The organism is Prevotella sp. oral taxon 313, from assembly GCF_003043935.1.
GTDB lineage: Bacteria > Bacteroidota > Bacteroidia > Bacteroidales > Bacteroidaceae > Prevotella > Prevotella jejuni.
In genome coordinates, this window is the sequence record NZ_PYXE01000001.1 from 1672474 (window position 1) to 1730144 (window position 57671).

The following is a 57671-nucleotide window of genomic DNA, read 5'->3' on the forward strand; positions in this document are numbered from 1 at the left end:
GGTTGTATCCGTGATTTTTTGTACCTTTGTCACAATTAGTGTAAAGTTATATTAACAAGCGAAGGGTTACTTCTCTACAGGAGACCCTTCTCACACAAACTCTAAAACATGACAAGGCATCATCATACGCACCATCACACGGGAGGAATTAAGCCCCCTTCTTCATCAGCTGCACGCCGTCGCAAGATTATAAATAAGGTAATGAAGATTGTTATGACATTCGTTGCTATAGCAATTGTTGGATTGGTCTACTGGCTATATAACAACTAATCCAACTGGATTCATTAACAAACTAAAGTCTAATACTTCACTCCTTATTCGGTTATGATAGCTGAATAAGCAACGGTTTGTACATTGTATACAAACTCACAATATCACGAAAAGAATTCCATTAATTATCGGCATACGACAACCATGTTTCAAGCATGATCGTTGCCAGTTGTCTCTTATCATCAATTTTACTACAATCCAAGAGTTCATTCCTCCTTTCCCTATTTATGAATAACCGCCTAAATGATGGGTGTTGGGTGGTAAGTGTTAGGTGGTAATGGCTTTTTATAGGTGTTGGATGTTAAGTGTTAGGTGGTAATGATTTGTATAGTGGTTGATGGGTGTTAGGTGTTTTGTTAGCTGTTAATGGATTGTTTGATGGGTGTTAAGTATTGAGTGTTGGGTGATTATGGCTTATACCGTGAGTACTAAATGTTGAGTGTTGGCTATTAACAACTTAGATTAGGCTCCTTCACCTTCCTTGTCACGCATTAAATCAGGTTCTTCCGAAATATGGAGTGATAAACTAAAACGCTTATATAATAAGGCACACAGAGCTACGGAGAGGATGGAGATAAAGGCAATGTTACGGAGGTGCCGATGGCACAAAGAGCGACGGAGGTGCAGCGTACAGATTTCTGATAACCCTTTTGGTATGAACGCTTTGTATATAAATTGCTGACAGAATTGACAAACTATCTCCGTCGCTCCACGCACCGACGGTGCCTCCGTGCCTACCAGTGCTTTGTTTTGATAACCCTCCGTACTCTCCGTTCCTCTGTGTGACATCTCGCCAAATACCTAAGCTTAGGCGGATTATTATCACTCCAAAATTCTGAAGACTCTTAAATCATAGCAAACCATATCCCGTTAGGCGCTCCCCTCCTTCGGAGGGGTCGGGGGAGGTCCTTCCCACTAAACATTCCTTTCCCCTTCGTTGAGAGTCTATGAGGAGAGGTATCAAGTCTCTTTATGTCAACATTTTTCGCAACTCTCAACCCCAACACATGCTCTTTAAGCTCAAAGAAGAGGCCTAATTATATTCAAGAACATGCCCTTCTTGCATGCAGAAGACGCCCTTCTTGGCCCAAGAAGGGCGTCTTCTGCTTTGCTGCTTATAACATACTGATTTATTGAATATTACAAATTCAAACCTTAGGGATATTATACCCCCAACATGAGGGTATTTAGATAGAACAAATGTAATACTTTTTTACTCACTTGCAGTTATCCCCGAGATATAAAGTAGTTATCAAGATGTTATCATGAAGACAAGGAGTGAAGCAGTAGGACACTTCAGTCACTCACAGAACAACGGTGAATTTTGCATACAGAAAAAAATTATATAGGCACTGTATGTAGTATCTGAAACATCACTCAGAAACTCAGTAAGCCACATAAACGACATCAAGATATGATAATATTTAGGATTACCTTATCTTTTTACTATCCCTCAATATCAACTCGCAGACCCTTTTACACCCTTTCTCTGACAGTAGTCATTATCTATCCTTATGAACAAGGTGGAGATGATAGTGCGCCCCGTCATAATCAATACGCATTATTCTATCAGAGAGTTCATGCCGCTTTGATAGTGACAAAGCGACATGTCCCATCGTACGTCGTAGATTTATTTCGACAACAGGATGAAGCATAAACCCCTTTTCTGCCGCAACAATCATCATATCAACGCCCAACGGACCTCTATAAACACCACGCAACTGACTGGTAAGCAACTGCTCCAAGGATATTATTACATCATTCAACAGACCTTCTGAGATATAAGTTGACAAGATAGATTTCTTCTCTACTTCATCAGCAAGGCTATTACCAAGATACGCCCCATTAACGGTATGAAAGACAGATAGTCCCGCATAGTGAACACCTTCAGCATCAGAATAGAACTCAACACCAAAGTCTTTCACCTTATTGTAATAGGGTTCAATCATTATTCCCCCTTGCATCTTTATCACATTCTTAGCCCAATTAGCCAAGGCAGGCTCCAAGATTGAATCAACATAGCGTACGCCGCGTCCGCTACTACTCCATGGCGCTTTAATCACAGCCTTTCCTATCGTCTGAAGCATGCTTTCTAAATCCGCAAAACAGTCTGCATAAAAAGCCTTACCAAGCAAGACAGGATTAGCAAGTTGCGTCTGCAACCCCTCCAACACGGTAGAAGAGAATTGTCGATTACTCAGTTTTCGTATATCGGCAAGTTCTTTGTCAGTAGGAAGAACTGCTGTTTTAACGCCCACCTGTTCTAATTGAAATTTCAAGGCAGCGTCCCATCCCCATGGTGACACATTATCTATATGTTCAGAAAGACGCTCAACATCGTTTCTGCTTACAAAGTTAACCTGTTCACCGTAACGTTGAAGGCGAAGTGCATGTTGCTGAGCAGAACCAATGTTCTCTACAAGAACGTAGTCACCTTCCGCTGCCCAAAGAACAGGAAGATAATCTAAATCGTGACGAAGTAGCCTTCCAGCGTGTGGAGCCGTAAAATACTTATTATCATAAGCTAATGCTATATCATGCTCGGGATTGAATATATGTAACGTCATAGATGTCCTTTATTTATGTTGTGCAAAGGTACATCAAAGCAAATATACCACAAAATAAAAATAAAAAAATCATTTTTTGCTATCTATAGTTTGCAAATAAGAGAAATAAGTAGTAACTTTGCATGTGCATAACATTATATAAAGAGAACAAGATGGACGCATTCTTTCGCACGCATACTTACTTGGTGGAGCACGTAAATGCTCCTGTGCGCCGTCGGCTCATGGATGAAATCGATTGGAACGACAGGCTCATTGGCATCAAAGGCACACGAGGCGTGGGTAAGACTACCTTCCTATTGCAATATGCGAAAGAGTATTATGGCTCTACTGATCGCCAATGTCTTTATGTAAACATGAACAACTTTTACTTCCAAAGTAGAGGAATAGCAGACTTTGCTGGCGAGTTCTATCGCCATGGAGGAAAAGTATTGTTAATTGATCAAGTATTCAAGCAGCCAAATTGGAGCAGTGAACTCCGTTTGTGTTATGACTCTTATCCTGAGTTGAAGATTGTCTTCACGGGGTCAAGCGTCATGAGGTTGAAAGAAGAAAACCCCGAACTGAATGGCATAGTAAAGAGCTACAACCTTAGAGGATTCTCCTTCCGTGAGTACTTAAACCTACAGACAGGACAACACTTTGAGCCTTACACCTTACAAGACATAGTAAACAACCACGAGGAAATAACAAGACAAATACTCTCAAAGGTTAGTCCCATGAGTTTCTTTGCAGACTATATTCACCATGGTTTCTACCCTTTCTTCTTAGAGCATCGTAACTTTTCTGAGAACTTGTTAAAGACTATGAACATGATGACAGAGGTCGATATCCTCCTCATCAAACAAATAGATCTGAAATATCTCACGAAAATTAAGAAGCTATTTTATCTTCTTGCTCTGGAAGGCCCAAAGGCTCCCAACATCAGTAACCTTGCTAAAGAAATCAATACAAGTCGAGCTACTGTAATGAATTACATCAAGAATCTCGCTGATGCACGACTCATAAGTCTTGTTTACCCAGTAGGTCAGGAGTTTCCAAAGAAGCCTGCAAAGGTAATGCTACAGAACTCCAACTTGATATATGCCATCTATCCTATCCATCTTGATGATCAGCAACTTATGGAGACATTCTTTGTCAATGCACTACAAGAAGTCTGCTTAGTAAACGAAAGTAATAAGCCTGGTACATATATTATCAGTCAGAAAGACAAATTTAAGGTTTGTGATACAGGAAAGAACAAGAAACGATTCAGTAACGACACAACCTATATTATATACAATACCGAAGTTGGGAAAGACAATCAAGTACCTCTTTGGCTAATGGGTTTCCTATATTAGGCAAGACCAAAAACATTATAACAATATTCATTTAATAAATTTCAAAATGGCTAAAGAAAAGAAGTTTATCACTTGTGATGGTAACGAAGCCGCTGCTCATGTGAGCTACATGTTCTCAGAGGTAGCTGCTATCTATCCTATCACTCCATCATCTCCTATGGCTGAGCACGTAGACGAGTGGTCAGCACGTGGACGTAAGAACCTTTGGGGTCAGACTGTTAGCGTACAGGAGATGCAGTCAGAGGGTGGCGCAGCTGGTGCCGTACACGGTTCTTTACAGTCTGGTGCTCTCACGACAACCTTCACCGCATCACAGGGTCTTCTATTGATGATTCCTAACATGTATAAGATTGCCGGTGAGCTTTTGCCATGTGTATTCAATGTTTCAGCACGTACACTTGCAAGCCACGCCCTTTGTATCTTTGGTGATCATCAGGACGTTATGGCTTGTCGTCAGACTGGTTTCGCATTGTTCTGCTCTGGTTCTGTACAGGAGGTAATGGACCTCTCTGCAGTTCCACACCTTGCTTCATTGAAGACATCAGTTCCTTTCATCAATTTCTTCGACGGTTTCCGTACATCACACGAGTATCATAAGATTGAGTGTCTTGACCAGGAAGACATCCGTCCATTGGTTGACGAGGAAGATGTTAAGCGTTTCCGCGACCGTGCAATGACTCCTGAGCGCCCAGTTGTACGTGGTACTGCTGAGAACCCTGAGACTTTCTTCACACATCGTGAGGCATCTAACAGTGCATACGAGAACGTACCAGAGGTTGTTGAGCACTATCTCAACGAATTGACCAAGATTACTGGTCGTGAGCATCACCTCTTTGATTACTATGGTGCAGAGGATGCTGAGAATATCATCATCTTGATGGGTTCTGCAACTGAGGCAGCTCGTGAGGCTATCGACTACTTGATGTCTCAGGGTAAGAAGGTTGGTATGATTGCCGTTCACCTCTATCGTCCATTCTCTGTTAAGCACTTGCTCGCTGCAGTTCCTAAGTCTGTTAAGCGTATTGCAGTACTTGACCGTACAAAGGAACCAGGTGCTGAGGGCGAGCCACTGTACCTCGATGTAAAGAGTGCCTTCTATGATGTTGAGAACAAGCCACTGATTGTTGGTGGTCGTTATGGTCTTGGTTCTGCTGATACAACACCAGCTAAGATCATCGCTGTTTATGATAATCTTGAATTGCCAGAACCAAAGGATCATTTCACTGTAGGTATCGTTGATGACGTAACCTTCACTTCTCTCCCAGAGGTTGAAGAGATTCCATTAGGTGGTGAAGGCATGTTCGAGGCTAAGTTCTATGGTTTGGGTGCTGACGGTACAGTTGGTGCTAACAAGAACTCAGTAAAGATTATCGGTGATAACACTGATAAGCACTGCCAGGCTTATTTCTCTTACGACTCTAAGAAGTCAGGTGGTTTCACCTGTTCTCACCTCCGTTTCGGTGATAGCCCAATCCGTTCTACTTATCAGGTAAATACTCCTAACTTCGTTGCATGCCACGTTCAGGCTTATCTGAACATGTATGACGTAACACGTGGATTGCGTAAGAACGGTACATTCTTGCTGAATACAATCTTTGAGGGTGATGAACTCGTACACTTTATACCTAACAAGGTAAAGCGTTACTTCGCTAAGAACAATATTACCGTTTACTATATCAACGCAACAAAGATTGCTCAGGAGATTGGACTTGGTAACCGTACCAACACCATCCTACAGTCTGCTTTCTTCCGTATCACAGAGGTTATCCCTCTCGACCTTGCCGTAGACCAGATGAAGAAGTTCATCGTTAAGAGTTATAGCAAGAAGGGTCAGGATGTTGTAGACAAGAACTTTGCTGCTGTTGACCGTGGTAACGAGTACAAACAACTGACTGTTGATCCAGCATGGGCTAACCTTCCAGACGATGAAGCTAAGGTTGACGATGCTCCAGCATTCGTTAAAGAACTCGTTCGTCCTATGAACGCACAGGCAGGTGACCTCTTGAAGGTTTCTGACTTCGTTAATCATGGCACCGTTGACGGTACATGGTCAGTTGGTACTGCTGCTTACGACAAGCGTGGTGTAGCTGCTTTTGTTCCTGCATGGGATGCTGAGAACTGTATTCAGTGTAACAAGTGTGCATTCGTTTGTCCTCATGCTTGTATCCGTCCATTCGTTTTGGATGAGGCAGAGAAGGCTGGCTTCAATGAGCCAACACTTGACATTCTTGCTCCAAAGCAGCTCAAGGGTATGCAATTCCGTATCGAGGTGTCTGTTCTCGACTGTACAGGTTGTGGCAACTGTGCTGATGTTTGCCCAGGTAAGAAGGGTAACAAGGCATTGTCAATGACACAGTTTGTTGCAGGTGAAGAGGAAGCTACACGTCGTGCAGCCGACTGGAACTACCTTGTTAAGAACGTTAAGAGCAAGCAGAACTTGGTAGATATCAAGTCAAACGCTAAGAACTCTCAGTTTGCTCAGCCTTTGTTCGAGTTCTCTGGTGCATGTGCTGGTTGTGGTGAGACTCCATACGTTAAGCTCGTTTCACAGCTCTTCGGTGACCGTGAGATGATTGCTAACGCTACTGGTTGTTCTTCTATCTACTCAGCTTCAGTACCTTCTACTCCTTACACAACTAACGAGGAAGGTCATGGTCCTGCATTCAACAACTCATTGTTCGAGGACTTCTGCGAGTTCGGTATGGGTATGGCAATGGGTAACAAGAAGATGCGTGAGCGCATCGTAGTGCTCCTTAGCGGTGCTATGGATGACGAGCATGTATCTGCAGAGTTCAAGGAAGCAGCTCAAGAATGGCTTAACAACATGAACGACGCTGATGCTTCTAAGGTTGCAGCAGCTAAGTTGAAGCCATTAATCGAGGCTGGTGCAGCAAAGGGTTGCCCTGTATGTGCAGAGTTGAAGACTCTCGACCACTATCTCGTTAAGCGTAGCCAGTGGATCATCGGTGGTGATGGTGCTTCATACGATATCGGTTACGGTGGTCTCGACCATGTTATCGCTTCTGGTGAAGACGTTAATATCTTAGTACTCGATACTGAGGTTTACTCAAACACTGGTGGTCAGAGTTCTAAGTCTACTCCACTCGGTGCTATCGCTCAGTTCGCAGCTAAGGGTAAGCGTATCCGCAAGAAGGATCTCGGCTTGATGGCAACTACATACGGTTATGTTTACGTAGCTCAGGTAGCTATGGGTGCTGACAACGCACAGACCTTAAAGGCTATTCGTGAGGCTGAGGCTTATCCAGGTCCATCACTCATTATTGCTTACTCTCCATGTATCAACCATGGTTTGAAGATTAAGGGTGGTATGGGTCGCAGCCAGGCTCAGGAGGCTAACGCTGTTGCTTGTGGTTACTGGCACCTCTGGCGTTACAACCCACAGTTGGCAGAAGAAGGCAAGAACCCATTCTCTCTCGACTCTAAGGCTCCAGATTGGGACAAGTTCCAAGAGTTCCTTCACAGTGAGGTTCGCTTCCTCTCTGTCCTCAAAGCTTATCCAAACGAGGGTCAAGAGCTCTTCAAGGCTTGTGAGGATATGGCTAAGCTCCGTTACAAGAGCTATGTTCGCAAGACCAAGGAAGACTGGAGCGAAGAGGCATAATCGCCTACTGCACAGACTAAATTGATATAGTTTAATCACTATATAACATACGCTAAGAGGCTTCTCCACTATGGAGAGGCCTCTTTTTTATTGTCTCTAATCATTCATCACGTTACATATTATCAGTCCTATTACCATGGAAAGGTCTCTTACTGATTGTTTATACATATTCTCACAGCCATCGAAACAGATTACAGACCTACTCTTTATAATTGATAATAACCATTCAGCACACCCTCAAAAGCATAACAATATCACTATTCCTACTCAAGATTTCTGAGACAAAAAAGATATCACTACGAATTATTTTCATGAAGAAAAATATTTTTTTACGTGAACATAATTATTTTTTTTCATGAAAATAAATATTTCCACTCATGAAAAGAATTTGAAGAAAGAGAATAAACAACATAAAAAGCCATCATGAATACGCTCTTAATCTATTGTGATTAAGAGATGAAAAAACAACATATTCGCTTTGAATTTACTATGATTATGCGTATATTTGTACATGAAGACAGTTACTCCTAACGTAGACAACAATCCGAATATGAAAAGTAGAATCTTATCATTAGCCATCATCATTGCAATTACCGTCATTTCATTACTCCGTATTACGAACGGTCCTGAGAGTATTATCCTGCATTGGAGCTTTGCAGGAGAGGCAGACAGCTACGGTCCTAAGTATCTTATATTGGCACATCCTGCTATTTCAATAATCGTCTTCCTACTGATTATCAACCAAGAGAAACACCCATACGACACAAGTCTATTGAGCGAACAAAGTCGAAGAAAGAACAATCCAAAGGCTATCCGTACCATTATGCCCATACTAATGGTAGTTATATTGTATCTTACAACATGTTCTGCCCAAATGCTTCCCATGTCATCAATAGTGCTGTTCTCCCTTATCTTCCTTGCTATAATTATCTATATCTATAAATCACACAAACAGATAAAGCATTAAAAACGAAGTTATTTATTTTGCATTTCGCTTGATTTAATGTATCTTTGTAGCTATGAATGCACAAGAAGCACAGAACATTAAATGGAGTGAGAATATCATCATCGTGGATGGTGATTATATAGACCATGTTGCGTTCGACCTCATTGTCAACTTTGAGCGAATGCTTAACCGTCGTATTCCAGCTGCTGATTTCAGTCAGTGGGCTGTAAACATAGCCCTTGACGGACGATTGAAGCCAGGAAATCATGAGACACAAGTAGTCCTTCTACATGACAGAAAGAATCGAAAACTAGAGAACTTTGTCCCGTCTGACTATGAGAAAGAGTTGAACGGACAAGCTTTCAAAGATGTTCAACTTGGAGAGTTCATTATTAATACGATTGCTACTGGTGATGAAGCAGCCGAGAAAGACAATGTTCTTCTCGACCTTCTGAAGACCATTCTTAATCATGAAGAGGTTAAGCGTATTATGATAATACCAAATGCTGAGGATGGGCATGTGATGAGTGCACTACGATCTACGCTTCGCGATGTAGATGATGAGCTAAAACATATCACGCTGTTTGCAATGCAACCACTCGAAGGAGGCAACTTCAAACAGCAAATATTAGGCTATTCGCTACTAAACGCAATGGGCATAACCTCATCAGAAATTGACCGTAAGATTAAGTAAGAAATAAGCATAAAAACAATAATTATAAAATAAGAATTCCTAACATAACATTCCCTTTCCCCTTACGTTGAAATGGAGAAAAAGGATAATATGACAAGGAATAGGATTGAACTATGGGAAAAGTTTTAATGATTGGCGCAGGTGGTGTAGCCACTGTAGCCGCTTTTAAGATTGTCCAAAACCAGGACGTGTTTACGGAGTTCATGATTGCCAGCCGTCGTAAGGAGAAATGTGACGAACTGGTTAAGGCAATTCATGATAAGGGCTACAAGGCTGACATCAAGACTGCACAGGTTGATGCAGACGATGTTGAGCAGTTGAAGGAACTTTTCAACTCATTCAAGCCTGAGCTGGTTATCAATCTTGCACTACCCTATCAGGACCTTACCATCATGGATGCCTGCTTAGCTTGCGGTTGCAACTACCTTGACACCGCTAACTATGAGCCAAAAGATGAGGCACACTTTGAGTATAGCTGGCAGTGGGCTTACAAGGACAAGTTCGAGAAGGCTGGCTTGACAGCTATCCTCGGTTGTGGTTTCGACCCAGGAGTGTCACAGGCTTATACTGCATATGCAGCAAAGCATCACTTTGATGAGATTCACTATCTTGACATTGTAGACTGTAACGCAGGTAACCATCACAAGGCGTTTGCAACTAACTTCAACCCAGAAATCAATATCCGTGAGATTACCCAAAAGGGTCTTTACTATGAGAATGGTAAATGGATTGAGACAGAACCATTGGTAGTACATCAAGATATTACCTATCCAAACATCGGTCCTCGCGACTCTTACTTGATGCACCACGAGGAGTTGGAGTCATTAGTCAAGAACTATCCGACAATTAAGCGTGCTCGCTTCTGGATGACCTTTGGTCAGCAATACCTTACTTACCTTGATTGTATTCAGAACCTTGGTATGAGTCGTATCGATGAGATTGAATATGAAGCACCATTAGCTGACGGTTCTGGTAAGACTGCAAAGGTTAAGATAGTACCTTTACAGTTCTTGAAAGCAGTATTACCAAACCCACAAGACCTCGGTGAAAATTATGATGGCGAGACCTCTATCGGCTGCCGTATCCGTGGTATCAAGGATGGTAAGGAACAAACTTATTACATCTATAACAACTGTAAGCATCAGGATGCCTATAATGAAACAGGTATGCAGGGCGTAAGCTATACGACTGGTGTACCAGCAATGGCTGGTGCAATGATGTTCTTCAAGGGACTGTGGCGCAAGCCAGGTGTATGGAATGTGGAAGACTTCGACCCAGATCCATTCTTGGAGGTACTCAATAAACAGGGACTACCTTGGCATGAAGTGTTTGGTGGTGATTTAGAACTATAAGAAGATGGCTTGCTCTTTAGACTTTATTGAATTTGTCAGTAGTCAGATAGCTACTGCAGGGACAGTGAGATGTAGGAAAATGTTTGGTGGCTACATAGTTTATGTTGACGAAAAGCCGGTTATCATAGTTTGTGACAATATACCTTATGTCAAAGAACACGAGGCAATTAAGTCAATGATGCTATCTGCCGAACGTGGATTCCCTTATGAAGGAGCTAAGGAACACTACGTTTTAGATGTTTCAAGGTCTGATTTTGCAGTCAGGGTTGTTAAGACCTTAGTAGAGGTTTTACCCTATCCAAAAAGAAGAAAGAAGAATAAATAATGTTTTATCAATCAAAAACAAGATAATAGTATATGGCAAAAGAAGAGACAACATCAGCAGCTGAAGGCAAGTTGAAAGCTTTGCAGGCTGCAATGTCTAAGATAGAGAAAGACTTTGGTAAAGGGTCTATCATGCGCATGGGCGATGAGCAGATAGAGCAGGTAGAGGTAATCCCAACAGGCAGTGTGGCACTTGACACGGCACTTGGTGTAGGTGGTTATCCACGTGGTAGGATTATAGAGATCTATGGTCCGGAGAGTTCTGGTAAGACAACATTGGCTATCCATGCTATTGCAGAGGCACAGAAGCAGGGTGGAATAGCAGCCTTCATTGATGCCGAACATGCGTTCGATCGATTCTACGCAGAGAAGTTAGGTGTGGATGTTGATAATCTTTGGATATCACAACCAGACAATGGTGAGCAGGCATTAGAGATTGCTGATCAGCTGATTCGTTCATCTGCAATTGACATTCTCGTAGTCGACTCAGTAGCAGCCTTGACCCCAAAGAAGGAGATTGAGGGTGATATGGGTGATTCTGCAGTAGGTTTACAGGCACGATTGATGAGTCAGGCGTTGCGTAAACTTACCTCAACAATCGCAAAAACCAATACTTGTTGCATCTTCATCAACCAGTTGCGTGAGAAAATCGGTATCATGTTTGGTAACCCAGAGACAACTACAGGTGGTAACGCTTTGAAGTTCTACAGTTCTGTTCGCCTTGATATCCGTCGTGTAACATCTATCAAAGATGGCGACCAAGTTATTGGTAACCAGGTTCGTGTGAAGATTGTTAAGAACAAGGTAGCACCTCCTTTCCGTAAAGCAGAGTTTGAGATTACCTTCGGTGAGGGTATATCAAAGATTGGTGAGATTGTTGACTTAGGTGTTCAATACGGCATCATCCAGAAGAGTGGTAGCTGGTTTAGCTATAATGGGACCAAACTTGCACAGGGTCGTGATGCAACCAAGGCTATGATCAAGGATAATCCAGAACTTGCAGAAGAGCTGGAGGGCTTGATTAAGAATGCTATCATCGAACAGACGAAGTAATAAGCACAAACCTATGGTAACTTGAATGTAACTCTTTCATATAAGTACATTCCTGATACCATAGGTTTTTTGTATACCCTAATTAACTTCCAGTCCTATAAGGTTTAACAAGGATACAACATTAATTATAAACTTTATTTCTATGCTTTCATTCTCTTCTCTTAATTCCAACGAGCGCACACTTCTTATGCTGATGGCTTATTTTTACAAATATGGTCAAACTAAGAAAAAACTATCAAACTTGTTGGAGAAGATAATGTTGCCATCTCTTTCCGATTTGGCTTTTAAAAGGTTAATGACCGATGGTTTACTGGTAGAAGTAAATCTTCACTATTACGGGGGTGGAAAAGTATTGTACATAAATAAGGATATGCTGATTCCTTCTCTCTTTGAACTTTTCAAAGAAGAAAACAGCCTATTATTACAGAATATACGCAGACTTTATAAGAAGACTTATAATAATGAAAAACCATCTCCTTTGGTGCGTTTGATAATATATTATATTGCACCAAATGCAGAGGAAGCAATATCGACTTCCTATGCGCAAGTCTTAGAATCGTTCAATAACTGTTGCCTTAACTTAATTGATAAAAGAGAATATGAGACTTTCTTTCTATCAATGCCCACAGAATTATTGTCTTTTGTGATGAATGCTACTCTTCGTATGGCAATGGCTCAGGATAAAGTAATGGATTGGGAATATTTAAAAGGACTTGCTTTCAGTCGTAAAAAAATAGGCAATAGTGTAGCTAAAAAAAGCGAATTAGAATCGGTCTTTGCTTATTATTACTATTTAGGTACAGGTAAAATCTGTATTAATCTCAAAACATCTGTAAGCAATATCTTTACACTTCAGATAGCATCAATTGATGCATTGTATAAAGAAGATTACGCTTTAGCCTATAAGCTATATACCAAGGTGATAACGGCTAATAATAAGGTAGCGCCTATTAAGGGACTTTTTGTAAATCCAATTGCTAATTATTATTTCTCACTTGCAGCTATCTTTACCAACACAGAGACCTCTCTGAAGAAGTTAGAAACGATGATGAAGCGTAATGGGGATAGAGAATACACGCCTACATACTTCCTTGTACAACCGTTGAAGGCTTATTTTTATGATAAGTCTGATGCGAATATACGAAAAGAGTCTTATCTTGAATTGTGTGAGAAGCCAGATATGCAGATGGTATCTTGGCTTACTTGGACGATGTATCCGTCTTTTGGCATACTTCCGACAAAGGCAACTAAGCCTATTAATCCACCTAACTGGGCTTTCTTGCAGTTGGAGACTGGCATTATGGAGAGTAGCTCTTCTGAAGCAAATCTGATGAAAGACTTCGGTGGTACATCACTGTTGAGCCGATTAGAAGTAAAATCTCTTTGGCAGCTTCGACTTGAAACGCTAATTGCGGAGAATCAAGCAGTAGGGAATCAAACAACAGAGACTGTTCGAGACACAATGCTCGTATATCTGTTGCGTTATGGAATTGTTGTTCCCATTCTTAAACGTAGGTTGAAAAATGGTAGTTGGTCTGTGGGTAAAGAGCTTTCTGTTCGTGAACTTATAAATCTGGATGTTCCGTGCTTAGACAGTGTTGATCAGCGTATTAAAGAAGGAATCTTTTCCTGGGAATATAGTGTCTATATTGAAAAGTATCTGTATCTTTTTGTTGATTGTGACCATATTTACACTGGTTCCACCTATGACTTGCAGCCTGTGAAGATTCATAAGGACAATCCACACCTTATCATAGATAAACGTTCGGATGGTTCTTTCAGTGTCTCTACGAATGTAAAAGAGTTACAAAGAGGTGAAAAATCGTCTTTCTTTTACAAGAAAAATTCAGAAACAGACTATTCTGTCTTTACCCCTTCTGAGTTTGAATATAAGACTTATAAGGAAATTCTGGCACAAGAGATTTATCCAGCTGAAGCCGAAACCTTGCTGGTTCAGCTGATTAAAGCTGTAGGTGGAAAGACGGAAATCCACTCCAACATGGTTGCTGAGCTTGACGATTTACAGCGTGTTGATGTGCAACCTTGTATAACGCTCCGTGTTGTTTCCACTGCAAACAACTGTTTCCAACTTACTGCTTTGGTGCGTATCTCTGATAGTCTTTCCTTTGTTCCGGGAAAGGGAAATGTTACCACTATTGCAGAACAAGAGCATAAGAAAGTGCAATTAGTTCGTAACCTAAAGAAAGAGCGAGATTATCTTAAAGCGATTAATGAGAGTCTAATTGAGGTAGAGTTCTTTGATGAAGGCGAAGCATGGAAGCCTCAAAGTATTACGGATTCGATAACACTTCCTATCTACACAATGCTACCTTTCATTCAGTGGTGTAAAGAACACCGAGAAATTTGCATAATGGAATGGGCTGAAGGTAGTAAGATAAAGTATTATCCGGGTATCAGCAGTAGTGCTGCTCATATTTCTTTTAAATCAAAGAATAACTGGTTTGAGGTCGAAGGTGATATTGAAATTAGTGAGGGGCAGGTCATTTCCCTTCAAAAGCTGCTCGGACTGATGCATCAGAGCACTCATCAGAAGTATATTCTTATCGGTGATAATGAATTTATTACGATAAGCACCCAGCTCTCACGCATACTTAAACGACTTGACACAGTAACGACCGAGAATCGTTCACATCTGCAGATAGCACCTGCTGCTGTCTCTTTGTTAGGCGACTTGCTGGATGATACATCCTTGAATATAAAGCGTAATGAGACTATGGATGCCTTACGTCAGCGCATTGAAGTGTGCAGTAAGACGATTCCTGTTGTGCCCAAGACCTTGCAGGCACAGTTACGTGACTATCAGGAAGAGGGATTTGAATGGATGTCAAGATTGACAGCGTGGGGAGCTGGTGTCTGTCTGGCTGATGATATGGGATTAGGAAAGACCGTTCAGACCATCGCCCTACTTCTTGAACAGAGCGAAAACGGAGCTTCGCTGATTGTGGCACCATCCTCTGTCGTACCTAACTGGCGCAATGAACTTCAGCGTTTTGCACCGACGTTGAATCTCACTATTCTCAATCAGAGTGAGGATCGTTCAAAAGATATTAAGGAGGCAAAGGCAGGAGATGTTATTATCACCACGTATGGTTTGTTGAATATTCAGCAGGATGACCTCACTGGGAGGGAATGGAACGTAGTCTGTCTTGATGAAGCACATACCATCAAGAATGCCAATACGAAGATGTCAAAGTCGGCTATGCTGTTGAAGGCACAACGCAAGGTTATCCTTACGGGTACTCCTATTCAAAACCATCTTGCAGAATTGTGGAATCTCTTCCAGTTTATCAACCCCGGTCTCTTAGGAAGTGCAGAACAGTTCAGGAAGAAGTTTATCCTGCCTATTGAAGGAGATAACGACAAAACACGTCAAAGCCAGTTACGTCGTCTGATTTCTCCGTTCCTTTTGCGTAGAACAAAAGTAGAGGTCATTGACGAATTACCTGCAAAGAACGAAATAAAACTCCCTGTTGAACTATCATCGGAGGAGATGGCTATGTATGAGGTTAAAAGGAGAGAAACAGAGGCGAAGATTCTTGAAAATAAAGCTGACAAGGTAAGTACGTTGGCAGAGCTTACTCATTTGCGCCAAATGGCGTGTAGCTGTTCGTTGGTTGACAAGAAATGGAAGCTACCAAGCAGCAAAGTGCTTGCGTTCATAGACTTGGCGGAGAGTCTCAATGACAGCGGCAATCGTGCACTTGTTTTCAGTCAGTTTACCAGTTTCTTTGAAGAGGTGAGAAAGGCGATGGATAAGGCAAAACTTCCATATCTTTACCTTGACGGAAGTACACCAATGGCTATGCGTGAGAAGTTAGTCAAGGAGTTCCAAACAGGAAAGTGTCCTTTCTTCCTCATTAGTCTGAAGGCTGGAGGATTGGGACTCAACCTTACGGGTGCGAACTATGTTATCCATCTTGACCCTTGGTGGAATCCTGCCATCGAACAACAGGCTACCGACCGTGCTTATCGTATTGGACAACAACAGGACGTAACGGTCTATCATTTGATTAGTCAGCACACCATTGAGGAGAAGATACTACGTCTACATAAGACAAAGCGTAACCTTTCTGACTCTCTTCTTGAGGGTTCTGACATCTCTCATGCACTGACACAGGAAGAATTGCTCGAGTTGTTGCAAGATAACAGATAAGAAAAGAGAAATATGAGGAACTTGCATATTTATATCTATTATATGTTTAAGAATAGTTTACTGTCATTTTAACATTTGCTTATAACAGACTTATAATCAATCCATTAACGTATAGTTCTGCATGACAGGAATGACAGCAAACACAAAATCTTAAACCTATATATCCGTAAGTATTGATAAAGTGAGGGATGCACTTCAGCCTGTGCATCCCTCAGTTTTATTATCAGATACTGATAGAGAGAGAACCCTCTTACTTATTATCCATTTAGAAAGAGGCTGTCATTGTTGCGCTTTCTCCCACTCTTTCTCTATATCTTCTATTGTTATTCCTAATAGTTTCATCTCACGAAAGACAGAGGGAAGAGACTGTGTAAGGAATGTTTTACGCCGAGCTATTATAATTTGCTCACGTGCACCAGCTGAAACAAAGTACCCCAGTCCACGCCTGTTGTATATTATCTCCTCACGAGAGAGTAGCTCGTAGGCTTTCACTGCAGTGTTCGTATTCACCTGCAGCATAACGGCATACTCCCGGACAGAGGGTATTCGGTCGTCAGCTTTATAGGTTCCAGCTATGATCTCATCGCAAAGGCGGTCAGCCATTTGCTCATAGATAGCCTTATTATTTTCGAAATTCATAAGCCTTAATATTTAATTAGTACTTTATTAAATATTTCTCCATCGGTTGTTGATAACCTGTAGACGTGTATAGAGTTTATAAGAACTCCAGTACATCAAGACTGTTAATCCTATACAGATGAGGTTGCTTATAAAAGTGGTGAGTGCGTTATTAGTTAAAACAAGCTCGTAGTCGGTGTACTCGTAAAGAAGATAGGCAAAAGTCGTGAGGCTTATTGCAATGCCGATAATGATGACAAATAAGCTGATTAGCGTCTTCAGCCATGCAACCTTGCGGAAGAACATTCCACCTAAAAGTGTGAATGAATTAGTAAGAAGAACTATTTCGACGTTAACCCATAATGGAGAACCTGTTCTTAAACTTTGACAGTATTCATACCACGTTGCGACCAAGGAAGCTCTTCCACCATAGAAAATAAGCATTGTCGTTAGCTGTTGCAATCCATCAGCAGCGATAAAGGCGATGGCAATAAGCAATGGACAAACTACAGAAACAAGTATGAAACGTGCCAAAAACTTCTCAATATTAGTTGCAGGCAGCATCATTTCATTTATACGTTGCTGACGTTTACCAAGGTCGCTGATAATGAATGTAGCTATAGTGAAGAATGACATTGCAAATACTATATTGATAAAAGGTGTTATTCCCCATAACCTAATTCTTATATAAGCATCTGACATAGGCTGTCTCTCAAAGAACGGAAAAAACATTATTGCAATAACAAAGAAACCTATGAGTAAGCCAGCAAAGAGTTTAATGATAAAGCGGCGGCGTATAAGGATGAGCCGGCTCATTACTTTACAGAAGCGATTTATATCAAATTTTTTCATATTTATATCCTCCTTATGTTTATTTAATTCTTGTTGTTTCATTCTTGATCACGGCTTTACCCCCTTCTATCATTTGTATTGGCAGACGTGTTGTTCCCGTGATCTTGGCATCTGTATTACCCATTATATAGAAGGATGCCGTGTCTGTGCGGTTGAAGTTTACGTCTAAGTCAGCATTCCCTGGAACAGCAAAGCGAGCTTTCTTGGCTGTCAGATTTCTGATTTTCAGGTCAGCATTACCTGCTATGGAGAAAGATGTATTGTCTATATGCCCTGAGTTCAGCCTTATTTTGCCATTCCCAGAGATATCAAAATTGGCTTGCTTAGCGGTTAGGCTCTTAATATTTATACCCATATCATCAGCTATGACAAAGTTCAATTGATTAATTCTCATCTTATTTATAGTAACATTACAACCAAAATCAGAATTAATTATCAGGTTATCAAGTGTAATAGAGTCTGAGAAAATAATCGGGTTAGAGCCTTGCAAATTTATGTGTGTTAAGTTGGGAGCAGTAATATAAAGTTCAATATTGCTATTCACTTTTTCCATGTTATAGGGAAAGAATAGCTGACCAAATGCAGTATCTGGGTTCTTTATTTGTACAGTCAATTTGCCATCAATGACATCAAAATCCAAATATGAAAGCAATCTTTCCTTTCCTTTTACCTTTATACTACATTTCTTACCTTGTATGATATGAACTGGAACTAATGCTGCAACCTCTAATTCCTGGAACTTTTCAATAGGAATATTCTTGGTTACGACCTTACCAAAGTCCCCTTTCTTGCGAATACAAGAACTGAAAAGGAATAGGCAAGCAGCGATGATAAGGCTGATATTTACTAATTTTGCTAATGTTGTCTTCATAATAACATCCCTCCCTCTTTTATTTAAGTTTACCTGCTGTTGCTGCATTGAACAACAATTCAAGATTGATAGTAGTCTCATTGTCACCCTCCTGACGTCGAGCAATCACATTATTGCCCTGAAGTGATGGTTCAGCATAGAGTACTTCGTCATCCATCTCATTACTTTGACGGATGCCGAAGGTGTATTTTGCGGTGATATCCTCGGTAGAGGCGTTGATAAGCAACTGTGAGTTATCAAGGATGATGATGTGATCAAGCAGTTGCTCAACATCATGCACCTGATGGGTAGAGATAATCAGCGATGAATCTTCTGCCATATTGCCAGCAACAACCTTACGGAAAAGAGCCTTTGAAGGAATGTCGAGCCCATTAGTTGGCTCGTCCATCAATAGCAGATGACAACCAGTAGCAAGTGCAAAACTCATATAAACCTTCTTTTTCTGTCCCATAGAGAGTTGCTTAAAATCGACATCTAAAGACATCTCAAAGTCGGTCAGACACTTTTCAAGCACCTCCTCACTAAATCGAGGGTAGAAGTCTTCGTGAATCTTAGCATACTTACTGAGTGGCATATTAGGCAAATCATACTCCTCAGGAACAATATACAGTTCCTCTAACATTTCTGGGTAACGACTTGAAGCGGTATAACCATCAACCAAAACACTACCCTTTTGCGGTCGTAGAAGGCCAGCAATAAGGTAGAGCAGTGTACTCTTTCCCATACCGTTCCTGCCTAAAAGACCATAAATTCGGTTCTCTTTGAGTTGTAGACTCAGTTCCTCAAACACATTGTGCTTGCTTTTAGGATAACTGAAAGTCAGTTCATTAACTTGAATCATAAGGCTTTCTTTCTTTTATTAGATTGTTTTATATAACGTCATTTATTACTTGCTTATTTATTAGTAATAGTGTACCATTATAATAGTACACTGCAAAAGTAATATTAAAAATCATTACTTGCAAGCATTTCAGCAATAATTTTACAACTTAATGATTAATTTCTTTTATCTTTACCCTCATGAGCTATCCCCCCCCCTTCAGCGTTTTCCATTCTGAAGAAGGCCATTTATATATAAGGTATATACGCAATAAAGAGAAGGATAAGAGAAAGAATCTCGTACTGCACTTTCCCTCCTCCACCTTCCTTTCACACTTAATAGGACGAAAGAACTTGTCTTCTATCGGTATTGAAAAAAGCTAAAAGCATACAGAAAAACAAATGTTTATGCTTCAAAAAGTCGCTGTTATATCACCCTAAACAACGGATAAGACCAATAAAAGATAGTCCTCTAATAAACTTCTTTGATGAAAAACACCTATTAAGTAATAAGAAAATAGTAACTTTGTAAACACATGTAATTTATTATAAACAAGAAGACTTAACAGGTACATATAGCCCTTCTTTTCTATTCTTAACCAACCATTTGAGGCAGAAAGCTATTCTCTCCTCATTAGGAAAAGGATTGAATAAGGAGCAGCCCCACCTTATTATAAATAGCATTAAAACCAACATACCAATCAATGAACCATATATTCTTAAAAACCATCATACTCTCTCTGTCCTTAGTAGCCGTTGCATGTCAAGGAGAGAAACGAAGAGGAGACTTGTCAACATTAGACAAACCCTTTGTAGAGTCATATAACAACGAAAGAACAGACGCTTCCAACACATCAGATGAGGACCCAAATACCAACCAAAGAAAGACGATTAAGGTAAAACAAGGATTAGAGATTCCTATCGGCAAAGCCAATGTCCCGTCCCTGTTACTTTATCGCGAAGGTTATACAACTTCATATAATGCTGATACACGTACACCTAACTGGGTGGCATGGCACCTAACGGCGGTTCACACTAACGGTCCTGCTAAGCGCAAGGGTATCACCTTCCAAGTAGATGAAGACATACCAGAACCACGTGTCGACACCTACGATTATATGCGTTCTGGCTACGACCGAGGTCACATGTGTCCTGCTGCTGACAACCATTGGAGCCAGAGAGCAATGGAGCAAAGCTTCCTCATGACCAATGTGTGTCCACAGAACCCAGCCTTGAACAGTGGTCTGTGGAACTCAATAGAGAATCAATGCCGCACATGGGCAGAAGAGTATGGCGACGTATATATCGTCTGTGGACCTATTTATCTCAATCAAAAGCATAAGACAATAGGTAAGAATAAGGTGCAAGTGCCCGAAGCCTTCTTCAAAGTTATCCTCCGTCTGAAAGACGAACCGAAGGCTATTGGCTTTATCTGTAGGAATGTCTCAGCCAAAGGACATAAGAAGACAGACTACGTCAACACCGTAGACGAGCTAGAACGTATCACAGGTATGGACTTCTTCTCACAACTTCCTGATAACATCGAACGACAGATAGAAGGTAAAGCAGACATTAAAGATTGGAATTAATGAGGGTAAAAGACATTAAGCAATGATAATTGATGAACTGAAATATAGGATATTACAGAACTTTGGCTTTGAGCCAACAACCGACCAAACACATGCTATTGAGGTCTTTACACACTTTATGACCGAGCGTGACGAGCGTGTTGTAATGATTCTCAGAGGTAGTGCCGGAACGGGTAAAACGTCCTTAGCGGGTGCGATTGTACGTACACTGCAGCAATTACAACAGAAGGTAACTCTCTTAGCACCGACGGGTCGTGCTGCTAAGGTATTCTCCTTAAATGCCAACCAGCCTGCTGCAACCATCCATCGCACCATCTATCGTGAGAAAGCCTTTACCGGATTAGATGGAAAGTTCAATCTAAACGTCAACCTCTTCCGCGACCGCTTGTTTATGGTCGACGAGGCTTCAATGATTAATTTATCGTCTAACAACACCACCTTCGGCAGTGGTTGCTTACTTGACGACCTTATCCAATATGTTTATAACGACCGAAACTGTCGCATGCTGCTTGTTGGAGACAAGGCACAGCTCCCTCCTGTAGGTGAAGAAGAGAGCCCTGCGCTACGTTCAGATGTTCTTCGAGCCTACGGTCTGACAGTCTATGAATGCGACTTAAACGAGGTGCTTCGTCAGAGTCAAGACTCTGGCATTCTCTATAACGCCACCGTTATTCGTCAAATGATAACCCATGATGAGGTAACGCAACTACCAAAGATTCGCTTCAATGGCTTTGCTGACATTTCTATTGTCCCAGGTGATGAACTTATCGAACGACTGGCCTCCAGCTATTCTGAGGTGGGAATCGACGAGACTATGGTCATCACACGCTCCAACAAACGTGCTAATGTATTCAATCAAGGTATTCGAAACATGGTTCTTGGACGTGAGGAAGAACTGACAACAGGCGACATGTTGATGGTGGTGAAGAATAAATATAAGAACACCCCTACCCCTTCTCCATCCCTCAAAGGCAGCCTCAACAATGCTACAAATAACGTAAACAGCCTTACTACACAAGCGACAAGACAGGTTACGCAACTCCCTTCAGGAGGTGGAAAGGAGATAGAAAAACCCGTACTAACCTTCATTGCCAACGGCGACCGTGCTGTTGTGCGACGTGTACGCAATGTTCGCGAGTTCTATGGGTTCCGTTTTGCTGATGTGTCATTGGAGTTTCCCGACTATGATAATGCTGAAGAGGAGATGACGGTCATCCTTGACGCACTGATGACAGAAGCCCCAGCCTTGACTCAAGAGCAGAACGAACAACTCTTCCAACATGTGTTAGAGGATTATGAAGACATCCCTCTAAAGGCAGACCGCATGAAGAAGGTGCGTGAAGATGAGTATTATAACGCCCTACAGGTAAAGTTCGGTTATGCTATCACCTGTCACAAAGCGCAAGGTGGACAGTGGGCACACATCTATCTTGACCAAGGATACATGACAGACGAGATGCTCACACCCGATTACATCCATTGGCTTTACACCGCTTTCACTCGTGCTACTGAACATCTCTACCTTGTCAACTGGCCCAAAACACAAGTGGAATAAACGGTTGAAGCCTATACAACGACTCCGCTACAGGGATAACAAACATCTCCACAAGACTTAAATAGTCTGAAAAAGACATGAAACAAAGAGATAAACAATTCATAAAAAGATAAAAACGATTGTTTTATATGGGGTTGAAATAATGAGTATTCAACAGAAAATGATTATATTTGCCCTTAAATAAGATATGTATTCACATTAAATAGAGAAGATGTATATAGAGAATATTAAATCTCCAGCCGACTTAAAGCAGCTGAATATTGAGGCATTAAAGGTTGTAGCTGATGAGACCCGTCAAGCAGTATTAAATCGTGTAAGCAAGCATGGCGGACACGTTGGACCTAACCTCGGCTTTGTAGAGGCAACTGTTGCCCTCCACTATGTCTTTGACACGCCTAAAGACAAGTTGGTTTTTGACGTGAGCCACCAAAGTTATCCACACAAGGTATTAACAGGACGTGCTTCAGGATTCCTTGGTAACCTCGACGAGATGAATGCTATTAGTGGCTATTCTTCACCAACAGAGTGTCCTGAATATGACAATTTCGAAGTTGGACACACCTCTACTTCCGTGAGTCTTGCCACTGGTCTGCAGAAAGCTCGTGATATAAAAGGGACGAAAGAGAATATTATTGCAGTCATTGGTGACGGTTCTCTCTCTGGTGGTGAGGCTTTTGAAGGCTTTGACGAGGCTTCCGAACTCGGCACAGGTATTATTATCGTCGTGAATGACAACGAGATGTCTATCGCTGAGCCACACGGAGGTATCTACAAAAACCTACGTGACCTACGTGAAAGCAATGGCCAGTGCAATCACAACTGGTTTAAGGCTTGGGGCTTTGAATATAAGTACTTAGAGGAAGGCAACGACGTAGAAAAACTCATCGAGGTGTTCCGCAGCGTGAAAGATACGAACAAGCCGACCGTAGTTCATATCCATACCGAGAAAGGACATGGCTTTACACCAGCCGTTGAGAATAAGGAAGCATGGCATTATGGTATGCCTTTCAATAAGGAAGATGGCAGCAGACCAGAGCGTCCAACTACTGAATCCTACGAGCAACTACTTAGTGATTGGCTGTTGAAGGAGATGAAGCAAGACAAAACACTCATCGCTGTGACAGCCGGTACACCTTCGGCAGCAGGTTTCACACCAGAGAAACGTAAAGAAGCTGGCGCACAACATGTTGACGTGGGTATTGCAGAAGAACAGGCTGTAGCGATGATTTCTGGTATGGCAAAGGGTGGATTGCGACCAGTATGGACTGTTTTCAGCACCTTTATCCAACGTACCTACGACCAAATAGCACAGGATCTCTGTATCAACGCTAATCCAGCTGTTATCAACGTGACTTGGGGTGGCACTGCTTCCATGAATGACATTACCCACATCTGTCTCTTTGATATACCAATGTTATGCAGCATTCCAGGACTTATCTATCTTGCTCCAACAACCTGTGAAGAGTATTTTGCAATGTTACGTTGGGCTATCCTGCAAGATAAGAAGCCTATTGCTATCCGCATACCAAGCAATGGTGTGCATCACACTACGGAGACTATTGACAGAGAATATGCTTACGAAGCAAAATACAAAGTGATACAGAAGGGTGAAAAGGTTGCTATCATCGCTGCTGGCTCTTTCTATCAGAAGGGTGAAAATGTCGTTCGTTTACTTGCCGAGAAGGGAATAAAGGCAACACTCGTCAACCCTCGTTACTTAAATGAAGTTGACCGAGAGACACTCGACTCACTGAAAGGAAGCCACGAATTGGTAGTCACATTAGAAGATGGTAGTAAAGATGGAGGCTTCGGAGAACGTATCGCTGCCTACTACGGGACATCAGAGATGAAAGTACTCGTGGGAGGTATAAAGAAAGACCTTTATGACCGCTTCGACCTTCAACAGCTTCTTTCAGACAACCATTTACTTGACGAACAGATCGTTGAAGACGTGATAGACATCCTGTCTTAACGTTTTGCGAATGGATAAGGATGTCGATGGGTATATCGTGGGATTAATCATCTCTCACGAATACCACAGACGAAACAGAGCTTTTTTGCACACGTGAAGAGCCTACAAAAGGCCTTCTAACGACAGATATCACAGAGTACTTTCGCTGACATCAGCTATAAGCTCTGTGATATCTTGCGTTTAAACAATTCCTCAGCGGGCTCTCTCTCTGTGGAGAAATTGATATCTCTTTGTGAGATACAAAACCCACAACACCCCTACAATGATATTGATAGAGACCAAAGGAATGCTAAATATACAGATAGAAGTTGTAAGGATATTTCATCAAACACCTGTCTCTCCATTCGAAGAAAGGCCGAGGAAGAGACAAGAAGACGCCTTTCAACGTTCAAGAACATGCCCTTCTTGCATGTTGAAGACACCCTTCTTGAAGCAAGAAGGGCGTCTTTTTCGGTATTATACGTAACATTTTGATTTATTATAAGTTATAAACTTACTTTTAGCAGAGCTATATTCCTTTCGTGAGGACATCCATCTCGACTTTATGTAATTATTTTTTACCACATTACAAATTACTCCGAAGTATTGGAAAAGAGTAAGACGAAGATCGTTATTGCCCGTTAAGGAGAGCGTTTAACATCATCGACAAGCAACGTATCACAGGTTAAACCCACGTTGAAAGACCATTATCTCTGAGTCAATCAACTTTACATTTTTATAGTTAAAACATTCTAAAAAGGCAACAACTAACAAGAATAATACTTATCTTTGAGGACATTTATAGATTAAGTCTTTAATTCATTTAAACTAAGAAAATTATGAAGAAAGTATTTCTTATGGCTCTTGCTGTAGCAGCAATGACTATTTCAAGTTGTAACAACGGTAAAACTAATGCTCCAAAGGCTAATGCAGACTCAGACACAACAGAGTCAGTTGCTGCAGACTCTGCAACAACTGCAGCTGCTCCTACCGATGCTGATCAGCTCATCAACCAACTCAACGAGAAGATAAAGGCTAAGGATGAGAAGGGTGTTGCCGCTTTATTGACCACAGCTCAGACCAAGATGGCTGAGTTGGCACAGAAGGATCCAAAGCAGGCACAGGAGTATATCGGAAAAATTCAGCAGTGGATGCAGAGTAATTCAAAGAACATTCAAGAGGCTTTGAAGGCTTCTGGCAATGAAGCAGCTGCTGAGGCTGTTGGCAAGGCAGTTGACGCAGCATCAAAGCAGGATCCAAAGGACGTTACAGAAAGTCTACAGAAAGCAAAGGATGCAGTAAAGAATGCAACACCTGAACAGATTGAAGCTGCTAAGAAGGCTGCTAAGGAAGCTGCCGAAAAGATGCAGGGTAAGTCTGGTGAGGCTGCTAAGAAGGCTATGAAAGATTTAGGTCTTTAATCCTATTTCACCCCACCCCTTCCTCGCTTAGGAAGTGGTGGGGAGTTTGTTCAAACCTTATATCATACGGATTTCACCCACGAGAAACACGCTATCTCAAATAGTTTTCGTATCTTCGCACTATGATTAGAATTGAAGATGCACAAAAAGAACAGGCTGAAATAATAGCCCGACTGATCATGGAAGCGATGAACCACGACTGTTGTCAGTGGTTTGCAGGACCAGACCATAGCTTAGAAGAGTTCCACCAGCTTATAACATCGTTAGTAGAACGGGATGATTCGCAATACTCCTATCTCAACACATTGGTTGCACTAACAGCACATAACGAAATTGCGGGTATCTGTGTCAGTTATGATGGTGCGAAACTTCCGAAGCTGAGACAAGCCTTCATCGAAGGAGCCCTCAAGGCTTTCGGTCGCAATTACGCTGATATGGATGACGAGACGTCGGCTGGCGAACTGTATATCGATTCGCTCTGTGTAGACAAAAAGTTCCGTGGGAAAGGGATAGCAAAGCTACTTCTTGAGGCAACGATAGAGAAAGGAAGGAAGATGAACCTCCCTACTGGTCTGCTCGTCGACACTGGTAATCCTTCTGCCGAACGACTTTATCACCGTGTAGGCTTCGTTTATGTAGACGATAACCAATGGGGCGGACATCAGATGAAACACCTTCAAAAGCACCTTGATTGAGGTTGGCTTTTGAGATAGAACAACTTTTATCGGTTCAAAAGAGCATTATCTATGAATTGATAGGCCTACCTATTGCATTACGGTCTATTCTCTGATTGTGACAATATTCTCGTGAGACAATAGACAGAAAAGCATACCTTTATTTGTTATTCTCCTCCCTTTATCGTATCTTTGTAGGCGCAATAGGTTCATTATAAGCATGATTAAAAAGGGAAAGCGGTGAGATTCCGCTACTGTCCCGCAGCTGTAAGTTGTCTGTCACAGGTAAACATAAGCCACTGATAACGAATGATTGGGAAGGCGTTTACCTTCTTTTGGATAACAAGTCAGAAGACCTGCCATTGCAAGTCATTGCATCCCTCGAGGAAGGGCACTGCATAGAACCTTTATGATACATTATAAGAAGATGAGGCAACTGGCTTCTTTCTTTCTGTTGTTATGCCCTTTGAGTATGACATCACAAACCGTAACCAATGATTCCACACAGACGATAGAGGAGGTGGTGGTCAAAGGCTTCCGTATTCCTGGGAATGTATTGGCAAGTACACCGATACAGACTCTGTCACACACGGATATGGAGCGTCTCGGCATACACGATATGGGCGATGCGCTGAAACGGTTTGCTGGTGTACAGGTGAAGGACTATGGCGGTGTAGGCGGTATGAAGACGGTAAATATTCGAGGCTTAGGGGCTGGACACACGGGCGTTACGTATGACGGAGTACAGGTAGGTGACTGCCAGAGTGGACAGGTAGACCTCTCTCGCTTCACGCTTGACAACGTCTCACTCGTCAGTTTGCAGATTGGACAAGAAGACAATATCTATCAGAGTGCAAAGGCTTATACCTCAGCAGGACTCATCAATATCAGTACGTTACAAGGCGTATCCGACCGCAAACCACACCTCACAACAACACTGCGCACGGGTAGCTATGGTCTCTTTTCACCCTCCCTACTCTATCATCAACAGTTCTCACGTTTGGGGATTGGCGCATACACAAGCTACGAAAGGGCCGACGGAGTTTATTGGTTCACGCTAAAGAATGGTATCAAGACCATCCATGAACGTAGAAACAATAGTGACATAAAGACGTGGCGAGGTGAACTGAATATGAGCTATCAGCTCACGGATAAGCAGACATTGCAGTGGAAGGCTTATGGCTTCACGTCAAACAGAGGATTGCCAGGGGCTGTCATCTATGACAACACGTATTCGGCAGAGCGGCTGAAAGATAAGAATGTCTTTACGCAAATGCTCTATGAGAACCGATTTAGCAATCGTATCAGGATGAAAGCGGCTGCTAAATGGAATTACGCTTGGTCACGCTACTCTGATATACCTGCCAGTGGATATAAAGAAGATACCTACCGACAGAACGAAACCTACCTAACAGCAACGCTGTGGACAAATCCTTTGCAGGGATTAAACCTATCTTTCGCACAGGATTATGCGCATAACCATCTATCCATGACGCTGCCGAAAGCTGCCAACCCTACCCGCAACTCACTGTGGACAGCCTTAGCAGCTAACTATCAGATAGGCCCTTTCAGTGTCAATGCATCTCTTCTTGCAACGAATATCTACGAACGTGTAAAGCAAGGGAACGCTTCAGACGGATTTCACAGACTATCGCCTGCCTTCAGTATGCAGTGGCGTTGTCTGCAAGACTTCCGCCTCCGCTTTGGATATAAAGACATCTTCCGTACTCCAACACTCAATGAACTTTATTATACAGGTATTGGTAACCGCCATCTGAACCCAGAGAAGTCACGCATGTGGAACCTTGGTACGACTTACTCGCACACCTTTAATCGTACACTCCAGCTTTCCTTGACTGCTGATGGGTATTTTGGCAATGTCACCGATAAGATTATTGCGGTACCAAAGATGTTCTATTGGCAGATGATGAACGCTGGGAAGGTTCGCCAATTAGGGCTTGACGTATCAGCAAACATAGAGAAGAGATGGGGTAATGATTGGACCGTGAGTGCGACAGGAAGCTATAGTCTGATGAAAGCAACCGACATCAGTGATCCAACAGTCGTCTATTACCGCAACCAGATAGCTTACACACCACTTCATTCGGGTTCAGCAAGCGTCTTATTACATACTCCTTGGCTCGATTTCAGTTATAACGTTTTATTCATGGGAGAGCGATACACGCTGAGTTATAATATCCCAGACAATCGTATGAAACCATTTGCCGACCATAGTATAACACTCTCGCGGGAGTTCAACATCAATAAGCAGCAATTACGAGTACAGTTTGATGTGCGCAACCTCGGCAATAAAAACTATGAGGTTGTTCGCTTCTATCCAATGCCAGGCACCAACTGGCGACTGTCTGTAAGCTGGGTACTTTGAGCAAGAAAATAATCACAATAAAAGGATTCAATAAAAATTCAATTATAAACAAAACAATGAAGACAATGAAAAAGAATCTACTTGCGTTAGGCATTATCCTCATGTCTGCGCTCACATTCACTGCTTGTAGCGATGATGACGACTTTTATGATGGTAAGCAACCAGAGGTATCAACCACAGACGTCTATGTTTCTTGCGCCGGTAACTTTGGAGCTAATGATGGAACTGTTGGTATTCTTGATTACAACATACAAGCTCGTCCAACAGCACCTTTCCTTTATCGCAATGCTTACCAGGAACAAAATGGCATCAAGATTGGTGATGCACAAGACTTGATCGTATTTGGTGATAAGGTTGTCGTTGCTTGTACTACTTCTTCTAAGATTGAGGTTCTGAACCGTGTAGGTAAAGTAGAACAGACAATTAAGCTCCACAACGTTGAGCCACGTTACTTGGCTACAGATGGTAAGTATGTTTACTTCTCTGCCTACAGCGGCAAAGTATATAAGATGAATCCAAGAGATAAGCAGAAGCCAATGGTCGACTCTGTTGTTGTGGGTGACCACCCAGAGGCCATCTCTATTACGAATGGTAAGCTCTATGCAAACCTTTCAAACTATAGTATGACTGGTAATGGTAAGTACGTAGCAGTAGTAGACCTCAACACATTCCGTAATCCAAAGAATATTGAGGTTGGTCTCAACCCTTACAATCAGAACATTGCTGCTGGTAATGACGTATTTATCGTGTCTATGTTTGATTATGTCGAAAAGCCATTAGTACAGAAGATTGACACAAAGACCAACAAAGTGACACAACTCTTCAATGCTACTTCCATTGCATACAGTGCCCAGAAGAATGCGCTTGTCTGCCTATATGCTCCTTACGGAAGCAATGATAAGAGTTTTTTCCTCTATGACTTAGCTACAGGTCAGAAGACGAACCTCGACATGACAGGGCTTCGCAGTCCTCAACAAGTTAATGTTGACAAGTGGGGTAACATCTATGTTATAGACAATCCAAGCTATAATGCACCAAGCGAAGTGTTCTTCTACTCACCAGAAGGCAAGCTCATCCAGGGTAACATCATCGTTGGAATGAGTGCACAGAACGTACGCTTTGCCAATTAAGCCATAGCTTAAACACAACAAAAAAGATTGGAGATAAACATCATTTATAGGTGTTTATCTCCTTTTTGTGTGATATATAATAGCCTAATATACTTTATTCTTTACAGCTGTTCACCCGACATTCTGAATGAAATAACTATGAGTCTCCATGGTGTTAGCGTCCACACTTTTCCATGAACGTTTTGGGGTCTTGTTGGCAAACAATTATCCTCATATCCATTAAAGCTATTTTGCTACATTTCTGTTGGGGAATTCATCTCTCATAGAGAACAATACTAAACATACGGATTAACTTATAGCTTATTCCATAAGCCAGATAAGTTTAATCCTATCAGAAGGTGAGAATGAAAGGGGAAACATAAACTTTTTGGATAATATTCTTGTACATCTGAGGAGTTCGCAATCGTTAGCTGATTTATTGAAAACCAAACTTGCTGTCATTCCTGTCAGCTATCATCCCCTCCTAACACCTTACTCTGCAACAGTTTACATGAAATGTTAAATATGACAGCAAACTAAAATAAAACTATATTGGGTATTTGTGTAGTTGTTTTCTTTCATATTCTGCAATCTTGCTCATGCTGACAATGGAAATATTTGATAGGTTCTAAGACGTGAAAAACGTCTTATATAAGGCTGATTATTAGAGCTCATAAATAATAAGAAGACCACAAGAAGTGGGAACAAAGAACAAGTAAAGCGGGTGTTTCCCACCTGTAGAGGAACCACCCGCTTTATGTATAATGTAATTTCTAATACTCTTTAATAGATAATACGGTCGTTTACAATGGTGTCTTAAAGATAAACGTACGGATAATCCAATAAGAGAGAATACCACAGAGGTAGCCTAAGAAAGCTATCCACGAAATCTTCTTCATGTACCAACCAAAGGTTATCTTCTCCAATCCCATTACGACAACACCTGCTGCAGAACCAATGATAAGGATAGAACCACCTACTCCAGCACAATAAGCCAATAGCTGCCAGAAGATGCCATCAACAGCCATGTCGCCTGTTGCCTGAACTGGATACATACCCATACTACCTGCAACAAGAGGTACATTATCGACTATAGACGAGAGAACACCAATAACTCCTGTCACTGCATAATGATTACCTTGGAAGAAACTGTTTAATCCTCCACCGAGTTCATGTAATACTCCCACCTCCTCAAGACAGGCGACAGCCATCAAAATACCAAGGAAGAAGAGGATTGTTGACATATCTATACGACTCAATAAGTTGGATACTCGCTTTGAGAAATCCTCACTGTCGCCTTTTGAACGATGTAAACTACGATAGAATATCTCTGTTATCGTCCAAAGAATACCTAATACAAGGAGGATACCAACGAATGGAGGAAGGTCTGTGAAGTAATGGAATACTGGTACGAAGCAGAGACCACCCACACCAATAGCAAAGATTATCTTGCGTTGTGAACCATTGAACTCTAATAGTTCTGTATCACCAGAGTGATCTGTCTCTAACATATCACCACCTAACTTGCCCTTTAATAAGAATTGAAGAACAAAGGCTGGGATAATCATTGATATAAGAGATGGAATGAAAATCTCGCTTATCACGCCACCAGCTGTTATCATTCCTGCATTCCACAACATGATAGTTGTCACATCACCGATTGGTGAGAAAGCACCACCAGAGTTGGCGGCAATGATAACCAATGACGCATAAATCATACGATCCTTATGGTCTTGAACGAGCTTGCGAAGAATCATAATCATCACAATACTTGTCGTCAAGTTGTCCAAGATAGCTGAAAGGAAGAACGTCATGAAGGCTATCTTCCATAATAAACTACGCTTTGACTTAGAACGCATCACGTCTTTAACCCAATTAAAGCCGCCATTCTGATCAACAATCTCAACGATTGTCATAGCTCCCATGAGGAAGAAAAGCGTGGTTGCAGTGTCACCAAGATGTTCGGTTATCAACTTGTTGGCAAATGTGACGAGCTGATCTCCAATACCCTTAAACTCTGGGTGCATCAGTTGCACAAATGGTGAAGGGTCGACCATATAGAGAACCCAACAGAAAACAAACATCAACAAAGCAACTGCAGCTTTGTTGATTTTCGTCAGACTTTCCATCGCTATGAGTGCATAACCCAAGACGAAAACGACGATAATAGCAAGTGTTAGTGTAGACATAAATAATATTAATTCGATTGTACTTTGGCGCAAAGGTAAGCAAAAGAAATGAGTTGCACATAAAGAAATCAAATTAATTATAAGAAAAAGACCACAAGAAGAGGGAATAAAGAACAAGTAAAACGGGCGCTTCCTTACCGTAGAGGAACCACCCGCTTTAATTATAATGCAATTTTTAATGCTCTTTAATAGATAATACGGCCGTTTATAATGGTGTTGTAAAAATAAACGTACGGATAATCCAATAAGAGAGAATACCACAGAGGTAGCCTAAGAAAGCTATCCACGAAATCTTTTTCATATACCAACCAAAGGTAATCTTCTCCAATCCCATTACGACAACACCTGGTGCAGAACCAATGATAAGGATAGAACCACCTACTCCAGCACAATAAGCCAAGAGCTGCCAGAAGATGCCATCAACAGCCATGTCGCCTGTTGCCTGAACTGGATACATACCCATACTACCTGCAACAAGTGGGACGTTGTCAACAATAGACGATAATACTCCTATGATACCCGTCACTACATAATGATTACCTTGGAAGAAACTGTTTAATCCTCCACCGAGTTCATGTAATATACCCACTTCTTCAAGACAGGCAACAGCCATCAAAATACCAAGGAAGAAGAGGATTGTTGACATATCAATACGGCTCAACAGATTGGTGACACGCTTTGAGAAGTCTTCGCTATCGCCCTTAACACGATGTAGCTTGCGATAGAATATCTCTGTAATCGTCCAAAGAATACCTAATACAAGGAGGATACCAACGAATGGAGGAAGGTCTGTGAAGTAATGGAATACTGGTACGAAGCAGAGACCACCCACACCAATGGCAAAGATTATCTTGCGTTGTGAGCCATTGAACTCTAATAGTTCAGTATCACCAGAGTGATCAGTCTCTAACATATCACCACCTAACTTGCCCTTTAATAAGAACTGAAGAACAAAGGCAGAGATAATCATTGATATAAGAGATGGAATGAAAATCTCGCTTATCACGCCACCAGCTGTTACCATTCCCGCATTCCACAACATGATGGTTGTCACATCACCGATTGGTGAGAAGGCACCACCAGAGTTGGCGGCAATGATAACCAATGACGCATAAATCATACGATCCTTATGGTCTTGAACGAGCTTGCGAAGAATCATAATCATCACAATACTTGTCGTCAAGTTGTCCAAGATAGCTGAAAGGAAGAATGTCATGAAGGCTATCTTCCATAATAAACTACGCTTTGACTTAGAGCGCATCACGTCTTTAACCCAATTAAAGCCGCCATTCTGATCGACAATCTCAACGATTGTCATAGCTCCCATGAGGAAGAAAAGCGTGGTTGCAGTGTCTCCAAGATGTTCTGTTATCAACTTGTTGGCAAATGTGACGAGCTGATCGCCCATACCCTTAAACTCTGGGTGCATCAGTTGCACAAATGGTGAAGGGTCGACCATATAGAGAACCCAACAGAAAACAAACATCAACAGAGCAACTGCAGCTTTGTTGATTTTCGTCAGACTTTCCATCGCTATGAGTGCATAACCCAAGACGAAAACGACGATAATAGCAAGTGTTAGTGTAGACATAAAAAATATTAATTCGATTATTCTTTGGTACAAAGGTAAGCAAAAGAAATAAGTTGCACATAAAGAAATCAAATTAATTATAAGAAAGATAGACTCGTTCGCTAAATTGTAGTATATTTGCAAGTAAAGTATGAAGTAAAAGATAAAATTATCTTGATAATAGAAGAAATCGATGGAAAAGAAATATCTCAACGTTGTTTGTGCTGTTATCCATGACGGTGATAGGTTTTTATGCACCCAACGGTTACGTAAAGGGCCTGAATATATTGCTGAGCATTGGGAGTTCCCAGGCGGTAAAGTGAAGGAGGGAGAAAATGATTACGAGGCTTTGCGACGTGAACTACACGAAGAGATGGATTGGAATATCTATGTAGGGGCAAAGCTCGGGAGTATTGAACATGAATATCCTGATTTCATTGTCCGGCTTACTGCCTACGACTGTATGGCACATGATAAAGATTTCAAACTTCTTGAACACATTGACGCATGCTGGTTAAGGCCAGAGGAATTTACAAAGCTCAATTGGACGGAGGCTGATGCAGCACTCATTAAACAGCTTTGGAAATAGCCTCTAACGGTTCAATCAGTTCTTATTCCTACTTAATAAATACACAGAACAATTTATCATCATCAGCTATCAAACCAAATTATGAACAAAGAAATACAATCACTTGTCAATCAACTTAATGCTGCATCCGACGCTTATTACAATGGTCGTGACGAACTTATGACAGACTATGAATGGGATGCAGCCTTTGATAAGCTAAAAAAGTTAGAAGAAGAAACAGGTATTATACTCCCCGATTCTCCAACACAAAATGTATCTGCCGATAATGTTGCCGGTAAAAAAGAAGTACATGAGTTCCCTGCACTATCCTTGGCAAAAACTAAGAAGGTAGAAGACCTTGCTAAATGGGCAGAGAATAGACCTATATGGCTCTCATGGAAGTTGGATGGATTGACACTTGTTGTTACATACGATAATGGTAAACTGACAAAGGTTGTCACACGTGGAAATGGTCATATTGGCACCAATATTACTCATCTTTCTACGGCTATTGATGGTATCTTGCAAACCATTCCCTATAAGGGACATCTTGTTATCCGTGGTGAAGCTGTCATCAGTTATCCTGATTTTGAACAGTTTAACATGGAAGCAGAGGAAGAATATGCCAACCCTCGCAACCTCGCATCGGGCTCTCTCACTTTGAAAGATATCAATGAGGTGAAAGCCCGCCACTTGCGTTGGATTCCTTTTACACTCGTTTATACAGAGGAAGAAATAAACTCTTGGGGCGGACGCATGGAATGGCTTGAACACCAAGGTTTCAGAGTTGTCGACAGAGAGCTCATCGAACAGCCTACTATTGCCAACATAGAGGCAGTCATACATCATTGGACAGAAAGGGTAACAGGCGCAAGTTCGTCACCTTTCCCCTACCCCGTTGATGGCTTAGTCATCACTTACGACGATACCGTCTACGCTGCAACAGGTTCTGTCACAGGCCATCATGCCACACGTGCAGGCTATGCCTTTAAGTGGCAAGATGAAAGCGCAGATACAGAGTTAGATTATATCGAATGGTCATGTGCTGCTTCAACCATTTCACCTGTTGCCGTTTTCCGTCCTGTTGAGTTGGAAGGAACAACCGTTAAGCGTGCTTCCCTTTGTAATATCTCCGAATGTGAACGATTAGGGATTGGCGATAAAGGAACAAAAATAGCTGTTATAAAGGCAAATAAGATTATTCCGAAGGTTATAAACGTTATTGAAAGCGTTGGTACTTTCCATATTCCTGAGACTTGCCCAGTATGCCATTCTGCTACAGAAGTTAGCGAAAGCGAGGTTAGTGGAACACGCACACTACACTGTACCAATACACATTGTCCAGCTAAACAGCTGAAGAAATTTGGTAGATTTGTATCAAAAGAAGGTGTAAACATTGACGGACTCTCCGAGCAGACCGTACAGAAATTTATAAACCTTGGATGGGTTCGTGAATATGCTGACCTTTTCCATCTTACAGAACATGCCACAGAGCTGCGTACAATGGAAGGTTTCGGAAACAAGAGTGTCACTAAGTTATTGGCTGCTATTGAAAAGGCTCGTAATGTTGAAGCACGTCGTCTGCTCTTTGCTTTAAACATTCCCCTTGTTGGACAAGATGTTTGTAATCGTCTTTTATCAGCTTATCCATTGGAGGAACTTATTAAAACAGCTACAGAAAGTGCAGCAGAAGATGTCTTCTCAACGATTGCTGGTATTGGACCAGAGAAGAGTGCAAGCTTTGTACGCTGGATGAAAGATACTGATAATCAATCAATGCTACAGCATCTGTTGGTTGAGCTAAACGTTAGTCAACCTTCATCAGCACCAACTGGTGATAGTTGTCAGGGATTAACCTTCGTTGTTACAGGTGATGTTCACCATTACAAGAACCGCAACGAACTGAAAGCATACATAGAAAGTCAAGGTGGTAAGGTAACTGGTTCTGTTTCTAAATCAACGAATTATCTTATAAACAATGACGTAGAAAGTACTTCTGGAAAGAATCAGAAAGCAAAGGAACTTTCCATTCCTATTATATCAGAAGATGATTTCATAGCTCGCTTTGCACAAACCACAACGTCAGAAACATCTTCACAATCCACAGAAGGAAATTTATTCTAAGGCATAAATACAATAAATATATAAAGGAGACGATTGCTACATCGTCTCCTTTTTATATATAAACAACTCTTTTAGAAGGTCCACTTAGCTGCTACTGTAGGGATAGCATAGAAATGGTTATTCTGTCCTTTGTCATTCCATACGAAATTGTTACTAATCTCAACCTCTGAACCCAAGGATAGATTCACATTCTTCATACCCTTGAGTGTATTGAGATTAACCCAGAACTGAGGTTCAGAAAGGAGTATCAACTTACCATTAACATTTGGATCATACCAAAGGTCACAGAATCCAGAGAATGTACAAAGACCTTTAGCGAAGGTTGTACCCCATACCTCTGTCAGCTGAAAACCACTGAAAGGATGTGCACCAGTGTGAGCATTCTTAAACTGATACTTATACATCAACTGAAGGCTGAACGTTTTTGAAAAGTCTTTTGAAGCCCAGTTCCATGCACCACCAAGAAGAACAGCATGCTGATAACGGTTACCATAATAGCTATCCATAGTTTTACCAGAACCTAAACCACCGTCATACTCAACATGTGCAGCCCACTGCTTATTCTTCGTAAGATTAAACTCACGTGAAATCTCCCAATAAGCACCCATTACTCCATCGCTCTTGTAATCAATATCAGTAAACATATAGGTAGAACCCCATGTATCAGGTTTGAACATTTCTACTGTTGTTGTTACTGACGTACGAGAACTTAGGTTCTTGTAAAGACTATGACCTAAGTCATAATGCAACTGGACATCTTGTGCGTTTGCACAACAAAAAGCTGCTATCATACAGATAGCGAGGGAAAAGAATCTTTTCATAACTGTTCTTAGTTTATATATTAGAAACTGCAGCAAAGTTACAAAAAAATCCTAAACTATCAACGTAATAGCAAAAGATTAGTTAACTTTGTGCCTATATGAGAATAGATATCATCACCGTATTACCAGAGATGCTGGAAGGATTCGTACACGAGAGCATCCTTGCCAGAGCAGAAAAGAAAGGGTTGGCAGAGATTCGTCTGCACAATCTTCGTGACTACACAAAGGATAAATGGCGCCGTGTTGACGACTATCCTTTTGGTGGACAAGCTGGTATGGTCATGCAGATTGAACCTATTGATCGATGTATCGCTGCTTTGAAGGAAGAGCGGGAGTACGATGAAGTCATCTTTACATCACCTGATGGCGAACAATTTAATCAGAAGATTGCTAATGACCTCTCATTGGGAGGTAACTTCATTATTCTTGCAGGACATTATAAAGGCGTTGACCAACGTGTACGCGACCATCTTATTACACGTGAAATATCTGTTGGCGACTTTGTTTTAACAGGTGGCGAACTACCAGCAGCCATTATTGCCGATGCTGTTGTACGACTGGTTCCAGGTGTTATCAGTGACGAACAGAGTGCACTCTCCGACTGTTTTATGGATGATATGCTCTCAGCACCTATCTACACCCGCCCTCGTAGCTATAATGGTTGGGAGGTGCCAGAGATACTTCTCAGTGGACACGAGGCTAAGATTAGACAATGGGAGTTTGATCAAGCTATGGAGCGAACCAAAAGATTGCGTCCTGATCTCTTGAAAGAATAAGACAAATGAGCATCTAAGATTAACTAATAAAACTATACTAATTATGTCACAGTACAAAGAATTACCACAAGTTGAGTTTGCTGTAGCAGCACAGAACGCATTCAAGAAATTCTTTCAGTTCAATGGTCGCATCCGTCGATCTGAGTATTGGTGGGGCTTTCTTACCCTTTTCATCGCAGCTTTTGTTATATCATTAGTTCCCTTTGTCGGACCTCTTGTAGCACTTGTTCTTAGTATTGCAGGCATTTCTATGCAGTTCCGTCGTTTGCATGACACTGGAAGAAGCGGATGGTGGTGGGCTGCCCAAGCTTGTGTAGGAACAATTTCTTGTACACTTTTCTTTGTGTCTTTCAACTTCAGCGCATATTTAGAAGCCATACGATCACAAGATATTCAGGCCGCAATGAACGTTTTGATTAGTGCTATAACAAGCATAACAGGTATCTTAGCTATCGTTTTCTATCTAATAAACATCGCCTTAGGTATTACAATTCTGGTTTTCCTTCTACAAGATAGTCAGCCAGATGCAAACAAGTATGGTGAGTCTCCGAAGTATGTTCTTCAGAATACAGAGGTGTAAAAAACATTATTGTTGGGTAACGTAGTTAATAGAAAAGAGACGACTTACCGTCCGACTAATAACTTTCCAGCCGACGTTACACGAAGAAACAGAACGTAAGCTACTACTTTGCTCAACATCTTCATAGAAACGTAATAGGTAATCTTCCATGTTTCAAAAGAACCAGTAAAGTAATAAAAAATCATTACATAACATCGTACGAAACATCTTCACCGAAAGGATATAACATCTCCAACAGCCAAACTCATAACACACAACAAATCAGCATATTACAGATTGCGTCACAGAAGACGTCCCTCTTGCAGCAAGAAGGGCGTCTTCTTCATATAAGAAGAGCATGTTCTTGAACGTAGTTAGGCCTCTTCTTCCCTCATATACAGCCTTTTCTCTGAATGAAGAGGGAGTAATCACAGAAATATCCTTACAATTTCTACTTACTCATTTAGTGTCCCCCTCTTCAGCTAACAGCTTTTTCATAAGGGTAAACTAACATTCTATTACTCGCTACATTTGGAGAGATACGGAAGTTAGACCATTCTTTCTAACTTTTACAAGTGCTCTCACACCACACATAAGTAGGGACTTATTATTACATATTGTCACTCAATAACCTAACAGAAACTAATTTATACCAACTCTTAGGTATTGTAGTATTCATATTTTATATATACTTTTGCACCGCTTATAAATTATTTCAGGATTATTATATTTATCAATATGGTTAAAAGATTACACTCTTATATTTTATTGACAGGTACCTTATTATATTCTGCAGCCCTGCCAATAAATGCACAAGGGAACACTATGGGTAAAGTCCCAACAGATAGCCTTACACAAGACACATTGTTTTCAACACCTTATCTGCACGACCAAGTACTGCAGACGGTAGAAGTAATTGGACGTAACGAACGTTCCTATAAGAATACCAACTCTTTCATCGGTACAAAGACAGAGACACCTTTGAAAGACATCCCACAATCTATCGGTTACGTAACAAAGGAGTTAGTGCGCGACCAAGGCGCAACAACTATCAATGAGGTTGTAAAGAATATCAGTGGTGTAAACCAATATACCTTCTATAATGACTTCTCTATCCGTGGTTTCCGCACTACTGGTAACCGTAATTCTGGTAACCTTGTCAATGGTATGCGAGCACAGACAAGTCTTTGGAAACAGCAGTCATTAGCAAACATCGAGCGTGTTGAAGTTATCAAAGGTCCTGCCTCTGCTCTCTTTGGCAATGCTGCACCGGGTGGTGTTATTAATCGTGTAACTAAGAAACCACTACCTTATCAACGCAATACAGTATCAACAACCGTTGGTAGCTTCAACACACTGAACACCTATGGAGATTTTACTGGACCATTAGACAAGAAGCATACCCTACTTTATCGTCTTAACATCGGTTACGAACATACTGATTCTTACCGTGACCTACAGGAAAACACAAACTATATCGTTGCACCATCATTCTCGTTTCTCCCAACACAAAGGACACGCTTTAACGTCGACATCGTTTATCAGCGCACCGATGGCAAGGTTGATCGTGGTCAGCCTATCTTTGGAGATGGTGACCTCAAATCCGTTCCTATCACTCGTTCGCTCTCTGCAACAAATGACTATCTTAAGGAGAACCTCGTGAATATTACGCTTGGTGTAACCCATAAGTTCACGGATAACCTCTCTTTCAATGCTACCTATCTGAACTCTTCCTATGATGAAGACCTTCGTGAGCACAATCAAGCCAATGCTTACGTGAAGTTAGCAGATGGTACACAGAGTCCGTCACGCATCCTTATGCAGTGCCTTGTACGCCAGCGTCACTTCCGCAACAATAGTTTCAACACCTATTTTAACTATAACGTAAGCACGGGTTCAGTCCATCATCGTATCCTCTTAGGCTATGACTATTTCCAAATGGCACAGCAAGCTGGCTCGTCAGCAATGACTGCTGGAGGCTATCTATTGAAGGACGGTACGACAACAACGGCTTTCAAGCCTGCCAACATTGCTAAATACGTACTCGACAAGGATGGTAATCCACGAACGAATGTGCCTTACTATGACTTGACAAGCAATAATAACAACATTGAACGCGACTACTCAAAGTATATCTTTGTCTCAACAGCACTCTCTCCTTACCTACAGTATTCTCATGGCATTTATCTTCAAGAGCAGATGGAAGTAGGACCAGTAAAGCTTCTCTTGGGTATTCGCCAAGAAATATTCACTGATGTACTAAATTATAAGACCAATAAGGAGACCCGTACCACGCAGCATGCGTTCATTCCACGCCTTGGTGCTGTCGTTTCAATCAATAAGAATCTGAACGTATATGGTACATGGGTAAAAGGCTTTGAGCCACAGAGTGCATCCGTACAGGGTAACCCTAACACCGGTGGACCATTCGACCCAGAGTATAGCCAGTTGTTGGAAGCGGGCTTGAAAGGCGAATGGTTTGACAAACGACTTAGTACAACGCTTTCATTCTTCCATCTTCAGAAACGCAACACACTCTATAATGCTAACGACGCAAACAACCCTGAGTTGTTAGAACAGGTGGGAGAAGAGACGTCAAAGGGTATAGAATTTGATGTGGCAGGCTTCATCCTCCCTAACTGGAGTGTTGTTGCAAACTATGCCTACACCCATGCTGCTATCACAAAGACTGCAACTGATTCTGAGAAAGACTTTGGAATGCAGCGTCCTAACACTCCTCGTAATGCTTTTAATATCTGGTCAAAGTATATCATACAGACTGGTACGCTACGTAACTTCGGTTTTGGACTTGGTTGGAATGCTGTTACAAAACGTTATGGACAAGTTGGAAGACGTGAGAATACTACGGTCTACCCTGGCTATGGTCTCATTAACGCTGCCCTTTACTATCGTCTCCGTAACCTGCAGGTACAATTAAATCTCGACAACGCACTGAACAAAGTTTATTGGGTGGGCGGATACGACAAACTCCGCTCCTTCCCTGGTGCTCCACGGAACATTAAAGCTACAGTCACTTACAAGTTCTAAAGAGTAAACAAAACACAATCATAAAAAGCCTTCATCCGTCTGCAGCATTATTGTCCTTGCAGAAGATGAAGGCTTTTTACTATCAGTAGTGATGTACTAAAACCCTTATACATATACTCTCTTACAAACTATTGCACACGCTTAGCCCTTGCATGTTTCTGCAAATAGTCATATTTACCAGGGAAAGGATAATCATAATCAGATGACTCCACACAACTAAACACTACATATCGATTGTAGACAACAAGGTGATAATGCCGATTTAACTCATACGCAAGTGAGTCTGTGAGCGGTTTATCATAGATTCTATAATCAAACTCTTTATTTCCAGTCACCCCATAAACGATTTCTGTATAGTCACTTACAGTACCACCTCTACTGACAGACAAGCCTCGATAACCCATCTTCTGCAAGGCTAAACGAACAGAATCGAGTCTTTCTATACTTAATCCTATCTTTTGTAGTTCTCTTTCCTGCTCTTTCTTCGACTCTATCTCATCACCTTTGAAATTAACGTCTTGCTTTGAAGATACACCCCAGTCCGTCAGTTTTCCATGCTTCGAATACGCTACAGAGAATCCAGTACTATCTGGTAGCCAACTTCTTGTAACCTTAATAAGTCTCTCTATATTCTGCTGATTAGCATTGTAGGACGCCTCCATCGTCTCAGGAGTACATTCTTCTTGTGGAACAACAGCAAATACCGTAATACACAACACCTGTAAGATATTAAAGCAATGGAGTCCAAGAAAGATATTGTTCACATAATTACGATACCAAACCGACTGTACAAGAGAACAGATATAAACAAGAACAATAGGTATTGAAATGAACCAACCAAGTATTGCAAAAATCATTAACCAGGAGAGCGAATCCTCTGGATAATCATCTTCGTAGAAGCTCAACATGATTGTAAACAACAGGACTGTTACAAGAACATATATCAAAAAACGTAGAAACAGCCAGAAGAAGAAACGATAATAGCTTTTACAAGAACCCTCTGCATCGACAACTACATCCTTTTGTTTATTTTTCTTCCTGTTATCCATCCATAGCCAAACACCAAGGACAAGTAGGAATAGTAGAATATTAATCGTAAATACCATCATAATAGACTATTGATATATTTATCAGTACCATGAGTTTTTGGTACTTGTCTGACAACTTTGCTTATCTATCTCCTTAATTTATAAGGTTGCCAACTACAAACATGATTACTAATAAAGGGATAAAAAACTACCAAAAACAGAAGTCTATTATCACACGCTATTATAAGAATAATGTTATTATCAAGTTGCTGTCATTTTAACATTTGGCAGCAACTATCTGTATGACAAAGTATTGCATCTTCAAAAAGCATGACAGTAATGACAGCAAAATTAGTTTTACTGAATTGTTCACTTTAGACTAGAGCAAACATAAAGACGGCTTCTTAGTTTAATTTATAGAACAGCCACATTAATTTCCTCTTCACAGCTGGATTGGACTTTGCATTCTGATCTGTAACAATTCGCTCATTAATACTCATACCTAAAGTATCATCTTTTCCCACATTGACGGGTAATACAGATAAAGGAATTGATCTTATACAAGCTATAATACTATCATTATCAACTTTTGAGAAATGCTTATATCGTGTATCTGGTACTTCTATGCCCACGCTATCACTAAAAAAGAGTTGACGCAACAAGCGTGACTTTGTATCATAGATAGAACGAGTATCAAAACCATTCTTTAGGTAATACCCATCAGCAAAGACTATATACTTATCGTTCTCACAGAAGAGTTGCTGTGCTAACTGGCTTATCTCCTTCTTGTGGGTCATGGCCTTGGCTTCATCAATATAATAGAACTTGTTGTCAGACAGTAGTCCTAAACCTTCATTTAAGTCTTTGTCTGCCGTAAGCACAGCCACTCCAAGGTCATCATAGAACTTCCATCGCTTATTCTGGTCGCCTGGAAGGTTATAACCAATGTCCTCTCCCATATAATGATTAATAATCATTCCTTTCTTATAGAACACAAACTGCGGATTATAACTTAAGAAAAAGATGGGATCATGGACCTTTATAAGTATCTCATGACGACTATCACGATACTCACAACCCAGAGCTATATTAGAGAGGATAAAGTTCAAGGAGGGTATTAGGAATATAAAGAAAACAATAACGGATATTGACCATAGAAGAAACCTACCAACTTTTGAGTCATTAGTGCAAAAGGAGATAAGTTTAGCAAGGTAATAAACCCATACCCAACAAGTGAGAACGGTCCCAACAATCTCCACCTGTTGTATAAAATAGCAGAAGGTGTCTTTTCCTAAACAGATGACATCTATCAAGAAAAGTAGTACACAAATCACCTGCACTATCAGGCATACCTTTATTATATTCTTCTTCATAATCTTAATACGTTTCTTCTGGCCAGTGTTTAACGATATCCCCATCCTTGAAAACAGCCCATGCACGTAGCTTCCCATGACTATTATACCAATAAGCCGTATCAATAGCATCGTCATTCCTGTACTTTACTTTAAAACGAAGAACACCATGCGGACGGCGCTTTATTGAATCTTGATAATAGCAATCATAACGCCTTGTACTATCATCAAGTATTGTTACTTTATCTTGTATCTGTCCATTTGGATAATAAACATTGGCAGGAGCCCATGAGTTACCACCGTCATAGATAACAGTCTGATAGGCAATAGGATGTCCATGAGTAGCATAACGAATAACGACCTTATCTTGCTTTAATCCATTCTTTACCCTACATGTATATAAGTCGGGGAATATCTCTTCCTCGTCGTCTTCATTTTCTCTTGGGAAAAAGGCTTCTGGAAATTCGTTGAAATAGTTTTTCAAATAGACAACAGGCGTATTACTGAGTGTACCAGTAAATAGTTTCCCAGAACCGACTCTGTATATCTTTACCCCATCTGTATATAGTTGATATTTCTCAGAAGAGTTTAATCTTACTGCATTCTCGTCATAATTGCGAATATCATCAAGTGTTCCATCTGGCTTATAGAACTTCCATTCACCTTCTCGATGCGCTAAGTTATCAAAAGTTGTGTACCCCTCCGACTTTAAAGTACCATCCTCATAATAATACTTAGCATAGATTAAGTGATTATCTGACTTGATAGAAGGGAATTTCTCTTCCTTCCAAATGGTGCCATCTCGCCTATAGGACTTCACCCAACCAACCCATGTATCATAACTATGTTCCTTTTTTCCAACTTGTTTCACCTTACCATCTTCATAATACTCTGTGTACTCACTTGGAAGAGTATCAATGTAATCAGGTATAAGAGATATCCCATATCCCAATAATAAAAGTAATAAAGCAATGAAGGGAGGAAGTAGAGTTCGTAGGAAAATACGTGAGAAGATTATACTGATTATAAAGTATACTACGGAAACCATGAAGCCTTCTATGTATATACCCAAAACTACATACCCCCGTCCAGCCGCATCAGTGCTGTCTCCAGAGGCTGCCTCCATTGCAAACAAGAACATAAAAATAAGTGGGTAAATCAAAGCCATAATAACAGAAGCTATGGCTATCCGAAGCTTTTTATTCTTTATCATGTAAGTTTCTACTCATTATAAATCATTTCTCCACATGGGAGTCAAAGATTATAGGTTATTAATATAGGTCTTTAAAAATGGTTGTCTTTCTGAAAGACTATAGATTGACTACAAAGATAAGAGTTTCTATTGATACTTGCACAGGAAAAGAAGATGAAATAACAATTATTCATACAAACCACTTATAGCTGACTACTCAATATCACAACGCAAAGTAACTGAAGAGCATTGAAACAATAAAGGCCAAGAAAGACGTTATTCATATAATCACGGTGCCGAATAGCTTGCACTGCTGAGCAGATATAAATAACAAGAATAGGTATTGAAATAAACCAGCTGCCGACAATAAACATGATAATCCAAAAGAAACACTCGCCTGCATCATCCTCACCAAAAGTGGCAATTACCATTAAGAATAAAATAACTGTAACCAAAGCAAAAGACAACACACGGAGGAATATCCAGAATAAAGACCGCCAATCCTTATTATAAAAAGCAACAACACTGAACTCAGCCCCACTTTTCTTGCTCTTATTCCAATGACCAACAAACAGTGAAACACCAAGAGCAAGAACACAAAGTAGTATAATGATGATAAAAGCGAACATACTTAATTTATTATTACAGTCATCAACTGCCTCCTAAACAGTAAGAATTATATCTTGCAAAGATAAACTTTTGTACTCTAATATACAAGGGATACAACTAAAAACAACAGCCTTCTTTGGCAGACAAAACATGGTTACATTTCTATAAAATAAAGCTTCCTCTAATTATATTCATGAAAAAAAATATTTTTCTTCATGACAATAAATATTTCTTTTCACGTAAATAATTCTACCAGCATTATGTACTAAGGCCATCGAAACACATCTCTACCTAATGACATAGTATAAAACTTATGTCCCTTAAAGCAACTTCTATTACACAGACAACGAGTAAGCGTACAAAGAAAGAGAGCATATCAATCGCTTGACATGCTCTCTCTCCTTATTTAATTCTGTCTTATTCAGTTAAAGCCTACTTTATAGCTTCACCATTTGCCTCAACTGGCCAGTAGATATTCTGGTACAAGTTTGAGTTCTCTGCATTACGATCAGGTGAACAGAGCTGCATCTCCTGATAAGAGAATGGAGACAAGTAGTGTGCCTGATAGAAGGTGTAACCGTTGTAGAGGATATTGTTGGTCGTCTGAATCTGGTAAGGACGAACATACTTTGAAAGTGTCTTAGCAGACATTGTAGCATTAGCACCACCATCAGCAATAATCAGACTCACACCATTCTTATCAACGAAAGAAGGACTCTGATATATCTGATCCCAGAAGTTAACACCCTCAATCTGATAGTTCTTCACCTGATCCAAAGCTGCCCAACGAATCAAGTCATCTTCACGAAGACCCTCACCAGCAAACTCGCTGCGACGCTCACGACGGATAGAATAGAGTGTTGCATCCACTGGATGACCAGCTGAGAATGCTGCCCAGTCGTATGATGGACGATTCACATCAGCCTCCTTACTCATATCAGTTGCAGCGATAGTTGTTGAAATTGGGGCTGTGATACCAGCGCGTGCACGCAATGCTGTCCAATAACCAGTAGCTGTTGCATTCAATGAGCCAGTACGGAGATAAGAAGCTTCAATGTAGTTGAGCATAGCTTCCTCAACACGAATAATAATCTGACCATCAACATCTGAGAAGGTCTGACCCAATTGCATTGCTGGATCATAGTTGTAGAACTTACGCTGACGATAGCCAGTTACGTCTCTACTTGCCTGGTCTGTTGCGAAGAGAGTTGCCGCATCGAATAAGAGTTTAGTAATGGTAGGTTTACCTTCTTTAACTCTTTGCTTATTAATTAAATCAATACTCTTCTGATCAATATCAAGGTCATTAGACTCACCGAACACGAAAAGCTGCAAACGCTCATCACGATCAGTCTTAGCTAAGTCTACTGTAGTATCACCATGATAGCCTGAACCAGAAGCATAGATAGGCAAACCATTCTTCATAAGGAATGACTCTACGAGACCACGAGTCCAACCTGAAGACAAGCCACCACGCAGTTTGTTTGATGTAAGGTGGGCTACGTTGATATCAGTATTGAATTCTCTCCACAAAAGAACTTCTGGATACTTCGTCAAGTTTGGACTTGCAAACATATCATAGTATGGATTCCAGCCATTGAAGTTACCAACAGTACCAGGATTCATTACGTGGTTATTCTGAGTTGACAATGGTACAGCATCACACACCTTCTTAGCTGCATCGATCGCTTGATCAAGGAAGAAATTAACCTCATCATCCTGATTGATAGTGAAGTTCTTGTTCCACTCCTTGTTCTTACCTGGCCAGTTAGCATCACCTGGTACACGACCTGTTCCTCTGTGATACTTCTCGAAGGTTGCTTCATAGAGTGCCATTCTTGATTTCATAGCCAGAGCAGCATACTTATTGATACGTACCTTATTGGCAAAGTTCACCTGCAACTTATCAATAGCCTTATCCATATCAGAAAGAATCTGACGTGCAACAAGGTTACGAGGCTGACGCTTACTTGCTTCTACGAGGTCTTTATCAATGTTTAACTCATTAAGCATGATAGGGAAATCACCGTAAGTCTTCAGCTTATCAAAGTAGAGCATAGCTCTGATGAAGTAAGCTTCACCCATGTATTGATTGATAAGTTCTGGCGTGCCAGTTACTTCTTCTTTGGCAATCTTTGCTTCACTTTCATTAATGAATTTATCTACATCTCTGATAGCATACACATCAAGACCTTTAGATGTTGGGACTTTCCACTGATCCTGTAGGTACATTCCAGAGTTTCCATCTCTTGCTGCTTGGTTATCTGTACCATTATCAAATGTAGCAACACCCCCAAACCAGCCACTGTTATTAGGGAAGATTCTTGTATAGTAGTTAATGGTGAATGTACCAAGTTGATCTGCAGTTTTGAAGTATTCGCTTGGTGAAACCTGATCAAGAGGTTTTCTATCAAGGAAATCATCACATGAAGTAACAGTCATGCCAAGGCACAGCAATGGTAGACCACCTTTTAGTATATCTGAAATAATCTTTTTCATAATTCCGTGTATTTAGAAGTTAAGATTCAAACCGAATGAAACAGTTCTCTGAAGAGGGTAAATTTTTCCAGGTCCCCAGTCTCCTCCTGTTGCTTCAGGGTCGAAAATCTTATTCATCTTAGTAAATGTTGCGAGGTTCTCAGCAGAGAAGTAGAAACGTATTCTATTAGCTCCTATCTTGCTTGCGATAGACATTGGCAGCGTATAACCAATCTGAATATTCTTGATTCTCATGTATGCTGCGTTCTGTAGATATCTGTCGCTTGTCTGGAAGTTCTTAGAACCTGCACCGAAGAGAGGTCTTGGATAGAAAGCATTTGGATTAGGACCGAAGTTGGTATCGGTAGCTGGACGCCAGTAGTCAAGGTGATCCTTGAATGCTGCACTCTGCCACAAACCAGTATTAGCACCAACACTATAAGGAGAAGCATCCCAGAAATCACGCTTACCAACACCCTGCATGAAGATGAGGAAGTCAAATCCTTTCCAGTTAGCATCCAAAGTGATACCGAAACGATAGCGTGGTAATGAGTTACCGATCTTGGTCAAGTCACCCATATCATCGTATGTGCTCTTACCAGAGTTCACCTTCTTATCACCATTGAGGTCTTTGTACATTACATCACCTGCAGCCCAGTCAGAACCCCATGAAGGCTTATTATTAGCCAACCATTCGTTCATCTGCTGATCAGTCTGTGCTATACCTTCTACTTTATAACCATAGATATCGCCCATACGCTTACCAGCACACCACTGAGAAAGCAGTCTGTTTGGATTATAGAAGTTCGTAATAGTCTGGTAATCATCAGAGAGAACGAGCTTGATACCATAGTTTACTTGTCCAACTCTGTCTCTCCATCTTACTTCTAAGTCCCAACCATTTGATCTCATATCACTATTATTCTCTTTTGGCTGTGTCGCTCCGAGAATAGATGGCTTAACAGGTGCAGGACCAACCATGTTCTTTGTTGTACGAACGAAGTAATCGAATGTTCCTTGAAGTTTGTTATTAAACAATCCGAAGTCAAGACCAATGTTCCATGACTGTACTCTCTCCCATGTAAGGAAAGGTGATACAAGACCAGGAACGCCTGATGTATTAACGCGTTCACCATTAACAAGCCATGCTGAAGAGTTTGAGCTAATAGGCTGTCTGAGGAACCAAGGATAGAGCTGGTCTATATTAGTATTACCAAGTGAACCGTATGTTAATCTCAACTTAAGAGTATTAACTGTCTTGTTAAGAGGCTTAAAGAACTGCTCGTTAGCAATATTCCAACCGAGTGCAAAAGATGGGAATGTACCCCATGTCTTATCTCCGATGAAACGTGAAGAGCCGTCTCTACGAATAGAGAACTCAGCCAAATAACGTGAGTCATAAGCATAGTTGATACGACCAAACACACCCATTGTTGACCAATGTGTATTAGAGAAACCACGTCCAACAACTTTATTAGTTGCATTGTTGAGGGTTGGCACTAATGGTGTTACAAGGTCAGCTTGAGAAGCACTGAGGTAAGTATAAATATTAGACTCCATGTCCAAACCAGCAAGGAACTTAAATTCATGCTTGTCATTGAGTGTCATGTTATACTCAGTGAAGAAACGTCCATTGTAGTAATTATTCTTAGACATTACCTCACCAACGTTAGACTTTCCTGCTGCATAGTCTCCGCTCCATGCTGCAGCTATTGGATGCTGATCTGGATCATAGTAGTAAATAGGTAACACGTCCCAATGGTTGTGGTAGTTAGTGGTATTGTAGTTACCTTCTAATCTAATCTTCCATCCCTTGATTGGTCGGAACTCAAGAGCAAGCTGCTGGAAGAGCTTATCTTCCTGGGTTGCATCAATACCACCATTCTCCATCTGTAAGATCTCATTTCCATGTACATAGTGGCCGTTTGGGTCGTAAACAGGGTTGGTAGGCCAGCGGCGTGCGATGTTATGGAAGAAGAGTCCGGTCATATAAGATGGTCTGCTATAATCTTCGCGAATCCACTTTGTGTTATAGGTAACTGTTGCCCAATCAGTGAGGTTTGCTGTAACCTTAGAAGAGAAGTTATATCTCTTCAGCTTATCCTTACCATGACGGATCAATCCACGCTGACTTAAGATAGCTCCACTGATATAGTAGTTCACCTTATTACCGCCTCCACTTACAGAGATATTATGCTCTGTTGAAGGAACAGCAGACTTATACATCTCCTTAAACCAGTTAGTATTATCCCAAGAACCATTATACATACTCCATGGCTCATTAGCAGCAGTACCCTGCCAAGTCGTAGTTACCTCTTCACCTGGCGCTGGTGTACCATTGATATGGTTCTTAATCTTATTAAGCATATCCTGACTAAATGGCGCATTACCGCCACTGTTTGCTGCAGCATCATTCCAATAACGTGCGAAGTCGTATGAGTTAGGCATCTCTGGAATCTGAGTTGCTGTAGAGAAACGTACGTTACCATTATAAGAAACGTTCGTACGACCTTCCTTACCACTCTTAGTTGTAACGAGGATAACACCAAACGCAGCACGTGAACCGTAGATAGCACTTGATGAAGCATCCTTCAATACAGAGATACTCTCGATGTCATTTGGAGAAATAGAGTAAAGATCACCTTCCGAACCATCGATAAGTACGAGTGGAGCAGCATTAGAACCATCACCAATAGTTCCTATACCACGAATGTTAAGTCCCATACGGCTCTTCAATGAACCACCTGCATTACCAACGCTGAAGTTCAATCCTGGAACCTCACCTTGCAATGCCTGTGCTACACTCATTACTGGACGTGATTCAAGTGCTTTTGAATTAACAACAGAGACAGCACCAGTAAGGTTAACCTTCTTCTGTGTACCATAACCGACAACGACAACGTTATCAAGCATCTCACTGCTCTCCTGAAGTGTTACCTTTAGGTCTTTACCACTCCAAGTCACCTGCTGAGTCTTATAACCAACATAAGAGATGGTAAGTGAAGAGCCTGAAGCGATACCGTCTATCTCGAAATTACCATCAAGATCAGTTACACTTCCTTTCTTGTGTCCATTACTTACGGCAAAAACAGAGGCACCAACAACTGGTTCTCCATTACTGTCGACAACTGTTCCCTTACATACAGCTTGCTGTTGAACAACGGCTGCATTAGCTTTATACGTAATGTTGGCATGCAGTAAACTTGAACTGAACAAAGCCATCATCATTAAGCTTGTAGTCCTTTTCTTCCTTAGGTACATAGGCTTTTAAGTATATTTAGATTAAAACTTATTTTAGGTTTTGTAGTCGCAAAGTTAAATCAAATTAAACCGGTCTACAATAACACCTATAAAAATTGTTAAAAGAGTGCTTTGGTTGGTTTGTTGTATCAGAAACAACTGTGTTTTTTCATCTCTTTTGCACTTTTCTGCATTAAGAAACATCTGATAACGGTATTTTCGCAAGCCTAAATGAAAACCGAACTCCGCATGGCATGGAGAACTGACAGAACCGATATACCATCGAGACCACTAATGTGATACTTTATTAAACACAATTATCACCTTTCCTGAAATGTCCAAATCAACTATTATAAGAATGCATATCACCTATTATAAAAGACCATATCACCTATTACGAAAATCCAAACCTCCTATTATTAAAGGTTCTTCCGTTAAATGTGTGGACGCTTTTCGTAGTGCTTTAACGTAAGAGTCAAAGTTACTCATTAAACAAAAATATGGCTGAGACAGTCAACTATCTATCCTATTTTCATCCTCTTTCATTGAAAATCTTTTCGTTTTAAGACATCGAAAGCCTGCAGACAAGGATTTAAAAAATCATTACATAATTTCAAAGAAAACACCTATAACTAACGGCAAAAACACACACTTGAAGCAGGTTTACAACCAACAGAAAATCAATTAGTTATAAGCAGTAAAGTAAAAGGTGCTTAGTTGGACTTCAAAAGGGCGTTAGCAAGGGTCTTAAAGAGCATCTTCTGCAACCCAAAAGGGCGTCTTTTAGAAGCCAAAAGAGCATGTATTCAAAATTATGATGTGAAAAATTATAACAGAATAATAAGTTATTAGCCTAATTAGCCCAATTGGACTAAATAGCCTAATTAGGCTAATAGGAATAAATTGTTTGTAGACGACAGATAGACATCACACCTAATTACATTTATCATGTAGTTTGCTCCCCCTTATAAAACAATCTTATTGAAGGTAAGCTTACCATGTATGTGGATTAATCTCATTCTATTAACAATCTACACATTTAACTGAAGAACCTTATTAAATAGGTGAAAGTCGTTTCAAAAAAGCATGGGACTATCTCAACAAGTATGTTTTGAATAAAGCAATCAGTTTGCTTTCCGTCAGTTCATCCTCTGTTACATTAATATAATAATGGCCGTAGCTATATGAAAATCGTTTGTTTTCATCAACCTTCTCACGGCTTACATTGATATATACACTCCTTGTGAAATCTAATATATTTGAATTTAAGAACAGCCATTTGGCAACTCTTTGCGTCAACTGTCCATACTTATTACTAAGCTCATCGGGCGTCAACACTGGTCGAAGGAAACACACATGAAATCCACTATAGTGTGTAGACAATTGCGTACAAGGGAAACTATACGCATAACTCTCAGACGTAGAGACATTCCAACTCTCCGCCAACTCAAATGTCTTAAAGTGTCGTGTCAAAGAATCAATTTGAGGGATTAGCTGTCGAATAAGCTCTGGCTTGTTATTCTTCACCGCTTCACACGATGTTTCCAAAACGTCTATCAGTCCTCCCCGACCATGTTCTTCTTCCTTACGAAAAGTGTATTCTGCTCCATCTTGCAGGTCAAAGAAGAAACAAGTCTTGTGTCGTATCCCAAGCTTTCTACGTACAAAGGGTGTAGAAGACAGCACAGCATAACGCAGCAATGACGCTATTTTCATTTGGCAAAGACTATCTGTCAACTCTTTCTTATTGCCTTTTAAGTCCTTATAGGCAAGTATATACGTTCGTTCTGAGAGCCGAGAACCATCGATAACTTGTAAAGCGTACTTCTCCGACTCGCCTTCTGCAACAATGTATTGTTCTGCTGCAAGAGGATTGTATAACTCGTTGAGAATAGGTGCATAGAGTTCATAATCCAACTTACTACAAGGCGAAAAGCGGCTTTGTGCCTGTATCTCTCTCCCAACAAGGAACAATAGTAATAAAAGAAGAACACTCTTGACAAACGTGATATTACTTTCTTTCATTTAAAATTGTAATTACCTGCGATTAACTTACAACAATTCAGCACCCTTAATAGTACTCCATTCCACATACTCTCTATATCCATATTCCATACAGGATTATGCATTAAATAACAACAAAGCTACCCTACTCATCCAGTTTTCTTATCACTCTACAAGGGTTACCAGCTGCCACAACACCACTTGGGATATCATGTGTAACGACAGAACCAGCCCCTATCGTGGTATTATCGCCTATCGTCACACCCGGTACAACGACAACATTGCCTCCTATCCACACATTATTCCCTACATGAATAGGCAGAGCATACTCAATCTTCTTATTTCGAAGTTCTACATCAAGTGGATGACCAGCAGTGTAGAAAGAGCAATTAGGGGCAATAAATACGTTATCGCCGAATGTCACCTTAGCCTCATCAAGAATGACACAATTAGTATTAGCAAAGAAATTCTCGCCCACTTCGATGTTATAACCATAGTCACAGAAGAACGGAGCAACGATAAACATACCATCGCCAGCCTTTCCAAACAACTTTCTCAGACGTTCCATACGTTCATCCCTACGTGAGGGTGGAATCTGATTGATTTCATAGCACTCGTTTTCGCAGTAGTATAAGTCTTTCAAAACTTCTGGGTCATTTGCCTGATAAAGCATCCCTTTCTGCTGTTTCTCCCTCTCTGTCATAATTTCAAGTATATTGATAATGTTCACAAAGATACAAATCATTTTTTAAGAAATAGAAGATTTCATTCACGAAAAAGAGATTTTTAAGGTTGAAAAGAGTGAGATAACTGAACTTTTTCGTATATTTGCGATTATAATCTTATTCATCTTTTAATAGAGAGAAAACATGAACATAATAACATACGAATTTGTATTAAGACTGTTCGTAGCTGCCATGTTGGGTGGTGTGATTGGTCTGGAGCGTGAGTATCGTGCAAAGGAAGCTGGTTTCCGAACACACTTCCTTGTGGCATTAGGTAGTGGTCTGTTTATGATTCTGTCACAGTTTGGCTTCGACAATGTCCTCTCCAATTATGAGCAAGTATCACTCGACCCCAGTCGTATTGCTTCGCAGGTGGTGACGGGTATAGGTTTCATCGGTGCAGGCACGATTATCTTTCAGAAACATGTGGTACGTGGACTGACCACTGCGGCTGGTCTATGGGTCACATCTGCTATCGGTATGACGGCTGGTGCAGGTATGTATGTGTTATCAATAGCCACAACAGTCCTCGTACTGCTCTGCTTGGAGGCTCTTTATTTTATACTTCAGCATTTTGGAACACGTAATATTACAGTCACATTCAGTACGCCGAAGGAAGAAAGTATCAAACTTGTCTTGCAGCGTTTGCGTGCTAAAGAAGTTATCATCGACTCCTACGAGATGAAACGTAAAGACACTTCTTCTGGTTACTACTACGTTGTAACGATGGAGATGAAGTTCAAACGGAAACGTTATAAGAATCATCTCCTTAATTTCATGGCTGAGTTTGAAAGCGTAACAGTAGAGATTATGGAGTAAACAAAAGGGTTTATCGTTAGAGGGCACACCTTTCATTTGTCTGTAAGAAGTTTCATACAGATAGTTGAAAAGTGTGCCCTTATTGTTTACCTACCTCTATGAAGAAACCTAACCTTAGTTCCATATCCTTCTAAGTACAACTTTTATACTACTTACCCATACCTTATAAACAGCAGAAAAGTTCTTGTGTTGGAGTCATCTTATCAGCCAGTCATCAGCAATTCGACCACTGCTTGCGAATTATTTACATGAAAATAAATATTTCCGTTCGTGAACATAAATCTTTTCGTTCATGAAAATAAATCTTTTCGTTCGTGAAAAGAATTCTGATAGATGCTGTTTTACCTTAGAGAAGGGTGTTGTTAGGAGTCATATTTACGCTAAATTGTCAGTGTTAAAAGGCTTCCTACAGTTGCATAACTTACTTAGAAAGACACGCTAAGACCAGCCTCTACGGTGGTGTAAGTCTTTCTGATAGGAACAATCGGTGCTGTATCATAGATGACACGGTAGGCACCATTAATACCAATGTTTGGTGTAATGTTATACTTTAAGTCTACTGCGCCACCGAATCGAGCTGCCTTAGTGTAGCTATCTGGTTTCGCTTGATAGATAGCAGTGGTCGTCAATTCCCAATGATCACTAATATGATGCTTAAAGCTTACAGAGATGTGACTCTTAATACTACGACTGTAAGCATATAGTGGGTCGGCATTAGGAGTAGGGTCTTTCCACTTCTCAAATTCATAGAACAATCCTGCTGCAACAAAAAGTTGCACTTTCTCCTTGTTGATGAGTTGATAACGTGATAGTAAACCAGATGAAATCTTAAACTCCATACCACGGCTACCAGCCCATTGTGACTCCGCATAAGGATAAACCTCTACCGAAGGGCTTAACAGATAGCGATATTCAAGGTGTACAAATCCTCCACTTACCGTTACTTTCTTACCGTATGTAGAGAACTCTAATTTGTTGATTAGATTGATGACACGCTTATGTTTTATCAAAACATTAAGGTTGGCCGTGTTCTTAAGAGTAAGTATATTCTCCTGTTCAGTCTTGAAATCCAATACAGGTAATAATGTTCCTTGTATAGTCTTTGTACTATCAATGTTCATTGTTAGGTTCTCTGAAAAGAGCATTTGGGAGTATATTGGTAGATGAGCTAATAATATCAATAGTGATAGGAGTATCTTCTTTATCATTATATAATGTTTTTTTAGAGAGTAAAATAATGGATTTCCAACGTTGGTATTAGCTTGTGAGATCGCAGTAGGTAGTTATCTGTGCTACTGCCAGATATAAGAGAGGACGCACAAAGTGTGCGTCCTTTATTCTCGATAATATTTTTGACGATATTAATTGTTAACAAACTTGATGCGTTTGTTACAGTCATCAATCTTTGCCTGAAGCTTAGCAATCTTTCTTTCCATCTTGCTTAAAGTCTTCTGACTCTTAGCCAACTTCTTATTGATAGCCTTAGCTTCTTTCAGTCTTTTGATAGTACTCTTCGCATCCTTAACCGTGTTTGATGCGTTAGTAGTGTTGAATTCTGTTGTAGCTATATTTGCTTCAACATTGATATCTGCTGCTTTCTTGCTGAGTTCGATATTGTTTGCCTTCTCTTTCTCGTAATCTAACTGCAGTTTGTTTAACTTTGTAGTTATCTTGAGCACCTTCTGCCGCTCCTTCAATGTATCGATTCTTTCGCCACTCTGAGCAAAACCTGCTACGGCTGTAAGAACCATTACCCCAATCAAAAATAATCTTTTCATACTTATAAACTATTTAATTTAATGCTGCAAATGTATATAAAATATTGTTCTTGTGCAAATGATAATATGTAAAATTACCTTTTTAATCGTAATCTTCTTTATTTTTAAGAAGAAATATAGACATCTAAGTCTTTTTGGAATGCGTCCCGTTATTGAATAGAGTCGCTTTCCACTCTCTTATGCCTACTTGGTTTTGAAGCATGAGTATCCCCACCCACTTCGTCTAAGAACCCATCGAGTGCACTCCCCAATAATCCTTGTATGGCGGACGTAGCCGGTGCAATGATATTATCTTGCAGTATCTTCTGTGCTTTCTTCTTGATTTGTTCCTTCATGTTGATTTCCTTCTTCTTGTAATAGTCCTCTGCTGCTTCACGAAGGTCGTCCTCGTCAACAGTGAAGATATGGCCAAAGACACCCACAGAAACAACGTGGGCCTTACCCTCATAACGTACTTTTCCTAAGGAGCAAACGACGTAATTATCAACAGTCACAAGTTCGTTGACGGCAGCTTGTATCACTTTGCCAGCGAAAGCATTGCTAACAGTTTTGAAGGCATTGTCGAGGTAAGCATTACCAGTTATATTGTCACTCTCGTTGACAGCGT

At 40.8% G+C, this 57671-nt stretch carries 42 protein-coding genes and 1 riboswitch (1 of these 43 running past the window's edge); of the genes, 22 read left to right on the forward strand and 20 right to left on the reverse strand.

From position 1 onward, the window contains the following. The first annotated feature begins 108 nt into the window (after positions 1-108). On the forward strand, positions 109-270 hold the full coding sequence (locus AXF23_RS15945) for a hypothetical protein (protein ID WP_158267686.1): 162 nt from the start codon (positions 109-111) through the stop codon (positions 268-270). 462 nt (positions 271-732) lie between these two features. Here AXF23_RS15945 and AXF23_RS15815 read toward each other — a convergent pair whose 3' ends face one another. Both AXF23_RS15815 and AXF23_RS06585 read right to left on the reverse strand, forming a co-directional pair. Next, complete coding sequence (locus AXF23_RS15815) at positions 733-1059, reverse strand: hypothetical protein (protein WP_146156730.1); 327 nt, start codon at positions 1057-1059, stop codon at positions 733-735. 713 nt (positions 1060-1772) lie between these two features. Continuing rightward, the gene (locus AXF23_RS06585; protein ID WP_107624736.1) at positions 1773-2837 is read right to left on the reverse strand and encodes an ATP-grasp domain-containing protein; all 1065 of its coding nucleotides are present in this window, start codon (positions 2835-2837) and stop codon (positions 1773-1775) included. 152 nt (positions 2838-2989) lie between these two features. Here AXF23_RS06585 and AXF23_RS06595 point away from each other — a divergent pair, with 152 nt between their 5' ends. From AXF23_RS06595 to AXF23_RS06630, 8 genes are all read left to right on the forward strand, one after another. After that, on the forward strand, positions 2990-4174 hold the full coding sequence (locus AXF23_RS06595) for an ATP-binding protein (RefSeq protein WP_107624737.1): 1185 nt from the start codon (positions 2990-2992) through the stop codon (positions 4172-4174). 46 nt (positions 4175-4220) lie between these two features. Continuing rightward, positions 4221-7796, forward strand: coding sequence for a pyruvate:ferredoxin (flavodoxin) oxidoreductase (gene nifJ, locus AXF23_RS06600; protein ID WP_107624738.1), 3576 nt, complete (start codon positions 4221-4223; stop codon positions 7794-7796). Positions 7797-8346: 550 nt separating this feature from the next. Continuing rightward, a complete protein-coding gene (locus tag AXF23_RS06605; RefSeq protein WP_233251252.1) occupies positions 8347-8763 on the forward strand; it encodes a DUF1648 domain-containing protein in 417 nt (138 codons plus the stop codon). A gap of 52 nt (positions 8764-8815) precedes the next feature. Beyond that, entirely contained in the window at positions 8816-9436 is a 621-nt protein-coding gene (locus AXF23_RS06610; protein ID WP_107624740.1) for a DUF6621 family protein, read from the forward strand. A 113-nt stretch (positions 9437-9549) separates the two neighbouring features. Continuing rightward, positions 9550-10788, forward strand: coding sequence for a saccharopine dehydrogenase family protein (locus tag AXF23_RS06615; RefSeq protein ID WP_107624741.1), 1239 nt, complete (start codon positions 9550-9552; stop codon positions 10786-10788). Positions 10789-10792: 4 nt separating this feature from the next. Continuing rightward, complete coding sequence (locus tag AXF23_RS06620; RefSeq protein WP_107624742.1) at positions 10793-11113, forward strand: TfoX/Sxy family protein; 321 nt, start codon at positions 10793-10795, stop codon at positions 11111-11113. A 32-nt stretch (positions 11114-11145) separates the two neighbouring features. Next, entirely contained in the window at positions 11146-12165 is a 1020-nt protein-coding gene (gene recA / locus AXF23_RS06625; RefSeq protein ID WP_107624743.1) for a recombinase RecA, read from the forward strand. A 295-nt stretch (positions 12166-12460) separates the two neighbouring features. Next, a complete protein-coding gene (locus tag AXF23_RS06630) occupies positions 12461-16339 on the forward strand; it encodes a DEAD/DEAH box helicase (protein WP_370445505.1) in 3879 nt (1292 codons plus the stop codon). 279 nt (positions 16340-16618) lie between these two features. Here the strand turns inward: AXF23_RS06630 and AXF23_RS06635 are convergent, their stop codons facing one another. Genes AXF23_RS06635 through AXF23_RS06650 form a run of 4 tightly spaced genes read right to left on the reverse strand, consistent with a single transcriptional unit; the run spans position 16619 to position 19521 of the window. Continuing rightward, positions 16619-16978: a GntR family transcriptional regulator gene (locus tag AXF23_RS06635; protein WP_013264829.1), complete on the reverse strand. Its 360-nt coding sequence runs from the start codon at positions 16976-16978 to the stop codon at positions 16619-16621. A gap of 27 nt (positions 16979-17005) precedes the next feature. Beyond that, positions 17006-17809 carry a hypothetical protein gene (locus tag AXF23_RS06640; protein ID WP_233251253.1) on the reverse strand — a complete coding sequence of 268 codons (804 nt, stop codon included), beginning with the start codon at positions 17807-17809 and terminating at the stop codon, positions 17006-17008. Between the two features lie 19 nt (positions 17810-17828). Next, positions 17829-18680 (reverse strand): GIN domain-containing protein, encoded by an 852-nt coding sequence (locus tag AXF23_RS06645; RefSeq protein ID WP_158267687.1) that lies wholly within the window; start codon positions 18678-18680, stop codon positions 17829-17831. 19 nt (positions 18681-18699) lie between these two features. Continuing rightward, positions 18700-19521 carry an ABC transporter ATP-binding protein gene (locus tag AXF23_RS06650; protein WP_107624747.1) on the reverse strand — a complete coding sequence of 274 codons (822 nt, stop codon included), beginning with the start codon at positions 19519-19521 and terminating at the stop codon, positions 18700-18702. Between the two features lie 682 nt (positions 19522-20203). Here AXF23_RS06650 and AXF23_RS06655 point away from each other — a divergent pair. The 7 genes from AXF23_RS06655 to AXF23_RS06685 all read left to right on the forward strand — a co-directional run bounded on the left by AXF23_RS06655 (position 20204) and on the right by AXF23_RS06685 (position 30205). Then, a complete protein-coding gene (locus AXF23_RS06655; RefSeq protein WP_107624748.1) occupies positions 20204-21088 on the forward strand; it encodes a DNA/RNA non-specific endonuclease in 885 nt (294 codons plus the stop codon). 22 nt (positions 21089-21110) lie between these two features. Further along, on the forward strand, positions 21111-22643 hold the full coding sequence (locus AXF23_RS06660) for an ATP-dependent DNA helicase (RefSeq protein WP_107624749.1): 1533 nt from the start codon (positions 21111-21113) through the stop codon (positions 22641-22643). Positions 22644-22854: 211 nt separating this feature from the next. Next, positions 22855-24615 (forward strand): 1-deoxy-D-xylulose-5-phosphate synthase, encoded by a 1761-nt coding sequence (locus tag AXF23_RS06665; protein ID WP_089366706.1) that lies wholly within the window; start codon positions 22855-22857, stop codon positions 24613-24615. Between the two features lie 818 nt (positions 24616-25433). Continuing rightward, the gene (locus tag AXF23_RS06670; RefSeq protein WP_089366705.1) at positions 25434-26015 is read left to right on the forward strand and encodes a biopolymer transporter; all 582 of its coding nucleotides are present in this window, start codon (positions 25434-25436) and stop codon (positions 26013-26015) included. Positions 26016-26137: 122 nt separating this feature from the next. Then, the gene (locus AXF23_RS06675) at positions 26138-26710 is read left to right on the forward strand and encodes a GNAT family N-acetyltransferase (protein ID WP_107624750.1); all 573 of its coding nucleotides are present in this window, start codon (positions 26138-26140) and stop codon (positions 26708-26710) included. A gap of 167 nt (positions 26711-26877) precedes the next feature. Beyond that, positions 26878-27068: riboswitch (cobalamin riboswitch) on the forward strand. 30 nt (positions 27069-27098) lie between these two features. Continuing rightward, positions 27099-29075 carry a TonB-dependent receptor plug domain-containing protein gene (locus AXF23_RS06680; RefSeq protein ID WP_107624751.1) on the forward strand — a complete coding sequence of 659 codons (1977 nt, stop codon included), beginning with the start codon at positions 27099-27101 and terminating at the stop codon, positions 29073-29075. A gap of 65 nt (positions 29076-29140) precedes the next feature. Beyond that, complete coding sequence (locus AXF23_RS06685; RefSeq protein ID WP_107625818.1) at positions 29141-30205, forward strand: YncE family protein; 1065 nt, start codon at positions 29141-29143, stop codon at positions 30203-30205. Positions 30206-30987: 782 nt separating this feature from the next. Here the strand turns inward: AXF23_RS06685 and nhaD (AXF23_RS06690) are convergent. Continuing rightward, complete coding sequence (nhaD, locus tag AXF23_RS06690; RefSeq protein ID WP_107624752.1) at positions 30988-32373, reverse strand: sodium:proton antiporter NhaD; 1386 nt, start codon at positions 32371-32373, stop codon at positions 30988-30990. A 205-nt stretch (positions 32374-32578) separates the two neighbouring features. Continuing rightward, the gene (gene nhaD, locus AXF23_RS06695; RefSeq protein WP_107624753.1) at positions 32579-33964 is read right to left on the reverse strand and encodes a sodium:proton antiporter NhaD; all 1386 of its coding nucleotides are present in this window, start codon (positions 33962-33964) and stop codon (positions 32579-32581) included. A 172-nt stretch (positions 33965-34136) separates the two neighbouring features. Between nhaD (AXF23_RS06695) and AXF23_RS06700 the strand changes: the two genes are divergently transcribed. Next, positions 34137-34532: a (deoxy)nucleoside triphosphate pyrophosphohydrolase gene (locus AXF23_RS06700; RefSeq protein WP_107624754.1), complete on the forward strand. Its 396-nt coding sequence runs from the start codon at positions 34137-34139 to the stop codon at positions 34530-34532. An 81-nt stretch (positions 34533-34613) separates the two neighbouring features. Continuing rightward, positions 34614-36635: an NAD-dependent DNA ligase LigA gene (ligA, locus tag AXF23_RS06705; RefSeq protein ID WP_107624755.1), complete on the forward strand. Its 2022-nt coding sequence runs from the start codon at positions 34614-34616 to the stop codon at positions 36633-36635. A 71-nt stretch (positions 36636-36706) separates the two neighbouring features. Here ligA and AXF23_RS06710 read toward each other — a convergent pair whose 3' ends face one another. Next, entirely contained in the window at positions 36707-37456 is a 750-nt protein-coding gene (locus tag AXF23_RS06710) for a nucleoside-specific channel-forming Tsx family protein (RefSeq protein ID WP_107624756.1), read from the reverse strand. 98 nt (positions 37457-37554) lie between these two features. On the opposite strand from AXF23_RS06710, the gene trmD reads away from it, so the two are divergent. The 3 genes from trmD to AXF23_RS06725 all read left to right on the forward strand — a co-directional run bounded on the left by trmD (position 37555) and on the right by AXF23_RS06725 (position 41839). Then, on the forward strand, positions 37555-38232 hold the full coding sequence (trmD, locus tag AXF23_RS06715; RefSeq protein ID WP_107624757.1) for a tRNA (guanosine(37)-N1)-methyltransferase TrmD: 678 nt from the start codon (positions 37555-37557) through the stop codon (positions 38230-38232). A 43-nt stretch (positions 38233-38275) separates the two neighbouring features. After that, positions 38276-38812 carry a DUF805 domain-containing protein gene (locus tag AXF23_RS06720; RefSeq protein WP_107624758.1) on the forward strand — a complete coding sequence of 179 codons (537 nt, stop codon included), beginning with the start codon at positions 38276-38278 and terminating at the stop codon, positions 38810-38812. A gap of 717 nt (positions 38813-39529) precedes the next feature. Next, positions 39530-41839, forward strand: a complete 2310-nt coding sequence (locus AXF23_RS06725; RefSeq protein WP_107624759.1) for a TonB-dependent siderophore receptor — start codon at positions 39530-39532, stop codon at positions 41837-41839. A gap of 128 nt (positions 41840-41967) precedes the next feature. On the opposite strand, the gene AXF23_RS06730 is transcribed toward AXF23_RS06725, so the two are convergent. The 8 genes from AXF23_RS06730 to AXF23_RS06765 form a co-directional block, all read right to left on the reverse strand. Next, the gene (locus AXF23_RS06730) at positions 41968-42948 is read right to left on the reverse strand and encodes a hypothetical protein (protein ID WP_107624760.1); all 981 of its coding nucleotides are present in this window, start codon (positions 42946-42948) and stop codon (positions 41968-41970) included. A gap of 323 nt (positions 42949-43271) precedes the next feature. Next, complete coding sequence (locus AXF23_RS06735) at positions 43272-44240, reverse strand: hypothetical protein (RefSeq protein WP_107624761.1); 969 nt, start codon at positions 44238-44240, stop codon at positions 43272-43274. A gap of 4 nt (positions 44241-44244) precedes the next feature. Beyond that, positions 44245-45432 carry a toxin-antitoxin system YwqK family antitoxin gene (locus AXF23_RS06740; RefSeq protein WP_107624762.1) on the reverse strand — a complete coding sequence of 396 codons (1188 nt, stop codon included), beginning with the start codon at positions 45430-45432 and terminating at the stop codon, positions 44245-44247. 182 nt (positions 45433-45614) lie between these two features. Next, on the reverse strand, positions 45615-46040 hold the full coding sequence (locus tag AXF23_RS06745) for a hypothetical protein (protein ID WP_107624763.1): 426 nt from the start codon (positions 46038-46040) through the stop codon (positions 45615-45617). Positions 46041-46452: 412 nt separating this feature from the next. Next, positions 46453-48519, reverse strand: a complete 2067-nt coding sequence (locus tag AXF23_RS06750; RefSeq protein ID WP_107624764.1) for a RagB/SusD family nutrient uptake outer membrane protein — start codon at positions 48517-48519, stop codon at positions 46453-46455. Positions 48520-48531: 12 nt separating this feature from the next. Beyond that, positions 48532-51759, reverse strand: a complete 3228-nt coding sequence (locus tag AXF23_RS06755) for a SusC/RagA family TonB-linked outer membrane protein (RefSeq protein WP_107624765.1) — start codon at positions 51757-51759, stop codon at positions 48532-48534. Positions 51760-52830: 1071 nt separating this feature from the next. Then, positions 52831-53763 carry a hypothetical protein gene (locus AXF23_RS06760; protein WP_107624766.1) on the reverse strand — a complete coding sequence of 311 codons (933 nt, stop codon included), beginning with the start codon at positions 53761-53763 and terminating at the stop codon, positions 52831-52833. Positions 53764-53887: 124 nt separating this feature from the next. Continuing rightward, a complete protein-coding gene (locus tag AXF23_RS06765; protein WP_107625819.1) occupies positions 53888-54445 on the reverse strand; it encodes a sugar O-acetyltransferase in 558 nt (185 codons plus the stop codon). Positions 54446-54611: 166 nt separating this feature from the next. Between AXF23_RS06765 and AXF23_RS06770 the strand changes: the two genes are divergently transcribed. Next, positions 54612-55286 (forward strand): MgtC/SapB family protein, encoded by a 675-nt coding sequence (locus AXF23_RS06770; RefSeq protein WP_107624767.1) that lies wholly within the window; start codon positions 54612-54614, stop codon positions 55284-55286. A 425-nt stretch (positions 55287-55711) separates the two neighbouring features. Here AXF23_RS06770 and AXF23_RS06775 read toward each other — a convergent pair whose 3' ends face one another. The 3 genes from AXF23_RS06775 to AXF23_RS06785 form a co-directional block, all read right to left on the reverse strand. Next, positions 55712-56494 carry a DUF481 domain-containing protein gene (locus AXF23_RS06775; protein ID WP_107624768.1) on the reverse strand — a complete coding sequence of 261 codons (783 nt, stop codon included), beginning with the start codon at positions 56492-56494 and terminating at the stop codon, positions 55712-55714. Between the two features lie 153 nt (positions 56495-56647). Next, positions 56648-57064 (reverse strand): hypothetical protein, encoded by a 417-nt coding sequence (locus AXF23_RS06780; protein WP_102048099.1) that lies wholly within the window; start codon positions 57062-57064, stop codon positions 56648-56650. Positions 57065-57213: 149 nt separating this feature from the next. Next, on the reverse strand, positions 57214-57671 hold the 3' portion of the coding sequence (locus AXF23_RS06785; RefSeq protein ID WP_102048098.1) for a GYF domain-containing protein. 412 nt of this gene lie beyond the right edge of the window; only the last 458 of its 870 coding nucleotides appear in the window; its start codon lies beyond the right edge, outside the window; the stop codon is at positions 57214-57216.

What these genes read in the sequence shown, in the direction of transcription:
- nhaD (WP_107624752.1), bottom strand. Translation starts at nt 32,373, where the DNA reads ATGTCTACACTAACACTTGCTATTATCGTCGTTTTCGTCTTGGGTTAT.
- AXF23_RS06755 (WP_107624765.1), bottom strand. Translation starts at nt 51,759, where the DNA reads ATGTACCTAAGGAAGAAAAGGACTACAAGCTTAATGATGATGGCTTTG.
- AXF23_RS06710 (WP_107624756.1), bottom strand. Translation starts at nt 37,456, where the DNA reads ATGAAAAGATTCTTTTCCCTCGCTATCTGTATGATAGCAGCTTTTTGT.
- AXF23_RS06700 (WP_107624754.1), top strand. Translation starts at nt 34,137, where the DNA reads ATGGAAAAGAAATATCTCAACGTTGTTTGTGCTGTTATCCATGACGGT.
- AXF23_RS06740 (WP_107624762.1), bottom strand. Translation starts at nt 45,432, where the DNA reads ATGATAAAGAATAAAAAGCTTCGGATAGCCATAGCTTCTGTTATTATG.
- AXF23_RS06725 (WP_107624759.1), top strand. Translation starts at nt 39,530, where the DNA reads ATGGTTAAAAGATTACACTCTTATATTTTATTGACAGGTACCTTATTA.
- AXF23_RS06665 (WP_089366706.1), top strand. Translation starts at nt 22,855, where the DNA reads ATGTATATAGAGAATATTAAATCTCCAGCCGACTTAAAGCAGCTGAAT.
- AXF23_RS06730 (WP_107624760.1), bottom strand. Translation starts at nt 42,948, where the DNA reads ATGATGGTATTTACGATTAATATTCTACTATTCCTACTTGTCCTTGGT.
- AXF23_RS06735 (WP_107624761.1), bottom strand. Translation starts at nt 44,240, where the DNA reads ATGAAGAAGAATATAATAAAGGTATGCCTGATAGTGCAGGTGATTTGT.
- AXF23_RS06585 (WP_107624736.1), bottom strand. Translation starts at nt 2,837, where the DNA reads ATGACGTTACATATATTCAATCCCGAGCATGATATAGCATTAGCTTAT.
- AXF23_RS06685 (WP_107625818.1), top strand. Translation starts at nt 29,141, where the DNA reads ATGAAAAAGAATCTACTTGCGTTAGGCATTATCCTCATGTCTGCGCTC.
- AXF23_RS06595 (WP_107624737.1), top strand. Translation starts at nt 2,990, where the DNA reads ATGGACGCATTCTTTCGCACGCATACTTACTTGGTGGAGCACGTAAAT.
- AXF23_RS06630 (WP_370445505.1), top strand. Translation starts at nt 12,461, where the DNA reads ATGACCGATGGTTTACTGGTAGAAGTAAATCTTCACTATTACGGGGGT.
- ligA (WP_107624755.1), top strand. Translation starts at nt 34,614, where the DNA reads ATGAACAAAGAAATACAATCACTTGTCAATCAACTTAATGCTGCATCC.
- nhaD (WP_107624753.1), bottom strand. Translation starts at nt 33,964, where the DNA reads ATGTCTACACTAACACTTGCTATTATCGTCGTTTTCGTCTTGGGTTAT.
- AXF23_RS06680 (WP_107624751.1), top strand. Translation starts at nt 27,099, where the DNA reads ATGATACATTATAAGAAGATGAGGCAACTGGCTTCTTTCTTTCTGTTG.
- AXF23_RS06765 (WP_107625819.1), bottom strand. Translation starts at nt 54,445, where the DNA reads ATGACAGAGAGGGAGAAACAGCAGAAAGGGATGCTTTATCAGGCAAAT.
- AXF23_RS06605 (WP_233251252.1), top strand. Translation starts at nt 8,347, where the DNA reads ATGAAAAGTAGAATCTTATCATTAGCCATCATCATTGCAATTACCGTC.
- AXF23_RS06720 (WP_107624758.1), top strand. Translation starts at nt 38,276, where the DNA reads ATGTCACAGTACAAAGAATTACCACAAGTTGAGTTTGCTGTAGCAGCA.
- AXF23_RS06650 (WP_107624747.1), bottom strand. Translation starts at nt 19,521, where the DNA reads ATGATTCAAGTTAATGAACTGACTTTCAGTTATCCTAAAAGCAAGCAC.
- recA (WP_107624743.1), top strand. Translation starts at nt 11,146, where the DNA reads ATGGCAAAAGAAGAGACAACATCAGCAGCTGAAGGCAAGTTGAAAGCT.
- AXF23_RS06775 (WP_107624768.1), bottom strand. Translation starts at nt 56,494, where the DNA reads ATGATAAAGAAGATACTCCTATCACTATTGATATTATTAGCTCATCTA.
- AXF23_RS15815 (WP_146156730.1), bottom strand. Translation starts at nt 1,059, where the DNA reads ATGTCACACAGAGGAACGGAGAGTACGGAGGGTTATCAAAACAAAGCA.
- AXF23_RS15945 (WP_158267686.1), top strand. Translation starts at nt 109, where the DNA reads ATGACAAGGCATCATCATACGCACCATCACACGGGAGGAATTAAGCCC.
- AXF23_RS06745 (WP_107624763.1), bottom strand. Translation starts at nt 46,040, where the DNA reads ATGTTCGCTTTTATCATCATTATACTACTTTGTGTTCTTGCTCTTGGT.
- AXF23_RS06610 (WP_107624740.1), top strand. Translation starts at nt 8,816, where the DNA reads ATGAATGCACAAGAAGCACAGAACATTAAATGGAGTGAGAATATCATC.
- AXF23_RS06640 (WP_233251253.1), bottom strand. Translation starts at nt 17,809, where the DNA reads ATGAAAAAATTTGATATAAATCGCTTCTGTAAAGTAATGAGCCGGCTC.
- AXF23_RS06635 (WP_013264829.1), bottom strand. Translation starts at nt 16,978, where the DNA reads ATGAATTTCGAAAATAATAAGGCTATCTATGAGCAAATGGCTGACCGC.
- AXF23_RS06675 (WP_107624750.1), top strand. Translation starts at nt 26,138, where the DNA reads ATGATTAGAATTGAAGATGCACAAAAAGAACAGGCTGAAATAATAGCC.
- AXF23_RS06670 (WP_089366705.1), top strand. Translation starts at nt 25,434, where the DNA reads ATGAAGAAAGTATTTCTTATGGCTCTTGCTGTAGCAGCAATGACTATT.
- AXF23_RS06760 (WP_107624766.1), bottom strand. Translation starts at nt 53,763, where the DNA reads ATGAAAGAAAGTAATATCACGTTTGTCAAGAGTGTTCTTCTTTTATTA.
- nifJ (WP_107624738.1), top strand. Translation starts at nt 4,221, where the DNA reads ATGGCTAAAGAAAAGAAGTTTATCACTTGTGATGGTAACGAAGCCGCT.
- AXF23_RS06620 (WP_107624742.1), top strand. Translation starts at nt 10,793, where the DNA reads ATGGCTTGCTCTTTAGACTTTATTGAATTTGTCAGTAGTCAGATAGCT.
- AXF23_RS06660 (WP_107624749.1), top strand. Translation starts at nt 21,111, where the DNA reads ATGATAATTGATGAACTGAAATATAGGATATTACAGAACTTTGGCTTT.
- trmD (WP_107624757.1), top strand. Translation starts at nt 37,555, where the DNA reads ATGAGAATAGATATCATCACCGTATTACCAGAGATGCTGGAAGGATTC.
- AXF23_RS06615 (WP_107624741.1), top strand. Translation starts at nt 9,550, where the DNA reads ATGGGAAAAGTTTTAATGATTGGCGCAGGTGGTGTAGCCACTGTAGCC.
- AXF23_RS06770 (WP_107624767.1), top strand. Translation starts at nt 54,612, where the DNA reads ATGAACATAATAACATACGAATTTGTATTAAGACTGTTCGTAGCTGCC.
- AXF23_RS06655 (WP_107624748.1), top strand. Translation starts at nt 20,204, where the DNA reads ATGAACCATATATTCTTAAAAACCATCATACTCTCTCTGTCCTTAGTA.
- AXF23_RS06750 (WP_107624764.1), bottom strand. Translation starts at nt 48,519, where the DNA reads ATGAAAAAGATTATTTCAGATATACTAAAAGGTGGTCTACCATTGCTG.
- AXF23_RS06645 (WP_158267687.1), bottom strand. Translation starts at nt 18,680, where the DNA reads ATGAAGACAACATTAGCAAAATTAGTAAATATCAGCCTTATCATCGCT.
- AXF23_RS06780 (WP_102048099.1), bottom strand. Translation starts at nt 57,064, where the DNA reads ATGAAAAGATTATTTTTGATTGGGGTAATGGTTCTTACAGCCGTAGCA.